The organism is Methylotuvimicrobium sp. KM1 (genome assembly GCF_044788715.1).
GTDB lineage: Bacteria > Pseudomonadota > Gammaproteobacteria > Methylococcales > Methylomonadaceae > Methylotuvimicrobium.
The window spans coordinates 1-57,671 of record NZ_CP173170.1; the positions used below are offsets into that span (position 1 = coordinate 1).

The window sequence follows — 57,671 nt, forward strand, 5'->3', positions numbered from 1 at the left end:
ATGAGTGTACTCTGGAACAACTGTCTCGCTAAACTTGAAAATGAAATTTCTTCCTCGGAATTCAGCACCTGGATTAGACCCTTGCAGGCAATCGAAACCGATGGACAAATCAAGTTATTAGCGCCGAACCGGTTTGTGCTGGATTGGGTAAAAGAACATCATTTCGCCAAACTGGAAGAGGCGATACAGCAATTTTCCAACGGCTCCTTAAGCTTACAATTGGACATCGGCTCAAAGAAAGCCATGCCGGCTCCTGCACCGCAGCATACTAAAGCACCCGATACTAAAAAATCACGCCCTAACTTTCTTAATAAAGCATTCATTTTCGATAACTTTGTCGAAGGTAAATCCAACCAATTAGCAAAAGCGGCTTCTATTCAAGTCTCCGAAAATATCGGCAAGGCATACAATCCGTTATTAATTTACGGCGGCTCCGGTTTAGGTAAAACACATCTGATGCATGCGATCGGTAATGCGATCCTGCAACATAATCCGTCCGCGAAAATCGTTTATCTGCATTCCGAAAAATTCGTGCAGGATATGGTCAAGGCTTTACAACAAAACGCGATCGATACTTTCAAAGAATATTATCGAGGTGTCGATACCTTGCTGATTGACGATATTCAATTCTTTGCCGGCAAGGAACGCTCTCAAGAAGAGTTTTTCCATACCTTCAACACGTTGTTGGAAAAAAAACACCAGGTTGTTTTAACCTGCGATAAATATCCGAAAGAAATCGTCGGTTTGGAAGACCGTTTGAAATCGCGCTTCGGCTGGGGATTACCGGTTGCAATCGAGCCGCCGGACCTTGAAACCCGTGCCGCTATTTTAATGAAAAAAGCAATGATGGCGGGGGTCGATCTACCTCAGGAAGTCGCGTTTTTCATCGGTAAAAGGATTCCTTCGAATGTACGAGATCTCGAAGGCGCTCTACGACGAGTCATTGCCAATGCGCAATTTACCGGACGCGAAATCACCACCGAATTTACCAAAGAAGCATTGCACGATCTAATATCCTTACAAGATAAACTCGTCAATATCGATAACATACAAAAAACCGTCGCCGAATATTTTAAGATTAGGGTTGCGGATTTATCGTCGAAAAATCGCCGGCAATCCATTACCCGACCACGACAAATTGCTATGTGTCTAGCTCGTGAATTAACTTCGCACAGTTTTCCGGAAATCGGCGAAGCATTCGGTGGGCGCGATCACACCACGGTTATTAATGCTTGTAAACGCATTGCCTCCTTGCGCGACTCGGATGTAAAGCTTGAGGAAGATTATTTAAACCTGTTGAGAACATTGTCGCATTAACGGTGTTTAACTTGTGGATAAGTATAGTCTTTAGCATAAGAGAATAGTTATCCTCTTTTTATCAAGCGCTTATCCACAGCTTTAAACTCCGGTTTTATACAAGATAAGTTATTGATAAATAAGATATTAAATGACTTATCACGCTTTTTTTATAGGCTAATAGTAAATATAAATAAATATCTTATATGAAATATATTATTAATAGAGAACGGCTATTGGTTCCATTGCAGCAAATTGTCAGTGTGATTGAAAAAAGACAAACCATGCCGATTTTGTCGAATGTGTTGATGGTTTTTCGTCAAGACAGCCTGGTAATGACCGGTACCGATCTTGAAGTTCAAATTGTTACCGAAATTGCGATAGAAAATACGACTTTTGCCGAAATTACTTTACCGGCCCGAAAGTTTCTCGATATCTGCCGCTTGCTGCCAACTAGTGCCGATATCAAATTAGAAGTCGCCGACGACAAAGTTAAGGTGCTTTCCGGACGTAGCCGTTTTATTTTAAGTACACTGCCTGCCGAAAATTATCCGGAATTTTCAGAAACCGAGTTAGACCATCGGTTTACCATCAATGCCGGACTTTTTAAAAAAGCGCTCGAAAAAACCGTTTTTTGCATGGCGTCTCAGGATGTACGCTATTATCTCAATGGGTTATTACTCAACATTTCTAATTCGCGTATCAAACTCGTTGCATCCGATGGACATCGTTTATCGGTTTTCGAAGACAACTTGGAAAATCCAGCAGGATATGAAGCACGCATCATCCTGCCAAGAAAAGGGGTCATGGAATTGGTGCGTTTATTGGATGATCCTGAAATTGAGCTTGCGGTTGAATTTTCCAGTAATAACATAAGGGTTACGATCAATAATACGATTTTTTCGGCCAAATTGGTCGATGCCAAATATCCCGATTTCAATCGGGTCTTCCATCAAGATTTTTTAACGCCGATTCATATTCAACGCCAGTTATTAAAAGATGCCTTGACTCGGGTAGCGATTCTATCTAATGAAAAATACAAAGGCGTAACTTTCGACCTTTCTTCGGATTCCTTGAAAATTAGTGCGCACAATCCTGAACACGAAGAAGCCGAAGAGGAAATTGTCACCGATTATGTTGGCGAACCGCTTTCGATTGCGTTTAACGTGCAATATGTGCTTGATGCGATTTCCAATATCGATTCGGAAATTTCCGAGTTGACGATTGCACGTAATTCCAGTTGCTGCATCATTGACGAACCGGAAACAAGGGCTTATCGATTCATCGTGATGCCGATGCGTCTATGATCTTTGCTTTATGCAATTTTGGGGAACTTTATCAACGGATAAATGAAGCCTTTGAAGTCAAATGAATTAGTTTTTGCCTCGGCATGCTTTTTTATGGCCAACTTTTTACTAACTTCCTGAAATTTCTAAATCGCAGTCATTATCACATGTGGAAGCGACAAAAAACTGAGCTTGTTCATCTAACCGGTGTTAACCGCGCCCTTTTTTTGACTAGCAACTAATAACCGATGAGTTTACAAAAGCTCGACATTTTAAATGTTAGAAATATTCGGCAAGCCAGTCTAAAACCATCGTCTGGACTCAATTTAATTTACGGAGCTAATGCCAGCGGTAAGAGTTCTGTCCTTGAAGCCATATTCATTCTTGGCCGCGCACGTTCTTTTCGAACCACACATATTAAACAAGTCGTAAACTTTGATCGAAACGACTTAATCGTATCGGGCAAAGTGCTGCAACAGGGCGGGCGCAGCAGTTGCCAAATAGGCGTACAATTCGATGGGAAGGTTTCTGAAATCCGAATTCAGCAATTACCTAATCAACCTCGGCATTTGCTTGCTTATGCCTTGCCTATTCAATTGATTGAGCCTAAATCTTATCGTTTATTGGATACTGGCCCTCAAATCAGAAGAGAATTTATCGATTGGGGGACTTTCAATGAAAACGAACAATTCCTATTAGCCTGGCGGCAGTACAAAACCGCATTGAACCAACGTAATGCCTTAATCAAACAAAAGCAAACGCATTCCATACAAGTCTGGAATAATGAAATGGTTAATTACGGTACAATAGTCGATCAATATAGACGAGCCTATTTACAAAGGCTTGAGCCTGTTTTTCAAAAATTTGTCAGTCGATTTCTCGGTACTGAAACAGTTCAATTCGATTATTTATCGGGTTGGGATAGCGGCAAAGGCTTTCGCCAATCCTTGGATGATGACCTCGATCGTGATCTACGCTATAAAATGACGCATAGTGGTCCGCATCGTGCCGACTTAACTGTCTCCGTTAATAATCGACTCGCCAAGGACTTTGTATCACGCGGACAATTAAAATTGTTAGTCTTATGTTTAAAACTTGCGCAAATACAATTGTTGTCTACCCATCAGAGTAATAATGTCTGTGTTTTAATTGATGATTTCACTGCTGAATTGGATACGACTAAAAGAACACTGTTAATAGAATATTTACAAGCAATGGATGTTCAGGTTTTTATGACGGCTACTGAGCTGTCTGAGTATGGTGATTTGAGTAAACTTAAAAACTATAAAATGTTCCACGTGGAACATGGTGAAATTAAACAAGCGTAATGTTTCACGTGAAACATTGGTACTTTGATAAGGTAATAAACACACATGAGCGAAAATATTAAGCAGTACGATAGTACGAATATCCAGGTATTAAAAGGCTTGGATGCGGTCAGAAAAAGGCCTGGTATGTATATCGGCGATACCGATGACGGAACCGGATTACACCATATGGTATTCGAAGTAGTTGATAACTCGATTGATGAGGCCTTAGCCGGGTACTGCAAAGAAGTTAAGGTTATCATTCATAGTGATGGTTCAGTTACGGTATCTGACGACGGAAGAGGGATTCCAGTCGATATTCATAAGGAAGAAGGTCGATCCGCTGCGGAAGTCATTATGACGGTGCTACATGCCGGGGGCAAATTCGACGACAATGCTTACAAGGTATCGGGCGGATTACACGGAGTCGGTGTTTCTGTGGTAAACGCATTGTCCGAGGAGTTGAATCTGGAAATCAGGAAAAACGGAAAGCTCTATAAACAAAAGTATCTCATGGGTGAACCGCAAGCACCATTGACGGAAATCGGTCCGACCGAGGGTAGCGGGACTAAAATCAATTTTAAACCGAGTGATCAGACCTTCGGCGATGTTGAGTTTCATTATGATATTTTGGCGAAAAGACTCAGAGAATTATCGTTTTTAAATTCCGGAGTCAGAATTTGTCTGGAAGATGAACGCACCAATAAACAAGACGTCTACGAATTCGAAGGCGGCATCAGTGCATTCGTTGAACATTTAAATAAAAATAAAACACCGTTATTTCCCGATGTGTTTCATTTTAGCGCCGAAAAAGAGGGTGTAACCGTCGAAGTCGCGATGCAGTGGAACGACTCATACCAGGAAAATATTTTTTGTTATACCAACAATATTCCGCAACGGGACGGCGGGACGCATTTAGCCGGATTTAGAGGGGCGTTAACCCGTACCATTAATCAGTACATCGAAAATAACGGTTTAGCAAAAAAAGAAAAAGTCTCGACGACCGGCGACGATGCAAGGGAAGGGTTAACGGCAGTGCTTTCAGTCAAAGTCCCCGACCCTAAGTTTTCCTCACAGACCAAAGACAAATTAGTTTCATCGGAGGTAAAACCTCTGGTCGAATCGACGATGAATGAGAAATTACAGGAATTTTTACTAGAAAAACCGCAAATCGCCAAAGCGATCGTCAATAAAATCATTGATGCGGCCCGCGCCCGTGAAGCCGCCCGAAAAGCGAGGGAAATGACGCGCCGAAAAACCACGCTGGATATCGCCGGGTTACCCGGCAAACTAGCCGATTGTCAGGAAAAAGATCCGGCCCTGTCCGAATTGTTCATCGTGGAGGGTGACTCGGCGGGCGGTTCGGCGAAACAAGGCCGCGATCGTCGCACGCAAGCGATATTGCCGCTAAAAGGTAAAATCTTGAACGTCGAAAAAGCGCGATTCGACAAAATGATCTCGTCCGAAGAAGTTGGCACCTTGATCACTGCGCTCGGCTGCGGCATCGGCAAGGACGAATACAATCTCGACAAACTCCGTTATCACCGCATCATCATCATGACCGATGCTGACGTCGACGGATCGCATATCCGTACTTTACTATTGACGTTTTTCTACCGTCAGTTGCCGGAAATTATTGAAAAAGGTTACATCTATATTGCCCAACCACCGTTGTATAAAGTCAAGAAGGGCAAGCAGGAACATTATGTCAAGGACGATGCGCAATTGAACGATTACTTGATTCAACTAGCCCTCGACAAAGCAGCGCTGCACACCGACGAAACCGCACCGCCGATACAAGGCCAAGGCTTAGAGAAATTGGCAAAGGAATATACTGAGGTACTGGCCATCATCAATCGCTTGACCAGTCGTTACGACGACGTTTTTCTCGAACAACTGGTCTATATGGAGCGCGTAAGCGATGAAATCAAACAAGACAAGGAACGATTGGCGGCATGGGTGAGCCAATTGGCCGAACGCCTATACAACCCTCAAAGCAAAATGGTCTTCACGCTGGAGCTTGATTACCGGTCGGCCGGCGATTACACGCTAACGGTCAACAAACGGCATCACGGCAATACCAAAACCTTCATACTGCAAGCGTCATTCTTCGACAGCAAGGATTATCAGAAAATCGCGCAATACGCCGAGGATACCGCCGGAATGTTCGGTGAACAATCTAATATCCGGATGGGAGAGCGTCAGCAGCCGATTGAAAGTTTTAAACAAGCGTTCGATTGGATGATGAAGGAAGTTAAAAAAGGTCAGCACATCCAACGCTACAAAGGATTAGGTGAAATGAACCCGGAACAGCTCTGGGAAACCACGCTAGACGCCAACAGTCGCCGCATGCTGCAAGTCCGCATCGAAGACGCGATCGCCGCCGACGAAATCTTCACAACGCTAATGGGCGACATCGTCGAACCGCGCCGGGATTTCATCGTCAAGAATGCGCTGGATGTGACGAATTTGGATGTGTAGGTGTTTGGTCTAAATGGGTGGTTGTTAAATGATAAGGAAAACAGATATTATCCGAAATTGGATGATATACAGAAACCTTATAATAATTAGACGTTATGATTACCGATCCAGCCACACTTGCCGACGTGCGTCAGACTTTCCGCGATTAAGAAGCTGTCGTCTGAGGGGCTATTTTGTGGCGTCACGCCAAGCGATTGGTTTCAGTTAGATCGCCCCGACGACTCATTTAACTTGCCGCTTGTCCTTGGCTATGCCTGCCTAGACCAAGTCCTTGGTCAACTGCGAGATCAGGGCGTCTTTGTTTGCCGCTCATCACTACTCGGTGCCAAGATGGAAGCTTCACGACAAATGCTGCCATGGAAGGACTACGACGAGGTTTTCCGTGGAAAGGAGAGGCGGAATCTTCTCGCGCACGAGGCAACCCTGCTCTCTAAGTCCGAATGTCTGCAGTATTTAGCCGCTATTCAAAGAAGAGACTGGAACATCGTATCGAAAGTTTAGGATGTGGCAACGTCTTAGATATGCAATATCAATTGCCGGTTTTTCTCATTCGCTTACCTATGCTGCAGTTGAAGCTGGGTTTAATGATGCGTCTCATTTTACTCGTTGCTTTAAGACGAGATATGGAGTGGCTCCGTCTTTAGTATTCAAAACACTCGAAATGTATGAGATTGAAAAAGAAAGTTCGGGATAATCTAACCCAACGATTATGAAAAAAAGCTGTATCATTCCGAAAAATGAAAGATTCTGTCCGGGAGGTGCGGTCAGAGGGGCGATGCATTACTTAAACAGCTATAACAGGGGCTATCATCATGAACCTGCAGACCGAAAAACTACTCCACGAAGTCGAAACCCTGCCGCCGTCCATGCAGCAGGAGGTGCTGCATTTTGTGGAATTTTTGAAATTGAAAGCCCGCCAAACAGTTGAAATAGTCGGTAATGAAGCAGAACCGAATGGCGCCAAAATAGCGCGATTGATGGAGCAAATAGCCGCACGCGGGACGGCCTTTAGCGACATCAAAGATCCGGCTGTCAATGGCCAACAGAATTGAGCCAGTTTTGGCCATTAAAATTGAGCCACTTTTCCAGGGTTACGATGCTTGATTTAGCTTTGATTTGAGTCGATAACTTTCCCCTCCCAGCATAAAAATGTGTGAATGATGGATGATGCGGTCGACGATGGGTACGGCGACGTTGTCATCGATAAAAAACTCGCCCCAGTTGGTGAATTCCTTGTTGGTGGTCAGGATCACCGAGCGGTATTCGTACAGCGCATTGATGAGCTGAAACAGGTTGTGTATGCCTTGTTTGTTCATCGGCAGGTAACCCAGTTCGTCGATGATGAGCACATCGAATTTGAGCAGTTGGTTGATTTTCTTTTTCAACTCGCCTTTGAGTTCGGCCAGTTCCAAGGTCTCCATCAAGCCCAGTGCAGTGTTGAAGCTGACCTTATAACCGGCATCGATGGCTTTCAGGCCGATGCCGATGGCCAGGTGTGTCTTGCCGACCCCGGGTGGTCCGATGAAGACGACGTTGTCCCGATTGTCGATAAAGCCGAAATCGAGCAGACTGTTGACTTCCCGTTTACGGATGGTGGTCTGAAAGCGATAATTGAACTCTTCCAGGCTTTTGAGCAAAGGAAAGCCGGCGCGTTTGCGGTTTTGCTCGATGCGCTTGGTGTTGCGCTGGCGCTGTTCATGTTCAACCAAGCTTTCGGCAAACTGCAGGTAGGAACTTTCATGGGTCTCGGCTTGGCTAAGCAAGGTCGGCAAGTGCTCGGCAATGGCCGTCAGGCACAAGCTTCGGTATTGCCTGGCAATCTGATCAATGGATGGCATGGCGCTCTCCTTGGCCAGCCGAGTGGCCATTTAGGGCACGATAACGGGCCAGCGGACAGGCTTTCTGGATGGCGGCAGCGGGCTGCGCTGATGGCTGAATCGACAGGGCATCGCTGTCGTCCGAGCGTCCCGCAGACTGCCGCCAGGCCTCCAGTCGTTCTTTCAGGCCGCTGGCCGTTAACCGAGGCGTGTCGATCAGTCGCGTCAGCACCGCTTCGGGAATCGCACCCTGCCGGTTGATCTGCTCGGTCAGCACTTGCTTGGCGCCGAACAGTTGGTCTTTGTAGATTTTCGGCGAGGTGGCTTTCAACAGGGCACACAGCTGAGTCACGACTGCCGGAAACGGCAGCAGTTCATGCAAGTCCTTTTCCAGCGTTTCGATGCGTAGCGACATATCCCGGTAATGATGCCGATTCTTGATGATTTGCCCCTTTTCCAGACACACAGAATGTTCGGCGATCACTTTATGCGTGCCAAGATCGCTGATCCGGATGACGCCGTTAGCTTCATGCACGGCGACACGGGCGCATTGATATGCCATCGGTACCGAGTATTTATTGGATTGCCAGGCGATCAAGCCGGTTTTATCCGCCTTGCGGGTCATGCGGGCCTGGCTAGCGGTCGCGTCAACACAAGACGGCGTCAGGTAAGGCCGCATATGGCCTTGCTCGTTGGCCGCGTAATGTGTCGCCGGCTGTTGGCCAGTGGTGCCGTGTCGCCGTTGATTGGCTATTCCGTCGAGCCAGTCGGTCATATGGGCCTGTAAAGCCTCCCAGTCGGTAAAAGTCTCGCCATACAAGGCATTTTGTTTGACGTATTTGACCCCGGCCTCGACCTTGCCTTTGCTTTCCGGATCATAGCCTTCACAAGCCCGAATCGTGAAGCCCGCTGCCGTGGCGTACTGGTGGAAGCGCGGGTTCAAGCGCAACTCGCGAAACACTTCGCTGATGACCACCAGCTTGGTTTGATCGTACACGCATTCGGCCGGCATGCCGCCGAAATTGCGAAATGCCGCATCATGCTGACGAATCAGCGTCTCGGTATCAATCGGCTTGGCGCAGACCGAAACATGCATCAGGCGCGAATACGACAACACAAACACCATGAAATAGACCGTCGTCGCCACGCCGCCAATTATCACATCGCGCAGTTCGCCGCCATCGACCTGGCATTGCTCACCCGGCACCATGTCCAATACCGGCTCATAATAACGCGCCTGCTTAAAGCTAATCTCTTGCTTGAGAGCCTGTATATAACGCCGTACCGAACGGTCGGAAACCGCCAAATCGTCCACTTTGGCCTTCAGTTTGCGCAGCACTTTGACCGCTGACAAGCCCGGATAGGTTTGCAGCAACTGAATAATGTAGTCGCGGTAATCGTCCAGCTTCTTACCACGGGCTGCCTCTTCCTGCAGGGTGCTGATGTCCGCAGCCGACAGCTTCAGGTATTTGCTCACGGTATTACGGGAAATACCCAATTGACTGGCAATCTGACGCTCGGATAAGCCGTTGCCATCGTTGTATAACGCTTTAATCTGATGAATCACAATCCACTCCTTCATGACGCTCCCTGAAAAAATTCAGGGACTCTGTCAGATTTATTTGTACAAATAAAGTCTGAAAAAGTGGCTCAAAATTGTTGGCCATTTTTGGCTCAGTTTAATTGGCCATTAACAACGGCGGCATGGCAGAGGGATGATCGTAAAGATCGTCCGCTACCGGGGAGAGACTAGCCGTGCTCCTCGACAGCAACCTGTTCATCTACTCCATCCAGCCCCACTATGCAGGGTTACGGCATTGGTGCTTGCAACAGCCAATATTATCCGCCTCGGATATCACCCGCTTGGAGGTGCTGGGTTACCATAACCTGAATGAGCTGGACAAGCGTGAGCTAACTGACCTGTTTGAGATCACTACGCTATATCCCGTTACGCCCTACATCATCAGCGGAGCCATACAACTACGCCAGCAACGCAAAATGTCGCTGGGCGATGCTGTGATCGCCGCAACGGCGCTGGAATATCACCAAACACTGGCTACCCGCAATGTGGATGATTTTGACTGGGTGGAAGGGTTGAAAGTAATCAATCCGCTGGAGGGTGAAGGATGTTAGCTCGGTTGCTTGGGCAGTTCTGGAGGTGGTGTAGTGGGTAAGCCGGAACTCATTGGTGATTTTCTTCACCAAATTGAAAAACCAATTGGCCTTGAACCGCCATCACTGCAATACCATAACCTTTATGTTGCAAGCGGCGTTTTTCGACAGCAAGGATTATCAGAAAATCGTACAATATGCCGATAAGAAGTTCACAGAACACAAGCGGCGCGAACTATTGATAAATTGGGCCGATGATGCTCCAGGAGCACGCTTCTGCTACCCTAGAGAAAAGCATCTTTTACCTCTATACGTATGTTACGGGGTGTCTCAATCCTCTTGCACTGATCTGTACGAAGTTACCATCATGAATAAAAAGTCGAGCATGTACTTGTGGTAATCTGGATACTAACAAAACGTTGCAGCTGACTACGTTTGCCTCGCTACGCGAATCAGTCGCACCTGAATGCAAACGTTTTTGCTGATTCCCAAGTTGAAGCCTAGAAAGCAACAGACTCTTTAAGTCATTATTCAGTCCCCCTCTTTTTCAAAAAAGGAAGCCACGTTACCCACTGGTTTAAATATAGAGAGCTGAATTATGACTATCGCACAGATGAATATAGTTTCTTATTGTCATGGGCCGGTATTTGGCATAGCATAAGCCCCATGTCGACGCCCTTCACAAAAGCCTTAGTCATTTTTCTCGTGATCCTGCAATCGATCGCGCCGTTGGTGCATGCGCATCCGATGGTCGACGAGTTGTCGGACGGCGTTCACATGCCCGGCTTTGAGCAATTCACCGTAGCGAACGACGATGATGTATTGGCGTTATTCGACGCGTCCGTGATCGATTTGGATCAAGGCATGGAAACCGAAACGACGCTGTTGTCCGATTGGCTTCCTTTTGCCGTAGTTTTCGTAGCTTTGGTGTTTCCCGAACCGGATGAATTTATCGGTTTCAAAGTCGCGTTTTCTCCTCCGCCGAATGTGCTTTCCGGTAGGACGTCCTTCTCTCCTCAAGCGCCTCGCGCGCCGCCCGTGCAACTGTAAACATTTTGTAGACCGTCGGATTCGCTAAGTACCCGACCTGTTGTTTCAGTTGCGGCCCTGCTGCCGCATATTGCGGAGCTAAATATGATTCCCCTCAAGCCTTTAAAAGGCACTTTATTGTGTTTCTGTCTGCTGTCGTCATTCGGCGTATGGGCAGACAGCGAAATGATCGTCGATCATTTCGATCCAATTATAATCGAGCCGACTATGACTTTGGCCGGTTTGATCGATACCACTGCCGAACATTATCCCGATGCCGCATGGCTCAAAGCGTTGGAAGACGAAGCGAAAGCGCTTGCTGAGCGCGGGCAAAGTTGGATAGCAGGACCTGCTACCGCGGATTTGTTTTTTTTGGAAGCGACCAGCGGTACCTTACATATTCTCGATGCATCGGTCAGTGTACCGTTGTGGAACTTTGGGCAACGTGATGCCGAACAAGATCTCGCCCAGCGTGCCTATAACAGTAGGGAATCGCAAAGCCGGGCGCTCAAATTGCGTGTCGCTGGATTAGTTCGGTCGGCTTTATGGGATATCGCATTGACCGAAGTGCGTCATGACCAGGCAAAAACCGATTATGAATTAACCGAAAAATTGCTCGGCAAGGTCAAACGGCTTTATGAATTAGGCGACTTGGCCCGGGCCGATTTATTGCTCGCACAAAGCGAATTGTTGCAGAAACGATCGGTGTTGACCCTGGCGGAATCGGAAGTCATGCATGCCCGGAAGCGCTATACGAATTTGACGCGGACCGAAAAGATTCCGGCCGAATTCCATGAACCTTTGGTTGCGCTGAAAACAATCGAACAGCAGCATCCCGCCTTGGCCGCGCTTAACAGTCAAATAGCCCGTAAACAAGCCGAACTCGATGCGATACGTTTGACCGGCTCGGGTCAAACTCAGGTTTCGGTCGGTATCAACAGCGATCGGGGGAACAACGACCCGCGCAGTAACTATACCGAAAGCTTCGGTGTCGGTATTTCGGTACCGTTCGGCGGCAGCGCGCATCAAGCGCCTAAAATTGCCGCGGTCAATGTCGAGTTAAATCGTTTGATTGCCGAACGTGAACAAATGTTTAGAGATTTGAAACTCGCCTATCACGAAGCCGAACATGCATTGGAAGTCAACAGCGCCGAACAGGCAACCGCCGATGAAATGAAGCAACTGGCGGAAGAGCATTTGGATATGACTGAATTAAGTTTCTCGGTCGGTGAAATCAATCTGATCGAATTATTAAGAATCCGTGCCAGAACCCAACAAGCCATCCTTAACGCCAAAGAGCGTTCGGTGATCTTTCAGCGGGATATCGCACTATACAATCAGGCCGTTGGAGTGTTGCCATGAAACGAATCTTGTTATCAGTATGGGCCGGTCTGTTTGTTTTACAGGCCTCAAATAGTAGTTGGGCGGCAAACGCGTGCGAGGATGTCGGAACGAATACGGCGGGTGCGAATCATTGTTCGCCGGTTTCGGCACTGGTCGTTCTCGAGCTGAGCGATGAGCAGATCGCCAATTTGGATATTAAACTCGCCACCTTGGAAAAGGCCGACGAAATACCGCTTCTGACTGCATCGGCGCGGGTGATCGTTCCACCGGAAAATGAACAAATCGTCAGCACCACCGTAGCAGGATTGGTGAACCGCATTCATGTTGCAGAAGGCGACGCCGTGCAGCAAGGTCAAGTATTGGTGCAATTGAACAGTCCGGAACTCTTGGCTTTGCAACGCGATTATCTGAAACAGGCCAGCGAAGCGCAATTAGCCGAGGCGGTCTATCGGCGCGATCGGAAATTACAGCAGGAAGGAATTATTCCGCAGAGCCGCTGGGAGGAAACGCTTAGCCGCTTCAACGTCGCCAAAGCGAAGGCGCAAGAAGCCAAACAAATGTTATTGATTAACGGCATGACCGAAACGGAAGCTGGGCAATTGCTTGCGTCAAGACGGCTGAATAGTCTGCTGGAAATTAGCGCGCCGATCGACGGCACGATACTGCAGCGCAGCGCTTCGGTTGGTGAACGTCTAACCGCGAACGCGCCGTTGTTCCGCATTGCGAATCTCGAACAACTTTGGTTGGAGCTGTCGGTTGCTCAGGATCGTATCGACGTCTTAACCGTCGGAGACAAGGTTAAAGTCGCCGGCACAGAAGCTATCGCCGAGATTGTTTTGCTGGGCCAGCATGTCGATAAACAGACTCAATCGGTACTCGCGCGCGCCGTATTAGCGGGGCCTCAAGCCAAGCTGCGGCCGGGACAGACAGTCAATGCTCTAGCGATCAAGCGCATTGAGACCGCCGCGTTTAAGTTGCCGCAATCGGCGTTGGCGCAAAGCGAAGGGCGGGATTATGTATTCGTGCGGACCGGACAAGGCTTCGAGGTCAAGCCGGCTGAAATCATCGGCCGACACGAAGATGCAGTCTTTATCGTAGGTGCCCTGAACGGTAGTGAAACGGTTGTAGTGCGCGGCGCCGCGACATTGAAAGCGCTTTGGCTAGAATCCGGGAGTGCAGAATGATGGGTCACTTGATTCGATTCGCACTGGCTCAACGGATACTGATTGTTTTGTTTGTGCTGCTGCTGGTCGGCGGCGGTTGGTATGCATGGCAAAGGATACCGATCGATGCGTTTCCGGAAGTCTCGCCGACCCAAGTCAAGGTGATCGTCAAAGCGCCGGGTATGACGCCGGAAGAAGTCGAGACGCGGATTACCGCACCGATTGAGGTCGAGCTGCTGGGTATTCCTAATCAGACGATGCTGCGCTCTATCGCTAAATATGCGCTAACCGATATCACGATCGATTTCGAAGAGGGCACCGATATTTATTGGGCGCGCCAGCAAATCGCCGAACGCTTGAATACCTTGTGGGTAGACTTACCAGAGGGTATCGAAGGGGGGATTGCACCGATGACGACGCCTTTGGGCGAGATGTTCATGTTTACCGTATCGGGCGCAGGTTTGGATCTGATGGAGCTACGTACCCTATTGGATTGGGTGATTCGCCCGGCACTTCGTACCGTGCCGGGCGTTGCCGATGTCAATTCGTTAGGCGGTACGGTACGGAGTTTTGAAGTCGTGCCCGATGCGCTCAAAATGGCTGCCCGAAATATTACGGCCGACCGTTTGATCAATGCCTTGAAGACCAACAATCGTAACGACGGAGCGGGGCGTCTACATGAGGGAGAGGAAACATTGATCGTGCGCGCGGAAGGGCGCATTCAGCAATTATCGGATGTGCGGGCGATCGTGATAGATACCGTTGCCGGCACGCCGATTACGATTGGGGATGTTGCCGAGGTTCGTATCGGCGCACTGACCCGGTACGGTGCGGTCAGCCGTAACGGAGAAGGCGAAGCGGTAACCGGTTTGGTATTGAGTCTGCGCGGTGCTAATGCCCGGCAAACGATTGCTCTTGTCGAACAAAAACTGAACGCCATCAAAAAAACTTTGCCGGACGGCGTGAAAATCGGCGTCTTTTATAACCGAGGGGTATTGGTCGGACAAGCAGTCGATACCGTCATCACTGCTTTGACTCAGGCGATTGTATTGGTGTTGTTGATGCTAGTGTTGTTTCTCGGTAACTGGCGCGCAGCGTTGACCGTGGCATTGGTATTGCCTTTGGCGGCATTGTTTACGTTCATCATGATGAAAACGATGGATATGTCCGCTAATTTGATGAGTCTCGGCGGATTGGTCATTGCGATCGGAATGTTGGTCGATGCGGCGGTGGTCGTCGTCGAAAATATTATCACGCAATTGGCGCACAAAGAAAAAGCCGAGCGTCTCCCGCGATTGCATGTTATTTACCGGGCGACAAGTGAAGTGGCGGTATCGGTCACCTCGGGCGCATTGATCATCATCATCGTGTTTGTGCCGCTGTTAACCTTACAAGGTTTAGAGGGGAAATTATTCGCGCCGGTTGCCTTAACGATTGTGTTTGCCTTGGCCGGTTCCTTGATATTATCGCTAACCGTGATTCCGGTGCTGGCTTCTTATTTGTTGAAACAGGTGTCGCAAGACGAGCCTTGGCTGCCTCGGCAAATACTCAAAGCCTATCGGCCGGCATTACTATGGTGCTTGGATAACGGCAAATCGGTATTTTTCGGCGCGGGGGCGTTATTGCTGCTGGCTTTACTGTTGTTTAACCAAATTGGCAGTACCTTCATGCCGACCATGGATGAAGGCGATATTATCGTGCAATTGGAAAAACTGCCTTCGATCACGTTGGAGCAATCGGTGGCGCTCGACGGACGTGTGCAAAAAGCGTTGTTGGAAAAAGTACCGGAAATTGCCGAAGCGGTATCCAGGGTCGGTTCCGACGAACTCGGTCTCGATCCGATGGGCTTAAATGAGACCGATACGTTTCTGATATTAAAACCTAAGGATCAATGGCGGATGGACGATAAGGAAGCGTTGATCGACGAGATTCGCACGGTGCTCGATCAACTGCCGGGTATCGCCTATGGTTTCACGCAGCCGATCGAAATGCGCGTGTCGGAAATGCTGACCGGGACCCGAGGCGATGTCGCGGTCAAATTATTCGGTCCAGATTCAGCCGTTTTGAATCGAAAAGCTGAGGAAATCGCAGCGGTATTGAGAAGTCTAAAAGGTTCCAGCGACGTCTTTTTGAAACAAAACGAAGGCATGCAGTTTCTACAATTAACGCTGGATCGTGCGGCGATCGGACGCTTCGGTTTGGATATCGATGCGGTCGAGAATCTGTTGAGAGCGCAGATCGAAGGCTTGAAGCTGGGTATCGTTCAGGAAGGTCAAGTGAGGACGCCGTTACTGTTGCGTGGCGCTGGTAGTTCGGCGAATTTCGCTAGTTTACCGATTGCGTTGCCGGGAGGCGGCTATGTGGCGCTGTCGGCATTGGCGAAACTCGATCGCAGCGAAGGACTGGTGTCGATAGAGCGTGAAAAAACCCAGCGCTTCGCAGTCATTCGCAGCAATGTCGAAAACAGAGATTTAGTCGGTTTCGTCGACGAAGCGCGAAACCAGGTTGCTCAACAAGTCGAATTGCCAACCGGCTATTCAGTCGAGTTCGGCGGACAATTTGAAAATCAGCAACGGGCTGCGGCAAGGCTGGCGATCGTCGTGCCGATTGCTTTGCTGCTCATTTTTTTGCTGTTGTTCGCGACCTTCGGGTCGGTGCGTCAAGCGACTTTGGTATTATCGAACATCCCGCTGGCGATGATCGGAGGCGTCATTGCCTTGTGGTTGTCCGGCGAATATTTATCGGTACCGGCTTCGGTAGGGTTTATTACGTTGTTGGGTATCGCGGTCTTGAACGGCGTGGTGATGGTGACCCATTTTAATCAATTATGCATAGCCGGCATGCAAGTTGGGCAGGCTGTCGTAGTTGGGTCGATGCGGCGTTTACGACCGGTCTTGATGACAGCCGCAACCACGGCATTCGGTTTGTTGCCGATGTTGTACGCAACCGGGCCGGGTTCCGAAATTCAGCGGCCGTTGGCGGTCGTTGTTATCGGCGGTTTGTTGTCATCGACCTTTTTGACGCTGTTTTTACTGCCAATATTGTTTCAACGTTTTGGTATGGCAAAGGAGCTTGATGATGAGTAGCCCTGAGTTTTTAGTCACATTGAATGTCGCACCGGATCTTGAGGAAGCGGTCGTCGATTGTTTATTGACGCTGGAATCCGAACACGGTTTCAGCAGTCTGCCGGTCTATTCGCACGACCACCGCAATGTCGGTTTGTCTTTGGCCGAGCAGGTGACCGGCCGTCAACGCAAAATCCGTTTTCAAATGTATCTTGCCGAACCGGGCTTGGAGGAATTATTGGATAAATTGCGCGGCGAATTTTCGGGTTCGGGAATCAGCTACCGGGTATCGCCGGTACTCGATAGCGGTGTGATTTAATTCCTATCGGCACCTCCATACGCCGGTACAGAAATTTGCAGTGCGAAGGGATCGCGTAAGTCGGGCTTAAACAGCTATATTCGGAATAAGTAGCTATTTCATTTTCGCAATCGATGGTTGTTTATAACTATTTCCTGCCGAAACTATTGTCTTATCTTTCCGGTATTCTTCGCTTAGAATGGCGTATTAATAAACCTTAATAACCGTAATAAAATAAATTGCCGATCATGTAGTTTCTAAGATTCGGTAAATCAATAAACGGATAGCCATTATGCAAGAACTGATGAAATTTTTATTTGGCAGTGCAGATTTAATGCCGCATGGTAATTGCTTCCTGTGGCAACCCGGCTTGCTATGGCTGACCGTAACGGCGAATATCGTGATCGCCTTGGCGTATTTTTCAATTCCGGTTGCGCTGCTTTATTTCGTTTCTAAGCGTAAGCAAGTCGAATTCAAAGGCATATTATTGCTATTCAGTCTGTTCATTTTTTCCTGCGGCGCAACACATGTCATGCATGTCGTAACGATCTGGAAACCCGTTTACGGATTGTCAGGCATCATCGATGCTTTGACTGCCGGTGTCTCGGTGCTAGCGGCTGCGATGCTTTGGCCTTTGATACCGAAAGCGCTATTGATTCCGAGCCCATCGGAATTATTGAAAGCCAACTCTCTATTACAGGACGAAATTCGTTATAACTTACAAGCACAAAATGAACTCAAGCGGCTCAATCATGATTTAGACAAAACGGTTGAGTTGCTGCAACAGAGTAACCAGGCTTTTCAGGAAAGCGAACAACGTTTCAAGCATGTCGTCAACGTCACGCCGACCGCGATATACACGTTGCTATTTACCGGTCATGACCGTTATCCCTATAGAACGACATTTATAAGCGATGCCTTTTTAAGCATTACCGGCTTCGCACCTTCCGATTGGTATAGTAATGATGCCTTATGGATCGATCGTTTGCATCCGGACGACCGAGAGCAGACTATCGAATTAATGGAACAGCTGAAAGAAACCGGACAGTTGAATCATCAATACCGGTTTCGGCATAAAGACGGCTCCTATCGTTGGATACATGACAGATCGATTATGACCCGAACATCGACTGGGGATATAGATGAAGTATTCGGCGCATGGATGGATGTAACCGAACATAAAGAAGCCGAAGAAGAACTGCACCTGGCTGCGATTACTTTCGAAAGCTTGCAAGGGATCATGATTACCGACCCTGATGCGACAATTTTGCGTGTCAATCAAGCATTCACGACAGTGACCGGTTATTCTACCGAGGAAGTGATCGGCAAAAATCCGAATATTCTGCACTCTGATCGGCACGATCAATCATTTTATCAGGATTTATGGCGGCAACTGGAAATCGACGGTCGATTCGAAGGCGAGATTTGGGATCGTCGCAAGGACGGTTCGATTTTTCCGATTTGGCAATGCATTACCGCAGTTAAAAACAACCGGGGCGAAACCACGCATTATGTTGCGGTGTTTACCGATCTGAGTGAGAAGAAAAAATTCGAGGAATATATTTCGCAATTGGCTTTTTACGATCCGTTGACTGATTTACCGAATCGCAGACTGTTACTCGAAAGAATCGATCAGGTATTGATACAAGCCAAACGAAAAAATACTTATGCAGCGATTCTGTATATGGATTTGGATCGATTCAAGGTATTGAATGATTCGATGGGGCATCAAACCGGCGATGAGTTATTGGTCCAAGTAGCCAAGCGTTTGAAACAATCGATACGACAAGAGGATACGCCGACTCGGCTCGGGGGTGACGAGTTCGTTATTTTGGTGCATACCGATACCAGTCATCTAGAGGAGGCGACTCAAAAAATTTTAAATCTTGCTGAAAAAATTATGCGCAAGTTGAATGAACCCTATTTAATCAAAGGCAACGAGCATTATTTCAGTTCCAGCATGGGCGTTACCCTATTTTCCGGTCAGTGCCAATTGGCAGCGACCGATTTACTGCAACAGGCCGATACAGCGATGTACCGGTCGAAAGAGAAAGGCCGTAATACCATCAGTTTTTTCGACCGGAGCATGCAAGAAGCTGCCGATAAACGTTTGCAGATTGAAAATGCATTACGAATGGCGATTGAGCAACAGCAATTTACGCTTTATTTTCAACCTCAGGTCGATAGAACCGGTCGGATAATCAGCGCAGAAGCATTGATTCGTTGGAACTATCCGGATAAGGGATTGATTGCGCCCAACGAGTTTATTCCAATCGCCGAGGAAACAGGGATGATCCAGCAAATAGGCGCTTGGGTTATCGAGGCGGCGTGTAGCCGGATTAAACTATGGCAACAAGCCGGTAGGGACTATGCTTATGTTTCGATTAATGTCAGTTCGCAACAATTTCGACAAAAGGATTTCGTGACTAATGTGAGGCGAGCCATTATGCAAGCGGATATCGAATCAAGTCGGTTAATGATTGAAATAACCGAAAGTGCGTTGATGCAAGATATCAACGACACTGTAGAAAAAATGCAGGCATTGATGGAATTGGGAATCGCGATTTCGATTGACGATTTCGGTACCGGCTATTCGTCACTGGCCTACTTGACGCAATTTCCGCTTAGCCAATTGAAGATCGATCAGCGTTTTGTCAAAAATATTGATGTCGACAAGAACAGCGCCGTTATTGTCGAAACCATTATTGCGATGGCAGGCAACCTGGGTTTAAAGGTCGTTGCCGAAGGCGTCGAAACCGAACGGCAGTTGGAGTTTCTCGTTGAAAAAGGGTGCGTCGTATTTCAAGGCTATTTTTTCGGCAAGCCGGTGCCGGTCGATCAATTTGGGATGAACATTGAGTGAATGGGGGGCGAAAGTAATAGCCTGTTGAAAATGAATAAGTCTAACCAGAAAGTTCAGTTCAAAGTTAACTCTATGAGCTACTGGGTTGATTCATTGATGCTTGTCAATTATCGATTAAGTCTTGCACCTAAAAAGAGCAGTTGGCATGTGTTGTAGACCGTTCGTGCTGAGCCAAGTCGAAGCATGAAGGGTAGTTTGGGGTTCTCAACTGCTCTTTTTAGGTTGAACGGTAACGCTTTCGTCATTTAACAGTCACTAAATCTTCATCATTTTTTCACATGTCCTCACTATAGTGACCGCTCAACTTAACCTTGATTAAGCGAAGAGAGAGGCATTACATGAGCGATAATAAACAAACGATGATTGAGATCGATAATGGCGACGAGCCGATGAGCAATCATTCGGATAACCCGCATTTCGCAACGATTTTAGAAAAAAGACTGTCGCGCCGCCAAGTGCTGAGCGGCAGTTTAACTGCAGCAGTAGCCGGCGTTTTCGGCGCTTCCGGTATGGTTAATATGGCCGAAGCGGCTCGTCCGGGTTTGTTGCCGCCGCGCGTGGGCAAACCTCCATTTGCATTGAAGCCGACATTGGGTTTCGACGCGATTCCTATCACGCGTTCCGATACCGCAACCATTCCGCACGGTTATAAAGCTCAAGCTTTGATTCCTTGGGGTACACCGATCACCGGTAGGTATCCGGCCTTCGATTCAGTCAACAGCAATACCGGCGAAGAGCAAGAACAACAAGTCGGCTCGCATCACGACGGCATGCATTACTTCCCGATGCAAGACGACCCAAACGGTCACGGACTATTGTGCGTGAACCATGAGTATGTCGATCAACGCGTATTTCATGCAGCCGGCGCAACTTTCGTTGCCGGTCAACGGCCGACCGACGAAGTCAGAAAAGAGATCGCCGCACACGGCGTCAGTGTGGTCGAGATCCAAAAAAATGCGATCAGCGGCGAGTGGGGCCTTGTCAACGGATCATACAACCGCCGCGTCACGGCCGGTACGCCTGCTGAAATTCGCGGCCCGGTACGCGGCAGCGATTTGGTCAAAACCAAATACAGCCCGGACGGCACGATGGCGCGCGGTACGATCAATAACTGCGCTCACGGTTACACGCCTTGGGGCACTTATTTGACCTGCGAAGAAAACTGGGCGGGCTATTTCGTCAGTCGCGTGCAATTGGCCCGCGCGGAAGCCTTGTTGAACTGGTTCGAAGACACGCAACCGGGTAATTATCCAATCGTAAACGGCATCAGGAAAACATCGTTTGTACAAGGCCGCTATTTTGCGCGTTTCTACCCGGAAACTAACCGTATCATCGGTATTTTCGATGAGTTCTTCGATCAAAAAGTCACCAACTTGGTCTACTCGCAAGTCGGTAATACCTTTAACGATACGGATCGCGTGTTGGAAGGCGAATTCGGCGCTTTGTTGGCGCAAGCCGGTATTGCCGAAGACTTGTCGTTGAGCCGGCCGAGAGAACAAAGCCGTTTCGGCGTGGCTACCGCCAACAGCCGTTACCGTTGGGAAACTGCGCAAAGCGGCGAAGATCAATACATCCGCTTCGATGCCACGCCTAAAGGTGCAGATGCGACCGAAGATTACCGCAACGAACCGAATACGCAAGGCTGGATTCTCGAAATCGATCCATTCGATCCGAACAGCACGCCGATCAAACGCACTTCGATGGGGCGTTTCGCGCACGAGGGAGTTGTGTTCGCACCGCCTCAACTTGGCCAACCGCTAACCTTCTATATGGGCGACGATGCACGGAACGAATATTGCTATAAATTCGTCACCAAAGCACGTTACAGCAAAAATGCCAACGGTGACATGCTGGACGAAGGCATTTTGTATGCCGCCCGTTTCAATGATGACGGCACCGGCGAATGGTTGGCGTTGGACATCAAAAACCCGAAATTCCAAGCCGCGGCCGCTGCTGCCGGCGTCGAATTCGCGGATCAAGCCGATGTGTTGGTCAACACCCGTCTAGCTGCGGATGTCGTCGGTGCGACGAAAATGGACCGTCCGGAATGGGGTGCCGTGCATCCGCAAACCCGGGAAGTGTATTTCACTTTGACCAATAATAGTTCACGTACGGATGAAAATGGTAATAATCCAATCGACGCCGCTAATCCGCGAGGACCAAATCCTTATGGCCATATTATCCGTTGGCGCGAGCAAGGTAACCGTTCTTGGGCGACTAAATTCGAATGGGATATTTTTGTCCTGGCAGGCCCTGAAAACGACAGCCAAGTCTTGCCGGAACAAGGCGGTCCTGCATTGACGCAAGAAAACATTCACGCTAGCGCGGATGGCTTGTGGATCGACCAATTCGGAACGCTTTGGATTCAAACCGACATGAGCGGTTCGCAGCAAGCCTCGGGTCCGTTCGGTAATAACTCAATGTTGGCGGCAAATCCTGAGACGGGTGAAATCAAACGGTTCTTATCCGGTCCATGGGATCAAGAAACCACAGGCGTCGTTTCGACACCGGACGGTAAAACCTTGTTCGTCAACTTCCAGCATCCGGGCGATCGCTCGCAACCGGGCGTGTTCACCAGTAACTGGCCGGACAGCGGCGCGGTTTACGGACATCCTGGCGATGATGAAGTTGTGCCGAATCCTAACGGTCCTCGTCCGCGCTCGGCGACATTGGTCGTTACGCGTGAAGACGGCGGCGTGGTCGGTTTATAAAGAGCTCGTGAGTTAGTCATTTTCTAAAGGAAAGACTCGTGGGCAAGGACGCCCATTTTTTTAAAATGCTTTTAGTCGAGAGATACAATGGGAATCAGCGTTACGCAATTAGTCATCATCATGGTCATCGTGATTCTTTTATTCGGTACCAAACGCGTTAGAAATTTGGGTTCCGATTTGGGCGTCGCGATAAAGAGTTTTCGCAATTCAGTCAAGGAAGGCGAGGACGATAAACAATTAAGCAAAGACGAATCCGAAAAAGTGGAAGATTCGGTCGAATTGCAACATCAAAGCAAAGTCTAAATCCCGTTATGTTCGATATCGGTTTTACCGAACTGTGCATGATCGGTTTGGTCGCATTGTTGGTGATAGGGCCTGAGAAACTGCCGAAAGTGGCCCGCGTTGCGGGCTTTTGGGTAGGCAAGGCGAAAAATACCGTGGTCAAAGTCAAGGCCGAAATCAAGGAAGAACTGGATGCAGAAGAACTGCGTCAAGCGGTCCGAGAACAAAGCGGCTTTGAGGAGATCGAACAATTCAAAGCAGAGGCCGATGAACTAAGGCAAAAAATTAACAAGCCGATGCCGTCGATCGTTCCATCGCCGAAGCGCGCCAAGAAACCAGGATAGCGGGAAACGCGAAGCTCTTAAACGGTAAATCATGAAAGAAGCCATGGAATTTGACAGACGCACTATGACCGTTAACATTTGCTAACCGCTATCATCATCCCCCCACATAAACGTCAGCAACACATACCGCTTTCCGGCAGTCACATCGGTAGCGGCGTGAAGTAAGGTTCCGGAAAACACTAATGCGCCTCCTGATGGCGGACGGTAACGTTTAGCTCCGAACTCCGGAAAAACGATTTCACCTCCCGTATAATCGTCGTTCAAATTCAGCGATAATGCGAAACGCCGATGTTTGGCATCCGGCGTCACATTATCCCTATGCAGGCGAAAATAACCGCCGGTGATTGCATCATAAGCCACGACTTTATAACCTTCCAGTCGGGTTACCGGATAATGAAAGGCGCGGGCAATAACCGGCAATAATCGCTCGACTAATGCGTCGTTTACAGCCTGAGCCAAATCCGGATCGTTTAAGCGATGATCGCGTCTAATTTTAGTTCTAATATCGGGAATCAGTGTCGGTTCCCCGGCGACCATGCGCACCATGCCGCTATCGAAGTTATCCGCATCATGAGCAGCAATCAATTGTGTACACAATGAACAGGGCAATACTTCGGGAACAATCAAGACCGGGGCTGTTTCATTGCAAACTATAGAATTTTGCGCCGGGATCGCATCGAGGATGTGTTCTATTTCGTTGAGAGTGGGATTTTCAAGACAGGCAAAAACGGTCAAGGTAGGGCGCAATATCAATACCAGCGGTTCGCTTACTTGCGAGGCGTTTAAAAAAGCCTGTGTCAAGCGTCCGTCATCCTGAAGTATTGGAAATGGAGAATCGATCGTTTGATTTTGCTTTCCGGAAAATATTCCGAGTAGGTTGGTATGATCAGCTATCGGCGCATATCGTAAGAGTTCAACTTGAATGGCGGAAAATACGATAACAACCGGACCTTGGCCACAATATTGTTCATAAAAAGTTACCGGCATTCCTTCTATTTCCGGTAATAAAAAATCCGGAGCGATTTTACCGGGCCGGATTTTTTGACAGATTTCGTGTGAAGGTAACAAATGGGTCTCCAGGGGTATTGCGATGTGAGTGTTAAAAACTGAGCGCGAATGGGCTTCTTTCGCCCTGCTAGATGCGGATAATCGACGGATAGTCTTCACAAAAAGAAAACCGGATGTTCGATTGAGTTGCCGGTTAATGAAGCGGTCAATGCTGAGGGGGCTCAGCATTGACGATTAACGCTGATGTACTTTATATGATAAGCAAATCAGGCAGCCGCTTTTTTGCGCATGCCGACTAAGCCTATTAAACCGCTGATCATGAACCAAACGGCGGCAGGAACCGGAACCGGGGCGAAGTCGCCGTCGCGAACCGCGATGGATAGATTTTGCCATGATTTCAGATCTTCGGTTTGCAGACCGAAATCGGTTTGGAAAGTCCAAGCAAAATCTTCGGTATTTAGGAAAAATTCGGTGCCTGTCCAGTACACGCCGGCTTGCAAATTTTTAAAAGGCCCCGTGTTGCTGAGTCCACTGTTGTCCGTCAGAAAACCGTCTTGATCAAATTCGGCGACATTTCCTAAAGTGGCATAGAATAAGTGCGACAATTCAGAATTCGGGCTGGTAATATTCCAACCCCAATCCGTGCTGCCGTCAGCGGTTTCATAGTTAATGCCCTCAAATTCGACGCCGTATTGGAAATCCGTGCCGTTAACCGGTTTTACAGTCGGTAAACGCCAGCCTTCGAAACCGGCATGGTTCAGCGTGCTTGCCCATTCGGCCGCTTCATCCCATGTTTTACCGGTTGCGGTCATATCTAGCCAAGTCACGTTCAAATCGGTGTCGTACCACATGCCGTCGATACGTTTTTCCAAAGCAGCTTCGGAAAATCCGGAGAATGCCAAGCCGGTCGACAAAATAGCCGCAGAAAGGGTCGTTTTAGTAAGATTCATGATTCGTCTCCAAGTTAAAGTTAAGGATCTCGTTCGTTTTTTGTGCAGCACTTAACAAAATAACCGCATACTGTGACAAATCGGTGAATGTTTGTTGAAGATTTAATGACAATCGAGAGCTACTTGTGCTTATCGGGATGCGGCGGAAGACATGTATAATAGAAAGCTGTTAATCATTACTTATCGAGAAAAATGCTGACTTATCCTAATATCGATCCTGTTGCGTTCAGTCTGGGTCCCGTAAAAGTTCATTGGTATGGCTTGATGTACTTGATCGGATTTGCCGCCGTTTGGGTGTTAGGCAAAAAAAGAGCCGATCAGCCTTGGTCGCCGGTTAAACCGGAAGCGATCGAAGATCTTGTAACCTATGGCGCATTAGGGGTCATACTCGGTGGACGATTGGGTTATATTTTGTTTTATAACTTCAGTGAGTTTTTGAACGATCCGAGCATCATTTACAAAATCTGGCAGGGCGGCATGTCCTTTCATGGCGGTATGCTCGGCGTGTTTGTTGCGATGTGGATTTTCGGGCGGAAACATAATTGCACCATGATGCAATTGACCGACATTATTGCGCCGTTGGCGCCGATCGGATTGGGCGCTGGGCGCATCGGCAATTTTATCAATGCCGAATTGTGGGGACGAACGACTGATGTGCCTTGGGGGATGGTGTTTCCGAATGCCGGGCCTTTACCGCGGCATCCCTCGCAGCTTTACGAAGCGTTTCTGGAAGGGTTGGTGTTGTTCATCGTGCTTTGGATATATAGCAGTAAACCGAGGCCGACGATGGCCGCGACCGGCTTGGCTGTGATGCTTTATGGCTGCTTTAGGTTTTTTGTCGAATTTTATCGCATGCCCGATGCGCATCTGGGTTATTTGATGTTGGATTGGGTCACGATGGGGCAGATTCTATCGACGCCGATGATACTAATCGGCGGATTTATGTTCTACTGGGCTTACAGAAAAACCGCATGAAGCAATATCTGGATTTATTGGAAAAAATCTTAACCGAAGGGACGTTGAAAGGCGATAGAACCGGTAGCGGTACTTTATCGGTTTTCGGTCATCAAATGCGATTTTCGTTGGCGGACGGATTTCCGTTGGTGACGACCAAAAAAGTTCATTTGAAATCGATCATTCATGAGCTACTTTGGTTTTTGCACGGCGATACACGTTTGGATTATTTGCATCGGCATGGGGTGACGATTTGGGACGAATGGGCCGATGCCGAAGGTGGTTTGGGGCCGGTGTACGGTTATCAATGGCGTTCATGGCCGTCTCCGGATAAAACGTATATCGATCAGATTGCTACAGTAATCGAGCAATTAAAAAGCAACCCTAATAGCCGGCGCATGATCGTTTCGGCTTGGAATGTTGCCGATTTGCCTGATGAGAAACTCAGTCCGCAGCAAAACGTTGTCAACGGAAAAATGGCATTGGCGCCTTGTCATGCCTTGTTTCAGTTTTATGTTGCCGACGGCAAATTATCTTGTCAGTTGTATCAGCGCAGCTGTGATACTTTTTTGGGGTTGCCGTTCAATATCGCCAGTTATGCGTTATTGACTCATATGGCCGCGCAGCAGAGCGGTTTAGAGGTTGGCGATTTTATTTGGACCGGCGGCGATGTCCATTTGTATTTGAATCACCTGGAGCAGGCTAAATTGCAACTGACGCGCGAGCCGTATCCCTTGCCTCGCTTAGCGATCAAACGCAAGCCGGAATCTATATTCGATTATCGCTTCGAAGATTTTGAGATGCTCGATTACCAGGCTCACGCGCATATCAAGGCGACAATTTCGGTTTAGGAATGAGCGCGAAATAACGTGGGCCTTTTTGGTGCCTCCTTTCCAGAAGGTAGGAACGTACCTCGTTCCCACCGCTCCAGCGTGGGAATGCATACCGATCTTGCCTCGGCAGCGATCCCTGCTGCCGACATCCTCGCTAGCCACACCCCATACCTTCATAAAGTTAACCATTTTTTGAGTATATACCCATCGTAGATAAAAATTCGGCACCGGGGTGTCCGTCAAAGGACGCCGTGAATACGTCCATGTAGGCAAAGCCTTTGTCGGACACCCCGGCGGCGCCTCGGGCACTGCCGAAATTTGAAGCGCGAAAGGTATAAAAGGTATGAGTTGCCACGGAGGACCGTGGGAACCAGAAAGCAGTTGTCGAAGTTGTTTGATGTTCGTTATTCGTACATGAATTCGCTCAAGTCCGGCGCTTTCGGTAACTGCAATTGAGTTAGCCTATCCGCGTTTTTTATCTCATTCAGTCTGTCCATGTTATTGGCGTGAACGCACTGAAATGCGCCGTTGAAGTCGGCGTTTAAAAAGGCTTTGGTCAAGTGAACGCATAAGCAATAGAGTGCAGAATAGTTTGTCGGATCGCCGTCTTTACATCGATCGATTTCCTTCGACAACAAGGTCATGACCGATAGGACGAAGCCGTCGTGCCGCCAATTCACCGGTTCATCGCTGACTTCATTCCCCGAAAGCGCAATAGCGCTCAACGCGTAATAGGCGAGATCGGTCAAGCCGGCCAGAATAGCCGCCATTTCGCCGGATTTGATTGCCTTAAAGGTCTCACTGCCGCCGTCCATCAGTAACGCCTGACGTAGAATGATATCCATATCGGAAACATCAACGGGCGCTCCGTGCTCGGCTTGCGGAATCGCTAATTCGTCGTGGTAAGCCCTGATTGCTGCTAAATGCTGATTCATTGCTGCCCCCTTTTTTGATGGATGTCGAAATGAGACTGGATGAGGCGAAAAAAGTTGCGTTAATTTTGTCCGCAGCAACGTTTGAATTTTTTTCCGCTGCCGCAAGGGCAGGTGGCATTTTTGCCTTGGCCGCTTTCCGTTTTCGGTTGGCCGATCGATTTGACCAAACCGTCCAGATAATACCAGCGTCCGCCGGATTTTTTGAAACGGCTGAGTTCGTGCATGACTCGCTCTTCATTATCGAGGTTAAAAAAGGCTTTAAATTCCACTAAACCTTTAACGTCGTTTTTACCGCCTTTTTTGACGTTGACGATTTCGAGCTTTGTCCAGACCGTTTTATCTTTAGAAAAATCGATAGACTGAGGCTTTTTAGCATTGTCCCAGGTTGCTAAAAGATAAGCAGCATCATGATAGGCATAGGCGGTAAAGCGCGAACGCATTAACATTTCCGCGGTTTCGGCAAATCGGCTACCGTTATGGTAAGTTCGGCAGCATTTTTCGTACGGTAGCCCCGAACCGCAAAGACACATATCAACCATCGATGTAATAACGAGTACGTTAACGGGTGCCGAAAACGACGATGGTTTTGCCGTGGGCGGTAATCAGACCTTTATCTTCAAGTTCTTTGAGCACTCTTCCGGCCATTTCCCGAGAACAACCGACAATCCGGCCGATTTCTTGGCGAGTGATACGCAGCTGCATGCCGTCCGGGTGAGTAACGGCATCCGGTTCTTTTGCTAGGTCAAGAAGGGTACGAGCGATACGGCCTTCCACATCCATGAAGGCGAGATCGCGAAATTTGCGGCTGGTGATCAAAAGGCGAGACGCTAATTGTTCGCCAAGCATGGACAGGATTTCGGGAGCATATTCCAACAATTCTTTTTTTAATGCTTGTTTTAGCCTTTCATAACCGATTTCCGCCAATTTGCAGGGTGTTCGTGTATTAACACTGACTTCTCGAGTGTCGGTCGGCTTAAATACACCGATTTCGCCGATAAAGTCGTGTTTGTTTAAATAAGCAAGGATCAATTCACGGCCGTCTTCGTCTTCGACACCGATACTGACAGAGCCTTCGATAATAAAATAGAGGCGGTCACCGGTATCGCCGGGACGAATGATGGTGGTTTTAGCCGGGTAGGACTTGGTATGGCACAAGTGTAAAAAAGGCTCCAATGCATCTCTATATGCCGGGTTTAGCTTACTAGGGGTCATAACAACTAATCATCCTCTAACTATGTTGTAAAAAAATTCCGCTAACAGTGCCGCATTTTTATAAAAAAATCAACAATGATGATCTTTTAAATTTAGCCTGGTGTGTTAATCTATGCGACTTTTATTGGGTCGGTAAAGACAGATGGAAGCGAAAGTTAAATGGGTTGACGGTGTTATGTTTGTTGGCGAAACCGGTAGCGGACATGCAGTCGTCATGGACGGTTCTCCAGACCATGGGGGACGCAACATGGGGGCGAGGCCGATGGAAATGATTTTACTCGGACTAGGTGGTTGTTCGTCTTTCGATGTCGTAGATATTTTGCGCAAAGGCAGAAACGATATCGTCGATTGTCGTGTCGAAATAACGGCTGAACGAGCAGACTCCATACCCAGCGTGTTCACCAAAATTCATTTACATTTTGTCGTAACCGGGCGTGAACTTAAAGCGAATGCTGTAGAACGCGCGATAAAATTATCGGCGGAAAAATATTGTTCCGCATCCATCATGCTGGGTAAGACGGCAGAGGTTACCCACGACTTTGAAGTAATCGAGGTTTAATAAATTTTGAAAAAATTAAAATTACACGGCTTTAACAATTTAACAAAGTCGCTCAGCTTTAATATTTACGATGTTTGTTATACACCGGCCGATCAAAAACAGGCTTATATAGACTATATCGATGAGGCCTACAATGCCGACCGCCTCACACAAATATTGAAGGATGTCGCCGAAATTATCGGCGCCAATATTCTGAACATTGCGCATCAAGATTACGATCCGCAAGGTGCTAGTGTCACGATGTTGATTGCCGAGGGTATGGATACTGAAGTCGATGCCGAGCAACTCAACAGCGAGTCGCCGGGACCGCTGCCCGAAACCGTGCTCGCGCATTTGGACAAGAGCCATATCACCGTGCATACCTATCCCGAATGTCATCCCGATACCGAGATCAGCACATTCCGTGCGGATATCGATGTATCGACTTGCGGTCAGATATCGCCGTTAAAAGCATTAAACTATCTGATTCATAGTTTTGAATCCGATATTGTGATCATGGATTATAAAATACGTGGCTTTACACGTGATGTATCGGGGCAAAAGCATTATATCGATCATAATATTACGTCGATTCAAAAATATATCTCGGAAGATACGCGCGAAAAATATCAAATGATCGATGTTAATGTCTATCAAGAACACCTTTTCCATACCAAAATGCTGTTGAAAGAAACCGAGTTGGAAAATTATTTGTTCGAAAAAGAAAGCGCGTTTAGCGATGAAGAAAAAGAGGCTATTCAAGAGCAATTGCAGCAAGAGATGGCTGAAATATTTTATGGCAGAAACTATGCTTAATTTTAGTTAGCAGTGAATAGTGAATTTTTCCGCGGATAGGTTGTATTTGAGTTATCCATTCTCTTATTGCTTTTGACATTGTGACCAAGGAAGGTCTCAATTCCCTGTTTTCCCATTTCGACAACTTTAGGAAAAAACGTGTCATTCCCCGCCCGGGATTGGCGGAATCCAGTGACAGGGATGGTCGTAGCTTCATGTCCATGGACCAGAATATCGTCAATCCAGCCGAGAGACGAATAAAGCCGTAAATACATTAAAAAATAAGCGTTAATTTGGCGCTTATGTCTTTTTCCCTTCTCTCTCCAATAAGATTTCGGCATCGGTTGCCGAATTTTCCCTAAAAAATTTTCCCAAATTTTCAAACTTATCGCTTTGCCGTTTTAAGTCAAGCGTACTAATACTGTGGAGTTGATTGATTTTATATGAGGTTTACCTGAACTGATCGGCTATTTTGTTTCTAGTATTATTTACAAATTAATACTATGATTCTTTTTGCGAATATATTCACAAAATGCCAATATTTATAATGATTATTTGTCGGTAATGTGGGTTGCCATAACATCGGTTTGTGGTTGGAGCCAGGTTGCCATAGTTCTATGTGGGAACCCAAACCGAACTTGACGGCCATGACTTTAGGCGTGGCTAAAGATAATCTAAAGAGGCCTGAAAAGCTCTGAATTTTATGTTCACGTTGCATTGATAATTTTTATCGGCTTAAGCTATGAAATCGTTTCCCTTTCTTTCTTCCATGGCGCTCGTTGTGCTGACCGCCTGTACGGCAGATTCTGCCGGGGTTAAGGAGCGCGCGGCGGATTTTGCGAAAGTAGAACAGATGCGCGATGCTGATAAACTTTATATAGTGGATTGTCTCCTGCCCGGTCAAATTAGAAGAATGGGCCGGATGATGACCTTTTTAACGGCTAAGATTCCGATCAAGACCACCGCGCTGGACTGCGAAATTCGAGGTGGCGATTATGTCGCATTCGATCGTTCGAATTATGCGACCGCTTTAAACTTATGGCTCCCTGCCGCACAAGAGGGAGATGCCGAAGCTCAGGCTTATGTTGGGGAAATTTTTCAAAAAGGGCTTGGAACGCAGCCCGATTATCAAAGCGCTGCATTATGGTTTAAAAGAGCGGCCGAGCAGGGCAACAAGCGAGCGCAATTAAGTCTCGGTTATCTCTATGAAAAGGGGCTTGGTGTCGAGCAGGATTCCGCTGCAGCTATGCAATGGTACCAGAAAGCCTCGGGGCTCGACGAGAAAGATATACCCTATGCGGCAACTCTACAGACCTCGCCGGATGAAGGCTTGCTGGAAGAAATCAAATGGCTCAAAACCGAGCTCAACAACAGTCGAAACGAGGCAAGTCGCTTATCGGACGAACTCGCAAAAACGCAGCGTCAATTACAGGAAAGCCAACAAAAACTGCAACGCTACCTAGACGAACGTAACAATACCCAGTCGAAACTAGATGCGGCTATCGGCCGCGGCGACAATGCCGCAATCCCCGGTTTAAAGCGTAAATTGCAAGATGCGGAACGGGAACTATCGGCTTACACGGCTCAGATCGGCAATCTTGAAAAGCAGTATCGTCAAGAAGTCGACCAACTCAACAGCAAATTGAAGGAAACTGAAAAACGGGCCAACCAAATCTATAGCCAACTCAAAAAACAGAAGACCGAAACCGGCGCAATCCAGCTTAAATTAGTCAACGCCGAGGCGCAATTAGCAAAAACCGAGCAAGAATTGTTGTCGGCCAAGAGTCCCGTATCGGCCACTCCGGCGGCGGACGATACGCAAAAATTGGATGTAATCGAGCGCAAACACAAGGATGCCCTGCAGAAAATTCAAAAGGACTTACAAGAAAAAGAAAACCGTGGACGGCTTATGGCCGATCAGATTGCCAGACTCGAAGCAGAGAAGGAAAGATACGAACAAGAAATCCAACAATTACAAAAATCCTCGATGACTGTTGCAGCAGCGCAAAAACCCGTCATCGAAATTATCGATCCGCCATTCGTGCGGGTCCGCGGAGTGCCGACTGTAACGCTGCGTTCCATCGTCAAAGAAAGGGAAATCATCGGTAAAGCCAGTTCGCCGGTGGGTATATTATCGGTGTTGATTAACGATGTAAAAAGCCATCTCGACGAGCGGGGGTTGTTTAACAGCAGCATCGCCATTGCCGCTCAAGAAACGCCGGTTAGAATCGTCGCGGTCGACAACAACGGTGCGCGCGAAAGCCTCGAATTCAAAATGACCTTGGAAGGCCCGATAAGCGATAGTCAACGCGGTAAAGAAGACATTAATCGCTTGCAGACTGTCAGCCCATGGAAAGATTTGGATTTCGGCCATTATCATGCATTGATCATCGGCAATAACCGCTATCAGAAAATTCCGTCGCTCGATACGCCGGTGAACGATGCGCGAGCGGTCGACCGGGTTCTTCGCGAAAAATACGGATTTAAAACTAAATTATTGATCGACGCTAATCGTTATCAGATCTTGTCGGCGATGAATGAAATGCGGGCGAAGCTAACCGAAAAAGATAATTTGCTGATTTACTATGCCGGTCATGGCGAGTTGGATCAAGTCAACATGCGCGGTCATTGGTTGCCGGTCGATGCCGAAGCCGACAATAACGCGAATTGGATATCTACCGTTTCGATCACCGATATTTTGAATGCGATGTCCGCAAAACACGTCATGGTCGTTGCCGATTCTTGCTACTCCGGTGCAATGACCCGTTCTTCGCTGGCGCGTTTAGATGCCGGCATGAGTCCCGAAAAGAAATCCGAATGGTTGAAAGCGATGCTCAAAGCCCGGTCCCGGACCGTAATGACCTCGGGCGGATTGAAACCTGTCATGGACGGCGGCGGAGGTGAGCATTCGGTATTCGCAGCCTCCTTCATCAAAGCATTGGATCGCAACGTTTCTTTGCTCGAAGGCCAGGAATTGTACAGGAACGTATCGGCCAATATCGTAGCGATAGCAGCGAAATACGGTATTGAGCAAGTTCCGCAATACGCACCGGTCAATCATGCGGGACATGAGTCGGGAGAATTTTTCTTTGTGCCGAAATAGCGGCTAAATCCAAGATCAAATCGAAGGTTACAGGTTTTTATAGGTGTATATCCAGGCTTATAAGGGTATTTTTAATGAGGTTGCTCCATTCGGCACAAGTCCTTAAAAGTCTCGATTGCCCTCATGTTACGCCATGTTAACTTTCAGCTATCGGAATATTCCATTAATTGATATATGAATCAATAACATAAAAAATTCAGTGTAAATGAAATGAATAATTTTTTTAATCTAACGGGGGAAATTAAATGAGTCTTTTTAAAAAATCGCTAGTTTATTCGGTAGTAAGTGGCTTGCTTATGCCATTGGGACATGTATCTGCTACGGAGACTGTTAACCAAGCAGAAGTTAATAGCGCTATGTGCGGTAGTATCGATTCGACTATTGGTTCATTTTGCGGTACAAGTTTAGAGGGACTTACTCAACTTTCATCCATGCAAACTGCCGCTCAAAGTATGAACGCGTTAGCTATGAACAATGTTCAGCTATCATCGATCGGCGCACGAGTTGCCGCCGTAAGAGGAGGGCGTCAAGGTGGCGGCTTGAATTTAAGCGGCTTGTTGTTTGATGACGTAAATAACCCGCTAGCTCTAGGGCAAACTAACAAAGCTGCTGCGGGCGATACCGGTTATGAAAGACTTGGTATATTTGTTAACGGTAATATCGGATTCGGCGACAGACGAACAACTGTCAATGAACTCGGTTACAATCTCGATGAGCACGGCGCGACTTTTGGCGCGGATTATCGAATTACCGATAATTTTCTCCTTGGTGCAGCGTTCGGATATAACAATTCAACTTCCCGGTATTTTAATAGTTTAGGAAGAAATGAAAATGACAGTTATACCGGCGCAATCTATGGGTCATTTTTTACCGAAAGCGGTTTTTTTATTGACGGTATTTTTTCCGGTAGTCATTTAGAGTACGACTCGATTAGAAATATTGCGGTCGCAAACACGAGCGCTCAGGGAAATACCCAAGGTGATGAATTCAATGTAAGTATGAATACCGGCTATAACATGGCATTTGGAGGGCTGACCTTGACCCCTCAAGTGCGAGTCGATTACACGACGACTCAGGTTGATGCGTTAACTGAAACAGGTGGAGCGGGTTTAGCTTTGCATATCGGTAGTCAAGAGTTCGAGTCGTTGCAAACCGCAGCCGGTTTGCAACTTTCTTATGCGCTGAGTTTGCCATGGGCGGTTATCGTACCAAGTGCGAAAGCTGAGTACATTCATGAATTTGAAAACGATAGCCGGCGAATTAACGCGCGTTTTGTGGCTGATCCCACTGCTCAGTTTTCAGTAATTACCGATAATCCCGATAGAGACTACATTGTTATGAATGCGGGTGTTTCAGCGCAATTCGCTTATGGTTTGTCGGCATTTGCCAATTACGATACGGTTCAAGCACATTCGTTCGTTAATAACCATAACTTTAGCGGCGGTTTAAGATGGGCGGTATCTTTCTAGAGAATTGTATGATTTAGATTTTAGACATATCCGGAACAATCAGGATTAGGATTAATCCTGATTGTTTTTATTAAATAGTTTGCCGCTCTTAAAGAGGTCGTAGGAAGAAAAAAATAATACAAAACCTTCTACATTCGTTCATAGAATAGAGCGTTGATTTTTTCATGAATGTAATTAATACGAGACGAGTTAGATAGGCTTGAAGAAAATGCAACTAAACCGATATATTCAAAATACGGACTACGCGATATATTTAACTTATTGATAATTAGCTATCTTGATTTGAGTATACTTTGAGTGAATGGAATTGCATTGGAATCGAACAAACGGAATAATAAGTTTCCGCTTGTTCGGTTAATGCACCTATCGATATTTTAAAAGGGAACCTGCACTCTGACTCCGCCTGAAAAATTATGGTTGTTGACGAAGGAATGGGCTTGAACCGTATCGTAATTGACGAATGCAGAAATGCCGTGCATGAATTGAGCGGAAATCCCCGCGCTCATCACTATGTAATCTCGGTCCGGTTTATCGGTCTGAATGTTGAACCGGGTCTGCGTCGGATCTTGGATAAAAAATGCCTGGATATTCCTTTGATCGTTTTTGAATTCGTGAATATATTCGGCCCGCGCCATCGGCACGATGACGGCCCAAGGCAGACTGACCGCATAATTCAGCTGCAAGCCGGCAGCGGTCTGCATCGAATCGAAATCCTGTTCGTCTACATGCAGCGCCCAACCTAAACCACCCCGTTCATTCAGCGCATCCACTTGGCTGCTCGTGTAGTCGACGCGAACTTGAGGGGTAATCGTTAAGCCGCTGACGTTAAAGTTATAGCCAGTATTCATCGATACGTTGAATTCTCGACCGGAATTATCTCCGATGGCATTGGTGTTGATGTTATTACCAACGTTATATTGAATTCGTCTTCTGGTCGTGTAATTTATGTGGCTACCACTGAATATGCCGTCAATGAAAAAACCGTCTTCGGTATAAAACGAAGCGTATACCGCACCGGTATAGTTATCGGCCTCCATATCGCCCAAATTATTCCTATATCTCGATGTTGCATTGTTATAACCGAACGCCATACCCATCAGGAAGTTATCGGTAAAGCGGTAGTCCATGCCGACGGTTCCGCCGTGTGTATCGAGATTGTAGCCGGCTTCGTTTGCCGTAGTTCGCCGATCGCCGAAGCCGATATTGCCGTTGACGAAAACCCCGAGCCGTTCGTAGCTATCGTCGCCGGCAGCACCTTTATTTTGATAATCGCCCCAATTGGCCAATTGGTTGGACGACACAGGATTACCGTTGCTGTCCATCATCAGGCCGCTAATATTCAAACCGCCGCCTTGTCTACCGCTTCTGATCGCACTAATGCGATTGCTCAATAGTCCCAACTGAGTGCTGTTCATTTCCAACGAAATCGACTTTTGTGCAGCAGTTTGTTCGGACGTTACTTGGGTTAGAATGTTGTTAGGTATAATTCCATTACCTTCAGCTACTAATTCATTACATCGATCTTGTAATTCTGTCCCTAAAAGAACACCTGACGGACAAATGCTTAAAATTGTATTACTTACAAAATCCCTGTTATCCTCGACCGCATAAACATCGTTGATTGAAATGCCGCATAACAATGGTGCCGTTATTAAGGCCAGTCTTTTCGGTTCACCGACCCGAAAGTTATTTTTTTTCATCACTCCCCCTGTTTATTAAGAAATTAAAAAAATAAGTATTTAAAGTTCTATCGATCATAATCAATTGATACATAGACTTATAGCATTTTTATAATTCTTTTCTTATAGGTACTAGTATATTACTGATATATAGATTAATTTATACGTTTGTCAAGTATACTGTCTTCTTGGATGAAACTTTTTTAAGACAAAATTCCAGATTTAATCCGCTACTTAGGCACAAAGAAAAACTCCCCCGACTTATGCCCCGCATGATTGACCGGCGCGTATTGCGGAACTTGCTCAATACCGTACGTATTTCGCTGTTATCGCTACGATATTGGCCGATACGTTCCTCTACAATTCCTGGCCTTCGAGCAAAGAAACGTTGCGATCCAATGCTTTGATGAAGGAGGCTGCGAATACCGAATGCTCGCCTCCGTCGCCATCCATGACAGGTTTTATCCGCCTTAAGTCATTAAGGTCCGGGACCGGGCTTTGAGTATCGCTTTCAGCCATTCGGATTCCTTTTCAGAACTCATGCCGGAATCATAGATGGTTAAACCTAAGGATATAGTAAAATATTCAACAGCTTGTTGGATTGATCGTACACCTGTAAATTTCGATTGAACCATTCGCCGTAAACGTATTTCTTATTGCCTTTGCCATCAAATAAATAGCCGGTGACGTCTCTTGTTCCGGTTTTTTTCACGATTAAAAAAACATACCGGTTATCTAAACTACCGTGCAACTCGTGCCATTTGTCTTTTTTGGATTTGAGTTCCGGCTTAATCATCGATTTCGGTTTGATTGCCGGTGATTCCGATTCACTGAATGTGATTCCTGCCAATTGAGTAGTTTGCGCAGAACCGTTCGTGAGTATCAGGAAAGAACCGGCCATAATGACCCAAGCGCCGCGCCATGAGAGTTTCATTTAATCTCCCGGTTGCAGGTCGCCGCTGCCGATTATGCGTTTTTCTATGTGTGCCGGACGCCCATAGTAGGTAATGTCGCCGCTACCGATCAGATAGGCTTTCAATGTTTCCCGTGCGGTAACTGAAATATCCCCGGAACCCGATAAACGGATATCTGCCAACTTGCTGACTAATCCTTGTGCATCGATATCGCCGGCGCCATTGACGGTCACGTTAAAACGGTCAGCCTGTCCATCGGCGGTCACATTGCCGCTTCCATTAAGAGCGAGCGTGAACGATTCTTGGCGGATCGCGTTCAGCCGAATATCGCCGGCACCATGCAGGGCAAGCGAATCCAGGCGCGGGCTCGTAATTTCGACAGTCAGCGGTAAATGTTGTTGATAACTTTTACGCCCGGCGATTGTTAATAGGCCGCCGCTAACCGATGTTTCGATAATCGGAATCAAGTTTCGGTCGCCGATGATCTCGATACTTTGCGCCGGGCCGTTACGATAGTTAAGGTCGATCCCGGCGGCAACATGGATTGCCCGGAACGTCTCGACGTTGCGGCGTTCTTTGCCTAAAACTCCCGAGCCTTGTTCGATACGCGCATCGCTGCCGCCGTAAACGACACCGTCGATGATAATTTTGCCGGTCGTCGCTTGGCCTGCAACAGCATCGGTCGGCAAGGGTAATAAAACGGATAGGCCCAAGCTCAGACCGATAGTCAGAGATCGGCGGCCGGCCCTTTGTTCGGGCCGGAAATCGGTTGTTTGTTTTCCTTGTGTTGTCATAGCGCGTCTCCTGATGACGAATCGAATAAAAAAGCCGCGTTGTTAATTCGCACTATAAAACTGAACTCTGCGATTAACCGCATCGAACGGGTCCCGTCCCGGCAGGGGTTTGGATTTTCCGAGTCCTTTGGTAGTCAATCTATTCGAAGAGACGCCGAAATTACGCGCTAGATAATTTCTTACGGATTGAGCTCTGCGTCTGGATAAATCCAGATTATAAGAGGCCGACCCGGCCGCATCGGTATGGCCTTCGATGATCAAACGCTTGTCGACAAAATCGGACATCGTCATCATTTTTCCGACTTCTTCCAAGAATGGAAGCGATTCGGGCAAAATTTCATCCGAGTTATAGGCGAATTTAATCGGCAAACCGATACTGGTTTTTTCCGCTTCGACACGTTCGGCGGTAGCTAAATCGTCGGCCCGCTCATTCCTTTTGGGTTGGAAATTGATAGAACGCATTTTCATGGTTCTCGGAGTGCCGTTCGTTTGTTCTCCGAACAGAACTTTGCCCATTTCCTCGGCGCTGGGCGGAGCATCGTACATGCGTACTTGCTCTGCAGTAACGGTTTGGGCATATAAAGCGAGTAATAGAATGCCGCTGGCGGCGGTGATGGAGTGATGTAGTTTCATGGTACTAACCTCTTTAATTTTAAAACGAAATGTTTCGTGTCATTCATCAAACCGGTTAAAAAATAATTGCCGGAGGACTGAATAGTTCCTTATTTTTGTTCCCAACGGGTAACTTTGCCGTTTTTGTCGAAAAATACCACTTGAGTGGAGTATTCCCAGGCTTCGCCCCAATCTCCGGAAGTGGTGCCTGTACAGCTCCAGCAAGGCCTTCCCCAAGCCGCTTTAACTTGGTTTTGATCCATGCCCTTGACCAGATAGCCGGCTTTGATGACTTCGACCATTTCCTTGTCCCACTCCGGATGTTCGGAAATCATTTCCTCGCGTCTGACCGGAGCATTTTCGCAGGCTTGTAAAATCAGGCCGGCGAGTAAGATTAATGTTAATTTTTTCATAATGCTTACCTTATCGAATGACATAGTCGATTGCGGCTTTAACCGAGTTGGCCGCTATTTTGGAATCGTCGAATTGACCGTCGTTAGTAAAATGTAATGCATCGGCCGGAATCGGATTTTTAGCGGCTATAGCTCTCAGTTTATCTGTGCCGGTAGGTCCAGAAACATCGATTGTGAAATCGGCATCGGGCGCGGGTATACTGTAGGTTTTGCCAGGTAAGCAATAATTATCGGGTTGATAGATATTCGGGAAAACCGTGTCAATTTTGCCTTCCGAATTGATCAGAACGATACGGACGTACATCGGTTCGCTGACCGTGAAATCGATTTGCATCGGTTCGCCGATACGGTACTCGGATTTGTTGGTTCTAAGCGATAACGCTCCGGGAGTAGGCGAAGCGTTGATAAATTGTTGTGGTGCCGGTGTTGGAGCCGTTGGTTTATATGTTGTCGGCTCTTGAGCGGCATAATGGACATCTCCTTGTCCTTTCAGATTTTTGCGCAGTTGCCGGGTGGCATGATTCAAAGGAACGTTCTCATACAAGGCAAGATAAAGCTCTTGATTCAAGTTTGTTCCCGGTAAGCCGTGTTTTTGAACAAAATTTTGTAATGCGCTTTGCGTCGGTCCGTCGAGTTGCCCGCTAGGCTGTACATTGTAGCCGTGTAAATAGAGCAATTCTTGAACCTTGGCTATTTGTTCCGGGCGGGTAAACGAATAATAATCGGCTAGGACTTGATCGATTACGACATCGTCGGGTTCGACACCGGGTATCAAACGCCAATAAGGCAATTTTTGATAGCGTCCTACTAATTGAATAATATTGAGTTGTACCAGCAAACGGACGGCGGCGTGTCTACCCTGGACTTTTTTGATCTCGCCCTTGGCCCCGAAAGTGACGCTTTTAATCGTGAAACCGATACTGTCTTCTTTGGTGGCTTTATGTAATTTGATACCGTTGATCGCCTGAACTCTTGGTATGCCGGTAAAAGTCTTGAAATCGATCATATTAAAATCCAATGTGACGCTGGCCAACGAAGATTTGTTTTGATCGGAATAATTAAGCCCGTATTCTTTGACTTCGATATCGACATCGAAGGAATCTCCTTGCGTGACTAAGCCTCGATCGAACTCTGTGATACCGCCCGATAAAATGACCTGAGGCAGAATTTTATCCTCATAGCCGCTATAACCGGTTTGGGCGGTATTGAGCATGAATTCGGGTTCGTAAGGAATGTAAAGCACGTTCCCGCCGATTCCGTTCAAGGTGCTCTTGACCATTTCAGTGATGTCGCGCGGAATTTCACCGCTCGTTGCTACCGAAGTCCCGGTATTATCAAACACTTCCTTGGACATGATTTTGACCGGCTCGTTGCTGTATATTTCGGTCATCAAGCCTAATCTATTGATTGCGCGTTGATAAATAGTGATCTTGGCTTCAGGTAGTGTTTCATTGAGCCCAATATCGGCATTCTGCGGATTTAAACCGCAGCCGACGAGCAAGAGCGGCAAGCCAATGATTCGAAAACCGCTAGTGAGTTTATAGTTGTTCATAACACGACCTCGTTTCTAAAAATTTGGTGTTCGGACGCTTATCGTCTTCGTTCGATGCAGACTGAATTGGCGCGTCTGTTATCTGAAAGGTTGACAATGGTGGCATTTTGCAAATTGGCGCCCGGACCGAAGGTTTGATTACCTGTACCGCCGCAACCGGAATTTTGATCGGTCTTGCGTCGCGCCTTTGCCAAGGCATTGCGTTTTATAAAATCGATATTGGGATTGAGCTGTATGTTATCGTTGATGGGTTCATCAATGCCGATACCGTCGTCTAAATCGTTGGCTAGAAGCGGCGTTACGGGCAAGCCGATAATGAGTAAAAAAGTACACAATCGAATGAGTGACATAGCCGTCTTCCTCGTCATGAGGGAAACCGGACCAAATGGTCGGACCGGTTCCCATTAGGTTTAAGATTTATTTGATATCGATCGAACCGGTATTGGCCGAGCTGTTTTTTCCGATTGCTTGGGTATTGGTTAAGGTGTTTTTGGACGCATTGATCACTGTGGATTTTTCGACCTTAGAACCTTCGACGCTGATCGAGCCGGTATTGGCCGAGCTGTTTTTTCCGATTGCTTGGGTATTAGTCAAGGTATTTTTGGACGCATTGATCAATGTTGACTTTTCGATTTTCGAACCTTCGGCGAACGCGGAAGACGAAACGGCGGCAGTCAAAGCCAATGCAAGCAGTGAAGTCGATAATGTTTTCATGTGGTTTCTCCTGGTGGTTTTTAAAGTTCGAGGTCAGTGTAACCGAGCCTCGGGTTTAAGGGCGTAAAGTAATCACGGAAAAAACGTGATCTATTCACATCCTAAGCTTAAATTCGTTATTTGATATCGACCGAGCCGGTATTGGCCGAGCTATTTTTGCCGATTGCTTGGGTATTGGTTAAAGTATTTTTGGACGCATTGATCACTGTGGATTTTTCGACCTTAGAACCTTCGACGCTGATCGAGCCGGTATTGGCCGAGCTGTTTTTTCCGATTGCTTGGGTATTAGTCAAGGTATTTTTGGACGCATTGATCAATGTTGACTTTTCGATTTTCGAACCTTCGGCGAACGCGGAAGACGAAACGGCGGCAGTCAAAGCCAATGCAAGCAGTGAAGTCGATAATGTTTTCATGTGGTTTCTCCTGGTGGTTTTTAAAGTTCGAGGTCAGTGTAACCGAGCCTCGGGTTTAAGGGCGTAAAGTAATCACGGAAAAAACGTGATCTATTCACATCCTAAGCTTAAATTCGTTATTTGATATCGACCGAGCCGGTATTAGCCGAGCTATTTTTGCCGATTGCTTGGGTATTGGTTAAAGTATTTTTGGACGCATTGATGACAGTGGATTTTTCGACCTTAGAACCTTCGACGCTGATCGAGCCGGTATTGGCCGAGCTGTTTTTTCCGATCGCTTGGGTATTATTCAAGGTGTTTTTGGATGCATTGATTAATGTGGATTTTTCGATTTTCGAACCTTCGGCGAACGCGGAAGACGAAACGGCGGCAGTTAAAGCCAATGTAAGCAGTGAAGTCGATAATGTTTTCATGTGGTTTCTCCTGGTGGTTTTAAAATTCGAGTTCAGTGTAATCATCCCTGAAAAATTAAAATGTAAAACATTCACATTCGATTTGTGATTTAGTGACCGGCAGGAAATTGCCAGCAATCTTTTCCCTTTTTTCGTCTAAAGACGGTGCTGCCATTAAATTAACGGAAACCCCTCATTCCGCCATGGACTGGCAAGCTTTTGAGGCGCATTAGAGCCTGAGTACAAGCGTTATTATTTTTGCGACGTCTTAATTAGTTGGCAGAGACTGTAAGACGGGTCGAGTTAAAAATAAGGATGGCCACGATGATTTTCTCCCCCTTTTGAGTAATCGCGAATTCTTCGCTCAGTGTAATTATTCAAAACCGGATAATTAGGTTAGTCTTCAGAATAAAAAAGAAGAATTAAAAACATCGAATAGCATGCAGCAATAATTGACTGACTATGTCAAGAATAGGCATAATTTTTGTAGTTGTCACGATTTATTCCGGTATAAACAGAAAGTTACCGGTAAACGATGATTCCATCCAGGGGATTTGTTGGCCGCCGGTTTCTTGATTGACGCCTTGCAAGACGCGTTTGAAAACTTCCTCTATCGTGAGTCCGGGAACTTTCATAGTATTGAGCAAATGCTTGGTATAGATTCCGTTTTCGTCTTCGCCGTCGGCGGCAACCGAACCGGGACTGGTCGCAAAGCCGATAATGGTGCCTTTCGGACCGTCGATTTTGGCGAGGCCCCGGCCGGCACTCCGGAAACTGCGCGGCAACGGATTGTCCCGGCAGGCATCCAAAATCACGATTTGTAAATTATCTTCGCCTTCCATGGCGCCCAATACTTGTCCGATATTGACCGCTTTATAACGGACATCGGACTGCCTTTTAATGACCGCATCGGTCGGGATTAGGTAATTTGACCCGTCGACCTGAACGCCGTGGCCGGCGAAATAGAATAAACCGACTAATTTCCCCGCACTCATTTGCCGGCCGAATTTATCGATAGCCGCTTCCATTTGCTCCTGATTACCATTAAGCAATAACGTGACTTCAAATCCTAAACGGCTTAGGGAGTCGGCCATGGCTTTGGCATCGTTGACCGGATTCTTTAACGGACTGAAGTCATAAGCGCTATTGCCGATAACCAAAGCCATACGACGCAGCGGAACAGTACCGATAGCATCAATGGCGGCGCTAGGCATGGATTGCATTGTTGGTGATGACTCCGACAAATGTTGGGTGCCGGGCGGCAGGGTGATCATGGCGGGATTCGGTGATGCGATTGCAGGTTTAGAGTCGGCAAAAGCAATTTCGACATCGACATAACCTTCGTTGTCGTGGTTGCCGTTGATTACATCGTTAGTTCTGAACATTAATGGGCCGTCTTCGGATGCCGTAAACGTGACGTCCGAACCGACTACGAAAGGCTTTCCCTGTTGGCCGATTTTGGCGATTAGAGTCGAATGACTATAACCGTCAATAATCGTCGGGAATAACGGAGAATTATCGCACCACGCCTTGTATAAACCGATGCCGTCGGGGCCGGTAAAATTGCAGGTCGGATAAGTCCGCCATTGTCCTTTGGCCGATATCCCATAATTCTGTCCGGCGGAAACCTTGACGCCGCTATTTCGCCATTCCTCAACCGCTGCCGATACGCGGGTTTGGGTACTTGTTCCTGAAGCGAGGGGGCGAGTCGTTATGTTGTCGGTATAGTAACGTTTCGGCGCGCATGCCGATAGCGATAAACAGGCCGTAATGATGATGAGGTTAAAAGTTTTATTTTTCATAGTGTTACGGTATAAAGACGACTAGAAATAGCTCGTGTTCTCTCCTAATTATAGCGGCGATTTATATTTATGGTTCATGGATTCATTTGAAAGGCCGCTCGACTTCAAGTGATAAATTCATGATGCACTGTAAGTTTGCCGAAAAGCTCGGATGACAAATTGTAATGACGCGATAGGCAAATCGATCGTGTTTATTAACCGAATACCCGGTGAATATCGCACAGAGTTCCTAAGTTAATCCGCATACGATGGAGTTGCGCTAAATCGTAACTCAATCATTAACTTAGGGTGTGTGCTATGAAAACAAGAAAAAAACCGATGGTAAAGCTATTTATGACTGCTTTACTGCAAATTCCGTTGATGTCGACCGTGTTCGGTGCGGAAGGCGTCAGTTGCGATGCTTACCGTTGTTCGATCTCGATACATGAAAGTTTGGCGATCGAGTCCGGCGTTGCCGATTTTTACGGAGACGGCGACCGTTATGAAATGATCGGCGATCTGATAGTCAAAACCCCGGCGGGCAATGTGCCGTTACTGGATGCAGAGTTGTATTTTTCCAGAAATACCGACAATACCGATATCGGATTCGAAGTCTACGGCGTTGCCGAAGCGCCCTTTCCGTCAGTACCTCTGTTGGCTGGTGCGAGCTTTACCGCCAAACCGCTGGCCGCAGTCGGATTGGCTGGCAGAAAAATGTTGAAATCTTTGCTTGAGTCGGACGGCTATACCTTGCCGTTAGCGGAAAACCCGAAAGACCCGGAAGGCGATCCTAACGATATCAAGCAGCCTGCTTATTTGTTTTTTCATTTCCAAAGCGGGTTGGCGTTCGATATGCCGCTCGATGCGCTATTGGGAATGAATCAGGAGGGCGATAATCCGTTCAATTTTTCGGTGCCCGGCGATAAAAGCGTGACTTTTATTCTCGATCTCGAAGAGCCTTATTTTTTTATTTCGCAAAACGCGCGCGAATTGGTCGCGGAAAAAGCGGAAGCCGCAATCGATTTGGCTAAACAGGCCAACGAAGAGAGGAAAAAGCAGCAGGAGCAGAAAAACGGCGGGGATACTAAAGAAAGCAACGATGCAGTCAAAGACGCCGACTCGGAAACTGCCAAATCGGTATTACCCGATTTAGGCGATCTGGCGTTTTCGTTCGAGGGCGGTATTCCATTCAGACCGGAAACGATATGGGGGATACCGGAAGGAGCGGGGGAATTCAAAGGCCATCTGTACATAGAAACCGAATTACCGCTGTATAAATTCGTCAAACTCAACGGCGAAATCGTAACCTATATCGGCAAAGAAGGTTATATGCAAGGCGGTAACGGTAAAGTTGAAGTTTCGTTCGATCTGATTCCGAATTTCCTGAACTTTTCGTTTCCGCTCGGCAATGCCACTGCAGGTGTCACGATAACCAAGGACGAACAGGCTACCTATTTCAGCGGCATCAACGATCCGAATTATTCGTTTTTGCCGTCTTTCGTACCGTTTACTCCGGCCAACAAAACACTGGTTTCGGGTTATATCAGCAGCGCCAATCCAGTGCTGACGCAATTGCGGGCCAAGGGTCAGTTCGGCTACGATACCGCTGGACTGAGCAAACTGGTCGGCGTCAATCTGAACAATCTGGCGGTCAACAGTGCCGATCTGACGGTAACGGTTGAAGGAATTCGGTTGCGCGGACGGACATCTTCAAGCATTCACCCGTCGATACAATTGGGCGGTTCGGTCGATGTCGACATCTTCTTTCCCTTTACCCGTCCGGAACTGAGCTATGTCCGCATGTCGGGTCAAATGCAGGTAGCAGGCGTCGGATTGTCGCCGGTTGCTTTGGATATCAGCGCCAAAGGCTTTTTTATCAACGGAAAATTCGTTACGCCGCTCAGCGAGATCGGCATGGGTGGTCAAATTACCAACCAGGGGCCTTTATTGACCGGTAACGCAGGCATCTATTTACCGATCGGCGATATTACCGCCGCGTTGAACAAAGCGAGGGAAGGCGTGCTGAAGGCCGAGCAAAAAGTCCAAGAAGCCGGATATTTGGTCGATCAAGCGCGGAAACAAGTGCAGGCCGATCGGGACCGCGATGCAGCCAATCTGGAAAAAGCCCGTGCCGAAGTCGTTAGTGCGCAAAACGGCGTTAAATCGTTGCAGTCGAAGATCAACTATCAAAACGGTTTGATTAAAAAATATAACGGCGAAATTGCTGCTAAAAAAAGATGGTATAACAAAAGGCCTTGGCACAAAAAACCGGCCGCTTGGATCGCCTACACCGGGTATCGTACTTATAAGCTGGGTCAGATAGGGGTTGCCAAAACAGCGATTGCCGGACTGAATGTTGCGATGGCGGCCGCCAAAGGGGTATTGTGGACTGCCGAACAGGTTCTGTACGGTATTCAACAAGGCATCTCGACATTGCCGATCGATTTGGATCCGCGCGTTTCCGGATTGATTATCGGCTTGGAAAGCGCGAAAGCGGCATTGAAGGTCGCGAAATTGGCTTTGCCCGACTTACCGGTGATCGATCTCGATGTCGGCGGTAAAATCGATCTGACACTCGATATCAAAGGAATTAACGGTAATCTCAGTGCTCAAATGAACGGGAAATCGCTTGCCGACGGTAAAGTGGCTTTCGATCCGATGCCTAAAGCCTGTGTGAATATCAGTAAACTCGGCGAGTTCTGTACGCCTTTCTGACAAAAAGCATTGCTCGTTCTTGATAATTAGCCCCGCTCACGGATGTGTCGGGGCTTTTTTATTCGCTCTTTGCAAATATAGCCTGACGCAAGGAAGTCCAAAAATCGAGAGGGAAGGGAAGCGCGCAGCTTAGCCAAACTTGCGTCCGAATTGAATGTTAAGAACCGGCAATCTCAATAGGCAATCGAGCCGGCAGCTCGGCGACCGATGGAATGATCAAATCCGGCATCACGCGGCTGGCGTCCGCATAGGCTTTGCGGTATTTGCCGGTCTTCACCAGAATGCCGATCAGGCCGGCATTTTGACCGCCGCCGACGTCGGAATCGATGTCGTCGCCGACGATCGCGACGCGTTCGGGCGGCAATTCCAATTCGGTCAGCGCCGCACGGAAAAAATCGGGCGACGGTTTGCCGATGATCGTCGCACGCTGAGCGCTGGCGTATTCGAGCGCGCTGACGAACCCGCCGATATCCATTTGCAGGCCCTGCTCGGTTTGCCAAAAGCGGTTCTTGTGGACCGCGATCAGCCGCGCGCCGCCGGTCAGCAGACGGAAGACGCGGTTCAGAACCGAATAAGACCAACGGTCGCCGATATCGCCGACGATTACGAAATCGGCCTGAGTATCCGATTGCCGGAACCGATCGAAATCGTGTCTGACATCGTCGGCGAGCAGCAAATGGCAGACCGGATCGCCGAATTGCTCAAGGTAGATCAATGTGGCGCGCGTCGCGCTTATGATCTCGCGTTCTTCGATATCGAAGCCGAGGCGGGTTATTTTGTCGTGCAGCGAAGCGGCCGACAGCGTGCTGGTGTTGGTGATGAAACGGCAACGGTAACCGCGCCGTTTGATCTCGGTGATAGCCTCGACGGCGCCTTCGATGACATTCGAATCGACATACAAAACACCGTCGAGGTCGAAAAGAATACCTTGGATTAAAGATAGTTTTGGCATTCGGAAATTCCTCGATTCGTTTCAAAAAGAGATTTTGCCGCATCATGGCCAATAGAGCCACTTAGGATTTCGTGATAAATAACCTCCTGGAGCTATGAGCTTTGTTGAGGGTTCGGTAACTCGCTTGACAGGACGCCGTGAATACGTCCGTGTAGGCTTGACGGCGGCTTTCCCTGCCGCCGACACCTGCCAATCGAGCTACCGAACCCTCCATAAAACAGGGAAGTTATTTACGACCAAATCCTTAGAAGATAACAATTCGGGTTTGAATTGAGTTATCGAAAGGCTAGTGGAGGTTAGCAAAAAGGAATTTTTTTGCGGATTTATCAAATATTCGAAATTTCAGCCTCATTGTTTACGCCAAGGCCAAGTGGAACTATCCTGACACAGAGGGTAAATAGAGAAATGTAAAAGACGATTGCTTTTTGCATTTGTACGATGCCGAATAGCGATTCAGTATTTACCAATTGACCGCAACGGCCGATAAAATTTTCTTCGGATTTTTTTGCAGTATTTTTCACAGGTTCAGCCGTTGCAAACGAAGTTATCAAGTGCGAAAGCGAAAGGTTCCGATTTCATGTTAGGCATGTAACGAATAAGTCCATCGTCCATATTGATGATATGGCAGAAGTGCGTAAATCGATTGGGATGTCCTACATCGGCAACTGAATTGTTCCTTGATTTTCAACCCGATGTATAGTCTGTACTGAAGATTAGTTGTTATCTTTTGCTATTGTTTGATCAATCTTGTAGTTATCGATACCTGTATATCATGTTGGATTTACATGTTATCCGGCAGTAAAAGAGGCGATCGTGGATAATCTTTGTCAACTGTTGTTTCATGCAGTTAATATGCCCCGGCCAAGAGAATGGCTTGATGGCTCCGCTTCGCGGAGCCATCGGGTCAGATAAGGAGCTTGAGCATGTCAAAACGACATACAGTATCAAACGCAACGCCATCAATCAGATCAAGCAGGCGCTTGGGCGCTCCTTATCTGACCCGTTAAAAGCCAAAGAAACAATGGAGTTATTATTAAGTGCCGATTTTCGATATTTCAGGTGACAAGCTATCTGCCGTCGAGCAGATGAACTTTGCTCTGGAAAAGGACTTACAGTCCCTGATCGAGAAAAATCTCGAAACGGTTTTCAATTGCAGATTAGTTGCCAGTGAGTTTTCTACTGGCGCACAGCATGCGGGCCGAATCGATAGTCTCGCTCTATCAGAAGAAGACAATCCGGTTATCATCGAGTATAAAAAAGTCGAATCATCGGAGCTTATTAACCAAAGTCTTTTCTACCTGCACTGGATTCAGGACCACAAAGGCGATTTTGAGATCGCAGTACAGAAGCGGTTGGGAAGTGGTGTAAAAGTTGATTGGTCTGACGTTCGAGTTATTTGTATTGCTCCAAACTATAAAAAATATGATTTGCATGCAGTCCAAGTGATGGGTGCAAATATTGAGCTATGGAAATACCGTTTATTTTCTAACAATTCTCTTTATCTTGAAGAGGTCTTTCATACATCTAAATCAACAGCAGTATCGACGTTTACTGATACCACTGAAAATGGATACAAAAATCCAGTAATGGTTGAAGCTGGTAAAAAAGCCGCGCTAACCCGTGCTACGGCAACCTATACATTTGAAGAAAGGCTCGAAGGTAAAAGTGAGGAAATACAGGAGTTAACGGCAGTTATTCGCGAGTTTATTCTTGGCATGGATGAATCCATTGAAGAGGTGCCAAAAAAATTCTACGTTGCCTACAAAATTTCGCAGAACATCGTTTGCATGGAAGTCAAAGGCAAGAACGTCAAGCTGTTTTTAAAGCTTAAGCCGTCTGATATTCCAGAAGGCACCAAAAACTATCGTGACGTCACATCAATAGGCCATTATGGTACTGGTGATGTCGAGTTTACCGTATCGTCGGAATCGGAGTTCGAGCCAGTTAAAGAGTTTATAGCATTAGCTTACAACAAGGTAGGTGGCTGATGGCTTTTAACAAGTGGCTTAAAGGGACGCGTCCCTTACCTTTGCGTTAGGAGTGAGACTGTGCGACACGATGAAATTAAGGAGGTCGGAATCGATGATGAGGGTTCCTTGTACGTCGTGCCAAGTACAGCAACGTTCCCCTACATCTACAGAGAGGCAATGCAGGTCGGATGGAATCAGAAAGAAAACCGCCTGTTTTCTCCGAAGCCGCGCGAGTGGACTTATCTACAGTGGTTCCAGCAAATCGTGTCAGCGGTAAAGGAGCAAGGCTGCTTGCTTGAAGTCGGTAAACGCACCAAGTGGGCTAATGTCTCGACAGAGATTCAGACGGGAATCTCGAAGTGGTCCGTCAGTGAATAGCTCTTAACCGTCTGCTGAACTCGCGTGCGCGTTTCACGGTCGGCGCAGGTTAGCGATACGTTAACTCTAGAGAATATATATGAGAATGAAGGGAAAAATAACATCTTGGAATGACGAAAAAGGTTTTGGATTCATTGCCCCAAATGATGGTGGGAAGGAAATATTTGTTCATATCAAAGTGTTTAATAACCGTAAAAAAATGCCTGCAATAAATCAGGTCGTTACATATTCCGTATCAGCTGATAAAAGTGGTAGGCCTTGTGCTGAAAAAGTTACTAGAGCGGGTGAACCTCTATCGAAAAACAGAAAATCCGAACGCACATCTTTCGCTATTTTTATCCCAGTATTATTCGTTGCTATTGTTAGCATATCGGCACTAACAAATAAGGTTCCATTTTTAGTCCTGCCATTTTATTTAGTCGTTAGCGTATTGACTTTTATCTTGTATGCAGTTGATAAATCAGCTGCTCGGAATGGATCGTGGAGAACACAGGAAAGTACTCTGCATTTATTTTCATTAGTTGGCGGTTGGCCTGGTGGAATGATTGCCCAACAAACATTACGGCACAAGTCTAAAAAACAATCTTTTAGAGTTGTGTTTTGGGGAACAGTTTTACTCAATTTCGGTGCATTTATTTGGCTGCATACACCCGATGGTGGGGCAGCACTGCTTACCTTTATTAATGGTGCATTTTTTAGCGCAGTTCGTTTTTAAAAGTCATTTTTAATCAAAAATCAGGTGCTTATGATGTTCGTCGTACATTTTCCAGCAACGACTGAGCGGTTAGTTAAGCGGCGGATTTTTTGTGTATACCCGCCATAGTTCTGTGGTGTACGCAGTGTGACCCCCGATATTTACCTACATTCCTTGCCTAATGCCGCCAAGAAGCCTTATCTTCTATCGGTTCCAGGTGTGTCTCTATATCGATATGGTCGAATTTAGTCTTGATCCGATGTTCTATGGTTTCCAGCAAATTATGGCCTTGCTGTACAGTCCATTGCCCCGGTACCAACACATGTACCGACATGAAACGGCGCGCGCCGGCATATCGGGTGCGTAAAGCATGATAGGCAATTTGATCCGAAGCGATAAATTGCTCCAATACCCCTACTATTTCGGCTAGTTCTTCTTCAGGCAGCGTAGCATCCATCAATCCCGAAATAGTGCGGCGCAATAGATGTAACCCTGCCCAAAGAATGTTGATCGCCACTAAAATCGCAATCACCGGATCGAGAATCTCCCAACCCGGCATCCCCAATTGCTCGGCAAAATCCAGCGTCAACTGAAACCGATTGCCCAGCGCGATCAAGCCAATACCTAGAACAATTCCGACTGTGGTCCACACGTCGGTCATCAAATGCTTACCGTCCGCTTCTAAAGTAATTGAATGCCGGCTACGACCGACTGTAATCAGAATTTTAGCGACAACCAGATTGATTAACGACGCAAACACGGAAATGGCGATACCGACATCCAGTTGCTGCAAAGGCTCCGGATGTAGCAGGCGTTCCCTAGCGGTGTATGCGATACTGCCGGCCGCCAGCAAAATCATCATACCTTCGGCGCCACTGGAAAAATACTCGATCTTATCGTGGCCGTATGAGTGAGATTCATCCGGTGGTCGAGCAGCAATATTCAATGAAATCAACACAATCACCGCCGCGACCAGATTAATCAACGATTCTAGCGCATCGGACAACAAGCCCACCGAACCGGTCAGCCAATAAGCATAGCTCTTCAGTACGATGGTCAATACAGCCGCAATGATCGACAACCAACCGTAACGGGCCAATGATTTCTTTTCGGTAGTCATCCGCTCAATCCTGAAAAAAGCACAGTTTAGCAGCACCAAATTACGACTTATACTCAAAAAAACATGGGTTCAATTAAATCAAAACCTGGGTCGAGTAACGTCGGATCGAATGAATTTACTTTCTCAATGATTCGTTAATCCGGTCGATTAAACACAACGGCCAATGATTCATCGGAATCCGGTTCGTGAATAAATCACAGAACCGGCGTTACTCGATCACCGCGTTTTCTTCTCCAAATCGGGATACTGTACCCAAGTTCAACGGCACGGTTGAACCCAACATCAGCCATTAATAATCAGAGGAAAACGTCATGAAAAAATATACATTAGCAGCAGTCGCATTGGTCACTGTCTTCAGCGGATCGGCAATGGCCGAAGGTTCCAAAATAGAAAAATCGACTTTGATCAACGCTTCGAAAAACACCTTGACCAATACCCAAGCCATCGGCCGCAACAGTGCCGCGAGCACCGGTTCGATCAACGTGGTCGGCTCGAAAGTCGAAAAATCCACCGTAATCAATGCGTCTAAAAATACCTTGACCAACACACAGGCGATAGGCCGCAATTCGGTGGCTAACACCGGCTCGGTCGACATTCGCTAAAACTAAAGCGGTGAATAGTTCACAATTTTAGAGTGAACGGTTCACCGCAAAACAAACAGTCAAACGGTATAGTAAAACCGTGGCAAACAAACCCAATACTTTAAAACTCAAGAGGAAAACGTCATGAAAAAATATACATTAGCAGCAGTCGCATTGGTCACAGTCTTCAGCGGATCGGCAATGGCCGAAGGTTCCAAAATAGAAAAATCGACTTTGATCAACGCTTCGAAAAACACCTTGACCAACACGCAAGCTATCGGCCGCAACAGTGCCGCGAGCACCGGTTCGATCAACGTGGTCGGCTCGAAAGTCGAAAAATCCACCGTGATCAATGCGTCTAAAAACACCTTGACCAACACCCAGGCGATTGGCAGAGATTCGGTGGCCAATACCGGTTCGATCGACATTCGCTAAAGCTAAATCGGTGAATAGTTCACAATTTTAGAGTGAACGGTTCACCGCAAAACAAACAGTAAAAGGGTACATTAAAACCGTGGCAAACAAACCCAATACTTTAAAACTCAAGAGGAAAACGTCATGAAAAAATTCACAGTAGCAGCAGTCGCATTGTTCGCAGTCTTCAGCGGATCGGCAATGGCCGAAGGTTCCAAAATCGAAAAATCGACTTTGATCAACGCTTCGAAAAACACCTTGACCAATACCCAAGCCATCGGCCGCAACAGTGCCGCGAGCACCGGTTCGATCAACGTGGTCGGCTCGAAAGTCGAAAAATCCACCGTGATCAATGCGTCTAAAAACACCTTGACTAATACCCAAGCGATCGGCAGGGACAGTGTCGCGAACACCGGTTCGATCGATATTCGGTAACGGTTCGATTCTTAAGTGATGAGGTTTTCTTTCAATTCCCCATTTTCTCCTGGATTTTCTGTCAGGAGAGGAGATTTTAAGGAAGAGCCCTAAACACCGGCTTTTGAATGAACGTCGCCAAAGACAAATTTACTGTAAGGAGAAAGACCTAATGGATTACCACATGACACAGGGACGTGCTTTTTTTGGTTATAGTGGTATTCATAATTCAATTACGCCAATGCCGAAATTTGAAGATTGTGGGATACAACGCTCACCAAAACTAAAAGAGGTACGCGAAGCGTACCCGACGACTCACTACTATTAAGTTAAGCCGACACGTAATAAGTAATGCTGGCATTCAGGTTCGAATGCGCTTCAAAAGCCTGCCATCCATGGCACTGGATTCCGCCAATCCATGGCGGAATGACGGGTTTCCTTCAACTTAATGGCAGTGTACCCTACGACAAGGCTATCGAAATTAGCCATTTTAGCTAAATTCTGAGTAACCGCTTTTTGATATCAAAATATCTTGGAAATTGTTGGTGATCATAGGCTAAAAAGCGCCAGATGTAGGGTGCGCATCGCGCACCTGGGTCGGGACCTTTTGTCGGTTAGTTACCGTGGAAAGGTGCGCGATGCACACCCTACGATGCTATGTTCTTGTTAATATTTGAAATTAATACTACACCAACATCGAAACATAAGGGTACGCTGTGCGTACCCAACAATTCGCATCTGTCCGTAAACGAGTTCATAGCTTTACTCTTCCCGCCGCCATTCGGCTATCATCGCGGCCACTAAATTCGTCCAAGTTTGATGAGAGGCACCCAAGCCCTTGCCGGTTTCGGCATGAAAATATTCGTGAAACAGTAACAGATTACGCCAGTGCGGGTCTTCCTGAAAACGGCTGTCTTCCCCAAAAGCGGGAATGCGTCCATCGGAGCCTGGCTGAAAAAGCTTGATCATGCGGTCCGCCAATTCTTTGGCTAGCATGCCTAGAGTCAGCGAAGCAGGCTTATCGTCCAATAGGACATCGATTTTGAATTCGGGACCCAAGGCTTTATCCAATTTACGTAGCGATTCGACCATTAAGAAACCGACCGGAAACCAGATCGGACCGCGCCAGTTCGAATTACCGCCTTTCAATTTGGATTCGGCTTCTCCCGGCTCATAGCGGACGCTACTCGAGCCGAACTCGAAGGGAGTTTCGGCATGGAATTTCGATAGACTGCGCATACCGAACGGCGATAAGAATTCGTTACAGTCGAAGACGCGTGCCAGTATGCGTTTAATTTGTGCTTGATTCGGAATGCTCAATAAATAATTGGTTTGGCCGTTCCGTTCGACGGGGTGACAACTGAACTGCGCGAATTGATTGCGGTTCGTCAGGAACCATTGCAGATTGGCCCGGAACGACGGAAATGGGGCGATCCAATCGGCTTCGAGGCGTTCGACGGCAAATAACGGGATCAGACCGACCAAGGAGCGGACCCGGAACTTATCGAAATGTCCGTCGTGATGCCGGAGCACGTCGTAAAAAAAGCCGTCGTCTTCGTCCCAAAGTTGGTAGTGGCGTCCGCCCATGTTTTTCATTGCAGCGCCGATGTAAATGTAATGCTCCAAGAATTTGGTCGCGAGGCTTTCGTAGCTGCGGTTGGTCAACGCGAGCTCCAAGGCGATGCGCATCATGTTTAAACAGAACATCGCCATCCAGCCGGTTGCGTCGGATTGTTCGAGGGTTTGGCCGCCGTTCAACGGTTGGCTGCGGTCGACGACCGAAATGTTGTCCAGGCCCAGGAATCCGCCTTCGAAAATATTATTGCCTTGGCTGTCGACTTTGTTGACCCACCAAGTGAAATTGAGCATTAATTTATGAAAGCAACGCTCCAGAAAGTCACGGTCGGCATGGCCGTGCAAGCGCTTTTCCATGTTGTAAACCCGCCAGACCGCCAACGCGTGCACCGGCGGATTCAAATCGGAAAAGTCCCATTCGTAGGCTGGAATTTGGCCGTTCGGATGCTGAAATTGTTCGAATAACATCAGCCACAGCTGTTCTTTGGCAAACTGAGGATCGATCAATGCCATCGGGATACTGGCAAGCGCCAAATCCCACGCGGCAAACCAGGGATATTCCCATTTGTCCGGCATCAGCAGCACGCGCATCGAATTCAGATGCCGCCAATGCCGGTTACGGATGGGTAGCCGCGATTCCGGCGGCGGTGCGCTCGGCAAATCGCCGTCGAGCCATTTGCGCACGTCGAATAAATAGGCCTGCTTGCTCCACAGCAAGCCGGCCAATGCTTGCCGCTGCACCAAGCGTTCCTGGTCGGTCGCAAGCTCGGGATGAAGCGTTCGATAAAATGCATCGGCTTCCGATTTGCGTTGTTTGATTAAGCTTTCCGCGTCCCGGAACGGCTCGTCGACGAGTTGCTCGCTTAGACGCAGATGAATTACGGCCGTTTTGCCTGCCTCGATATCGAATGCATAATGCAAACAGGCCTTGGAGCCGGAATTATCGGGTTTAAGGCATGGCTCCCGATCGATGAGGTAGCGATGAAACGCGTCCTTGGTGTAGAGCTGCGTATTGTCGGTACCGTAGACTCGCCGAGTATTGGTTTCGTTATCGGTAAACAGCGGTGTGCAGTCGCCTTCGGCATATAAATGGTAATTGGGTAAACGGTAAGGGAAAAGCAGGCCGGGTAGCGCCCCCAGCCGAGTGCTATCGGCCAATAGGCAGCGATATGGGCAATTCGGCGTATCGATTAATTTAATTTCCGGCGCTTGTTTGCGCGGTTCGCTCCAGGCCCAAGTATTTCTAAACCACAGATGAGGGAGTATATGCAGCGGTGCGTCGTCGGGTCCTCGGTTGGTTGCGGTTATTTTGATGCCAATATCGCCGGGCGATGCCTTGGCGTATTCGATTTCGATATCGAAGTAGCGGTTTTCGTCGAATAGTCCGGTGTCGAGCAACTCGTATTCGGGGCCTTGTCCCTCCCGGGCTTGATTTTCCCGGACCAATGCTTCGTAGGGATAGGCGCGCTGCGGATATTTGTATAGATAACGCATGTAACTGTGCGTCGGCGTGTTGTCGAGATAGAAATAATATTCCTTGACGTCCTCGCCGTGATTGCCTTCCCACATGTTGAGGCCGAACGCGCGCTCTTTTAAAATCGGGTCTTGTCCGTTCCATAAGGCGACGGCGAAAACCAATAGTTGATAGCGGTCGCAGATGCCGGCCAAGCCGTCTTCGCCCCAGCGATAAGCTTTGCTACGCGCCAAATCGTGGGGCAAATAACGCCAGGCATCGCCATCCGGACTGTAATCTTCGCGAACGGTACCCCAGGATCTTTCGCCGACATAGGGACCCCATAACCACCAGGGAGGCAGATCGCCTCGGTTTTCTTCGATTCGCTTGCGCTCGTTACAATCAGCCATGATCGACTCCTTGGTAGTGACCGGGAAGTATATATATCGATTTTTCTATCGTAAGCTTTACCCTATCGGTTTTTGATTTGATTGCGTCGGCTTAGTCCTTACCAAGCCGACGGCAATTTTTTGTTGATTTTAATGTGTTTGTTTTCGCATGAGACGTATCCGCCTTTTTCCAATTCGCTCAGGATTCGGCTGATCATCTCCCGCGACGAGCCGACCCGCATCGCGATATCTTTGTGGGTCAACGGTATCGCGACGACTAATTGGCCCTCTTGATTCGGTTCGGCCAGGCTTTGTATCAGTTTAACGAGCCGTCCGTAGACGTCCAATAATGCCAAGCCATGGGCTAGGCTGGTCAAAAATCTTACCCGTTCGCATAGATAACGTATGATTGCCAATGCGATCGCAGAGTTTTGAGTCAGTAGTTGTACGAATTCGGCTTTGTGCAAAACGATCAATTCGCATTTTTCGAGGGCGACGGCATTTGCGGACCGGGGGGCTTCGTCAAGCAGGGACAATTCTCCGAAATTATCTCCCGC

The 57,671-nt window shown here is 47.5% G+C and carries 54 protein-coding genes and 1 pseudogene (1 of these 55 running past the window's edge); 30 read left to right on the forward strand and 25 right to left on the reverse strand.

Going from position 1 to position 57,671, the window contains the following annotated elements:
* The 6 genes and pseudogenes from dnaA to ACINK7_RS00030 all read left to right on the forward strand — a co-directional run bounded on the left by dnaA (window position 1) and on the right by ACINK7_RS00030 (window position 7,422).
* Entirely contained in the window at window positions 1-1,317 is a 1,317-nt protein-coding gene (dnaA, locus tag ACINK7_RS00005) for a chromosomal replication initiator protein DnaA (RefSeq protein ID WP_404358899.1), read from the forward strand.
* 185 nt (window positions 1,318-1,502) lie between these two features.
* Window positions 1,503-2,603 carry a DNA polymerase III subunit beta gene (gene dnaN, locus ACINK7_RS00010; RefSeq protein ID WP_404358901.1) on the forward strand — a complete coding sequence of 367 codons (1,101 nt, stop codon included), beginning with the start codon at window positions 1,503-1,505 and terminating at the stop codon, window positions 2,601-2,603.
* A gap of 227 nt (window positions 2,604-2,830) precedes the next feature.
* Window positions 2,831-3,910, forward strand: coding sequence for a DNA replication/repair protein RecF (gene recF / locus ACINK7_RS00015; protein WP_404358903.1), 1,080 nt, complete (start codon window positions 2,831-2,833; stop codon window positions 3,908-3,910).
* 45 nt (window positions 3,911-3,955) lie between these two features.
* Window positions 3,956-6,370, forward strand: a complete 2,415-nt coding sequence (gyrB, locus tag ACINK7_RS00020) for a DNA topoisomerase (ATP-hydrolyzing) subunit B (protein ID WP_404358905.1) — start codon at window positions 3,956-3,958, stop codon at window positions 6,368-6,370.
* A 472-nt stretch (window positions 6,371-6,842) separates the two neighbouring features.
* Window positions 6,843-7,064, forward strand: a pseudogene (locus ACINK7_RS00025) (helix-turn-helix domain-containing protein); the annotation flags it as partial.
* Between the two features lie 118 nt (window positions 7,065-7,182).
* Window positions 7,183-7,422, forward strand: a complete 240-nt coding sequence (locus ACINK7_RS00030; protein ID WP_404358907.1) for a DUF2281 domain-containing protein — start codon at window positions 7,183-7,185, stop codon at window positions 7,420-7,422.
* A 39-nt stretch (window positions 7,423-7,461) separates the two neighbouring features.
* Here the strand turns inward: ACINK7_RS00030 and istB are convergent, their stop codons facing one another.
* Window positions 7,462-8,208 carry an IS21-like element helper ATPase IstB gene (gene istB / locus ACINK7_RS00035; protein WP_404358909.1) on the reverse strand — a complete coding sequence of 249 codons (747 nt, stop codon included), beginning with the start codon at window positions 8,206-8,208 and terminating at the stop codon, window positions 7,462-7,464.
* Entirely contained in the window at window positions 8,195-9,754 is a 1,560-nt protein-coding gene (gene istA, locus ACINK7_RS00040) for an IS21 family transposase (RefSeq protein ID WP_404361499.1), read from the reverse strand. The genes istB and istA overlap by 14 nt, the downstream gene beginning before the upstream one ends.
* Window positions 9,755-9,942: 188 nt before the next feature.
* Between istA and ACINK7_RS00045 the strand changes: the two genes are divergently transcribed.
* From ACINK7_RS00045 to tatB, 10 genes are all read left to right on the forward strand, one after another.
* On the forward strand, window positions 9,943-10,320 hold the full coding sequence (locus ACINK7_RS00045) for a type II toxin-antitoxin system VapC family toxin (protein ID WP_404358911.1): 378 nt from the start codon (window positions 9,943-9,945) through the stop codon (window positions 10,318-10,320).
* Between the two features lie 645 nt (window positions 10,321-10,965).
* Entirely contained in the window at window positions 10,966-11,349 is a 384-nt protein-coding gene (locus tag ACINK7_RS00050; protein ID WP_404358913.1) for a hypothetical protein, read from the forward strand.
* 84 nt (window positions 11,350-11,433) lie between these two features.
* Window positions 11,434-12,690, forward strand: a complete 1,257-nt coding sequence (locus tag ACINK7_RS00055) for a TolC family protein (protein ID WP_404358915.1) — start codon at window positions 11,434-11,436, stop codon at window positions 12,688-12,690.
* Window positions 12,687-13,856, forward strand: a complete 1,170-nt coding sequence (locus ACINK7_RS00060; protein ID WP_404358917.1) for an efflux RND transporter periplasmic adaptor subunit — start codon at window positions 12,687-12,689, stop codon at window positions 13,854-13,856. The genes ACINK7_RS00055 and ACINK7_RS00060 overlap by 4 nt, the downstream gene beginning before the upstream one ends.
* Window positions 13,856-16,921, forward strand: a complete 3,066-nt coding sequence (locus ACINK7_RS00065; protein ID WP_404361500.1) for an efflux RND transporter permease subunit — start codon at window positions 13,856-13,858, stop codon at window positions 16,919-16,921. The genes ACINK7_RS00060 and ACINK7_RS00065 overlap by 1 nt, the downstream gene beginning before the upstream one ends.
* Window positions 16,914-17,219, forward strand: a complete 306-nt coding sequence (locus ACINK7_RS00070) for a DUF3240 family protein (RefSeq protein WP_125220696.1) — start codon at window positions 16,914-16,916, stop codon at window positions 17,217-17,219. The genes ACINK7_RS00065 and ACINK7_RS00070 overlap by 8 nt, the downstream gene beginning before the upstream one ends.
* Before the next feature lie 283 nt (window positions 17,220-17,502).
* Window positions 17,503-20,061 carry an EAL domain-containing protein gene (locus tag ACINK7_RS00075; RefSeq protein ID WP_404358919.1) on the forward strand — a complete coding sequence of 853 codons (2,559 nt, stop codon included), beginning with the start codon at window positions 17,503-17,505 and terminating at the stop codon, window positions 20,059-20,061.
* A 338-nt stretch (window positions 20,062-20,399) separates the two neighbouring features.
* Entirely contained in the window at window positions 20,400-22,772 is a 2,373-nt protein-coding gene (locus ACINK7_RS00080) for a PhoX family protein (protein ID WP_404358921.1), read from the forward strand.
* 87 nt (window positions 22,773-22,859) lie between these two features.
* Window positions 22,860-23,075 carry a twin-arginine translocase TatA/TatE family subunit gene (gene tatA / locus ACINK7_RS00085; RefSeq protein WP_014146537.1) on the forward strand — a complete coding sequence of 72 codons (216 nt, stop codon included), beginning with the start codon at window positions 22,860-22,862 and terminating at the stop codon, window positions 23,073-23,075.
* An 8-nt stretch (window positions 23,076-23,083) separates the two neighbouring features.
* Complete coding sequence (gene tatB, locus ACINK7_RS00090; protein WP_404358923.1) at window positions 23,084-23,398, forward strand: Sec-independent protein translocase protein TatB; 315 nt, start codon at window positions 23,084-23,086, stop codon at window positions 23,396-23,398.
* 81 nt (window positions 23,399-23,479) lie between these two features.
* Here tatB and ACINK7_RS00095 read toward each other — a convergent pair whose 3' ends face one another.
* Window positions 23,480-24,466, reverse strand: coding sequence for a 2OG-Fe(II) oxygenase (locus tag ACINK7_RS00095; RefSeq protein WP_404358925.1), 987 nt, complete (start codon window positions 24,464-24,466; stop codon window positions 23,480-23,482).
* Window positions 24,467-24,672: 206 nt separating this feature from the next.
* Window positions 24,673-25,356: a VPLPA-CTERM sorting domain-containing protein gene (locus tag ACINK7_RS00100; RefSeq protein ID WP_404358926.1), complete on the reverse strand. Its 684-nt coding sequence runs from the start codon at window positions 25,354-25,356 to the stop codon at window positions 24,673-24,675.
* 192 nt (window positions 25,357-25,548) lie between these two features.
* Between ACINK7_RS00100 and lgt the strand changes: the two genes are divergently transcribed.
* Window positions 25,549-26,331 (forward strand): prolipoprotein diacylglyceryl transferase, encoded by a 783-nt coding sequence (gene lgt, locus ACINK7_RS00105; RefSeq protein WP_404358928.1) that lies wholly within the window; start codon window positions 25,549-25,551, stop codon window positions 26,329-26,331.
* A complete protein-coding gene (gene thyA / locus ACINK7_RS00110) occupies window positions 26,328-27,161 on the forward strand; it encodes a thymidylate synthase (RefSeq protein ID WP_404358930.1) in 834 nt (277 codons plus the stop codon). Before lgt ends, thyA begins: the two co-directional genes overlap by 4 nt.
* 386 nt (window positions 27,162-27,547) lie before the next feature.
* Here the strand turns inward: thyA and ACINK7_RS00115 are convergent, their stop codons facing one another.
* Genes ACINK7_RS00115 through crp form a run of 3 tightly spaced genes read right to left on the reverse strand, consistent with a single transcriptional unit; the run spans window position 27,548 to window position 29,290 of the window.
* Window positions 27,548-28,078 carry a nucleoside triphosphate pyrophosphohydrolase family protein gene (locus tag ACINK7_RS00115; protein ID WP_404358932.1) on the reverse strand — a complete coding sequence of 177 codons (531 nt, stop codon included), beginning with the start codon at window positions 28,076-28,078 and terminating at the stop codon, window positions 27,548-27,550.
* Window positions 28,079-28,137: 59 nt separating this feature from the next.
* On the reverse strand, window positions 28,138-28,617 hold the full coding sequence (locus ACINK7_RS00120) for a YchJ family protein (protein WP_404358934.1): 480 nt from the start codon (window positions 28,615-28,617) through the stop codon (window positions 28,138-28,140).
* Between the two features lie 19 nt (window positions 28,618-28,636).
* Window positions 28,637-29,290 (reverse strand): cAMP-activated global transcriptional regulator CRP, encoded by a 654-nt coding sequence (gene crp / locus ACINK7_RS00125; RefSeq protein ID WP_014146545.1) that lies wholly within the window; start codon window positions 29,288-29,290, stop codon window positions 28,637-28,639.
* A 142-nt stretch (window positions 29,291-29,432) separates the two neighbouring features.
* On the opposite strand from crp, the gene ACINK7_RS00130 reads away from it, so the two are divergent.
* Entirely contained in the window at window positions 29,433-29,849 is a 417-nt protein-coding gene (locus tag ACINK7_RS00130) for an OsmC family protein (RefSeq protein WP_404358936.1), read from the forward strand.
* 6 nt (window positions 29,850-29,855) lie between these two features.
* Complete coding sequence (speD, locus tag ACINK7_RS00135) at window positions 29,856-30,644, forward strand: adenosylmethionine decarboxylase (protein WP_404358938.1); 789 nt, start codon at window positions 29,856-29,858, stop codon at window positions 30,642-30,644.
* Between the two features lie 2 nt (window positions 30,645-30,646).
* On the opposite strand, the gene ACINK7_RS00140 is transcribed toward speD, so the two are convergent.
* Window positions 30,647-31,006 carry a hypothetical protein gene (locus ACINK7_RS00140; RefSeq protein WP_404358940.1) on the reverse strand — a complete coding sequence of 120 codons (360 nt, stop codon included), beginning with the start codon at window positions 31,004-31,006 and terminating at the stop codon, window positions 30,647-30,649.
* Window positions 31,007-31,365: 359 nt separating this feature from the next.
* Between ACINK7_RS00140 and ACINK7_RS00145 the strand changes: the two genes are divergently transcribed.
* Both ACINK7_RS00145 and ACINK7_RS00150 read left to right on the forward strand, forming a co-directional pair.
* The gene (locus ACINK7_RS00145; RefSeq protein ID WP_404358942.1) at window positions 31,366-33,726 is read left to right on the forward strand and encodes a caspase family protein; all 2,361 of its coding nucleotides are present in this window, start codon (window positions 31,366-31,368) and stop codon (window positions 33,724-33,726) included.
* Between the two features lie 245 nt (window positions 33,727-33,971).
* A complete protein-coding gene (locus ACINK7_RS00150) occupies window positions 33,972-35,195 on the forward strand; it encodes an autotransporter outer membrane beta-barrel domain-containing protein (RefSeq protein WP_404358944.1) in 1,224 nt (407 codons plus the stop codon).
* Between the two features lie 374 nt (window positions 35,196-35,569).
* Here the strand turns inward: ACINK7_RS00150 and ACINK7_RS00155 are convergent, their stop codons facing one another.
* From ACINK7_RS00155 to ACINK7_RS00210, 12 genes are all read right to left on the reverse strand, one after another.
* Window positions 35,570-36,895, reverse strand: coding sequence for an autotransporter outer membrane beta-barrel domain-containing protein (locus tag ACINK7_RS00155; protein WP_404358946.1), 1,326 nt, complete (start codon window positions 36,893-36,895; stop codon window positions 35,570-35,572).
* Between the two features lie 336 nt (window positions 36,896-37,231).
* Window positions 37,232-37,393, reverse strand: a complete 162-nt coding sequence (locus ACINK7_RS00160; protein WP_404358948.1) for a hypothetical protein — start codon at window positions 37,391-37,393, stop codon at window positions 37,232-37,234.
* 46 nt (window positions 37,394-37,439) lie between these two features.
* On the reverse strand, window positions 37,440-37,808 hold the full coding sequence (locus ACINK7_RS00165) for a hypothetical protein (protein ID WP_404358950.1): 369 nt from the start codon (window positions 37,806-37,808) through the stop codon (window positions 37,440-37,442).
* The gene (locus ACINK7_RS00170; RefSeq protein WP_404358952.1) at window positions 37,809-38,582 is read right to left on the reverse strand and encodes a head GIN domain-containing protein; all 774 of its coding nucleotides are present in this window, start codon (window positions 38,580-38,582) and stop codon (window positions 37,809-37,811) included.
* 42 nt (window positions 38,583-38,624) lie between these two features.
* Window positions 38,625-39,215: an OmpA family protein gene (locus tag ACINK7_RS00175; RefSeq protein WP_404358954.1), complete on the reverse strand. Its 591-nt coding sequence runs from the start codon at window positions 39,213-39,215 to the stop codon at window positions 38,625-38,627.
* Between the two features lie 89 nt (window positions 39,216-39,304).
* Entirely contained in the window at window positions 39,305-39,607 is a 303-nt protein-coding gene (locus ACINK7_RS00180) for a hypothetical protein (RefSeq protein WP_404358955.1), read from the reverse strand.
* Window positions 39,608-39,617: 10 nt separating this feature from the next.
* On the reverse strand, window positions 39,618-41,159 hold the full coding sequence (locus ACINK7_RS00185) for a DUF4384 domain-containing protein (protein ID WP_404358957.1): 1,542 nt from the start codon (window positions 41,157-41,159) through the stop codon (window positions 39,618-39,620).
* A 38-nt stretch (window positions 41,160-41,197) separates the two neighbouring features.
* Window positions 41,198-41,509, reverse strand: a complete 312-nt coding sequence (locus tag ACINK7_RS00190; RefSeq protein ID WP_404358959.1) for a hypothetical protein — start codon at window positions 41,507-41,509, stop codon at window positions 41,198-41,200.
* 67 nt (window positions 41,510-41,576) lie between these two features.
* Window positions 41,577-41,873, reverse strand: a complete 297-nt coding sequence (locus ACINK7_RS00195) for a hypothetical protein (RefSeq protein WP_404358961.1) — start codon at window positions 41,871-41,873, stop codon at window positions 41,577-41,579.
* 116 nt (window positions 41,874-41,989) lie between these two features.
* Window positions 41,990-42,286 (reverse strand): hypothetical protein, encoded by a 297-nt coding sequence (locus ACINK7_RS00200; protein WP_125217609.1) that lies wholly within the window; start codon window positions 42,284-42,286, stop codon window positions 41,990-41,992.
* Window positions 42,287-42,402: 116 nt separating this feature from the next.
* A complete protein-coding gene (locus ACINK7_RS00205; RefSeq protein ID WP_404358963.1) occupies window positions 42,403-42,699 on the reverse strand; it encodes a hypothetical protein in 297 nt (98 codons plus the stop codon).
* A 479-nt stretch (window positions 42,700-43,178) separates the two neighbouring features.
* Entirely contained in the window at window positions 43,179-44,480 is a 1,302-nt protein-coding gene (locus ACINK7_RS00210; RefSeq protein ID WP_404358965.1) for a caspase family protein, read from the reverse strand.
* 297 nt (window positions 44,481-44,777) lie between these two features.
* On the opposite strand from ACINK7_RS00210, the gene ACINK7_RS00215 reads away from it, so the two are divergent.
* Window positions 44,778-47,174 (forward strand): hypothetical protein, encoded by a 2,397-nt coding sequence (locus ACINK7_RS00215; protein ID WP_404358967.1) that lies wholly within the window; start codon window positions 44,778-44,780, stop codon window positions 47,172-47,174.
* A gap of 157 nt (window positions 47,175-47,331) precedes the next feature.
* Here ACINK7_RS00215 and ACINK7_RS00220 read toward each other — a convergent pair whose 3' ends face one another.
* On the reverse strand, window positions 47,332-48,126 hold the full coding sequence (locus tag ACINK7_RS00220) for a TIGR01458 family HAD-type hydrolase (RefSeq protein ID WP_404358969.1): 795 nt from the start codon (window positions 48,124-48,126) through the stop codon (window positions 47,332-47,334).
* 326 nt (window positions 48,127-48,452) lie between these two features.
* Entirely contained in the window at window positions 48,453-48,647 is a 195-nt protein-coding gene (locus tag ACINK7_RS00225; RefSeq protein ID WP_404358971.1) for a hypothetical protein, read from the reverse strand.
* Between the two features lie 320 nt (window positions 48,648-48,967).
* Between ACINK7_RS00225 and ACINK7_RS00230 the strand changes: the two genes are divergently transcribed.
* From ACINK7_RS00230 to ACINK7_RS00245, 4 genes are all read left to right on the forward strand, one after another.
* Entirely contained in the window at window positions 48,968-49,189 is a 222-nt protein-coding gene (locus tag ACINK7_RS00230) for a hypothetical protein (protein ID WP_404358973.1), read from the forward strand.
* Window positions 49,164-50,114, forward strand: a complete 951-nt coding sequence (locus ACINK7_RS00235) for a DUF5655 domain-containing protein (protein WP_404358975.1) — start codon at window positions 49,164-49,166, stop codon at window positions 50,112-50,114. The genes ACINK7_RS00230 and ACINK7_RS00235 overlap by 26 nt, the downstream gene beginning before the upstream one ends.
* A gap of 60 nt (window positions 50,115-50,174) precedes the next feature.
* The gene (locus tag ACINK7_RS00240; protein WP_404358977.1) at window positions 50,175-50,474 is read left to right on the forward strand and encodes a hypothetical protein; all 300 of its coding nucleotides are present in this window, start codon (window positions 50,175-50,177) and stop codon (window positions 50,472-50,474) included.
* 85 nt (window positions 50,475-50,559) lie between these two features.
* Window positions 50,560-51,189, forward strand: coding sequence for a DUF1294 domain-containing protein (locus ACINK7_RS00245; protein WP_404358978.1), 630 nt, complete (start codon window positions 50,560-50,562; stop codon window positions 51,187-51,189).
* A 157-nt stretch (window positions 51,190-51,346) separates the two neighbouring features.
* Here ACINK7_RS00245 and ACINK7_RS00250 read toward each other — a convergent pair whose 3' ends face one another.
* On the reverse strand, window positions 51,347-52,288 hold the full coding sequence (locus ACINK7_RS00250; RefSeq protein WP_404358980.1) for a cation diffusion facilitator family transporter: 942 nt from the start codon (window positions 52,286-52,288) through the stop codon (window positions 51,347-51,349).
* Between the two features lie 311 nt (window positions 52,289-52,599).
* On the opposite strand from ACINK7_RS00250, the gene ACINK7_RS00255 reads away from it, so the two are divergent.
* The 3 genes from ACINK7_RS00255 to ACINK7_RS00265 all read left to right on the forward strand — a co-directional run bounded on the left by ACINK7_RS00255 (window position 52,600) and on the right by ACINK7_RS00265 (window position 53,718).
* The gene (locus ACINK7_RS00255) at window positions 52,600-52,890 is read left to right on the forward strand and encodes a hypothetical protein (protein WP_404358982.1); all 291 of its coding nucleotides are present in this window, start codon (window positions 52,600-52,602) and stop codon (window positions 52,888-52,890) included.
* A 123-nt stretch (window positions 52,891-53,013) separates the two neighbouring features.
* A complete protein-coding gene (locus ACINK7_RS00260; protein ID WP_404358984.1) occupies window positions 53,014-53,304 on the forward strand; it encodes a hypothetical protein in 291 nt (96 codons plus the stop codon).
* A 123-nt stretch (window positions 53,305-53,427) separates the two neighbouring features.
* Window positions 53,428-53,718 carry a hypothetical protein gene (locus tag ACINK7_RS00265; RefSeq protein WP_404358986.1) on the forward strand — a complete coding sequence of 97 codons (291 nt, stop codon included), beginning with the start codon at window positions 53,428-53,430 and terminating at the stop codon, window positions 53,716-53,718.
* Window positions 53,719-54,459: 741 nt separating this feature from the next.
* Here ACINK7_RS00265 and ACINK7_RS00270 read toward each other — a convergent pair.
* Entirely contained in the window at window positions 54,460-57,135 is a 2,676-nt protein-coding gene (locus ACINK7_RS00270; protein WP_404358988.1) for an MGH1-like glycoside hydrolase domain-containing protein, read from the reverse strand.
* Between the two features lie 98 nt (window positions 57,136-57,233).
* On the reverse strand, window positions 57,234-57,671 hold the 3' portion of the coding sequence (locus tag ACINK7_RS00275; RefSeq protein WP_404358990.1) for a Crp/Fnr family transcriptional regulator. The gene runs 228 nt beyond the window's last position; 438 of the gene's 666 nt are visible here — the last part of the coding sequence; the start codon falls outside the window, past its right edge; its stop codon occupies window positions 57,234-57,236.

What these genes read in the sequence shown, in the direction of transcription:
- dnaA (WP_404358899.1), top strand. Translation starts at nt 1, where the DNA reads ATGAGTGTACTCTGGAACAACTGTCTCGCTAAACTTGAAAATGAAATT.
- dnaN (WP_404358901.1), top strand. Translation starts at nt 1,503, where the DNA reads ATGAAATATATTATTAATAGAGAACGGCTATTGGTTCCATTGCAGCAA.
- recF (WP_404358903.1), top strand. Translation starts at nt 2,831, where the DNA reads ATGAGTTTACAAAAGCTCGACATTTTAAATGTTAGAAATATTCGGCAA.
- gyrB (WP_404358905.1), top strand. Translation starts at nt 3,956, where the DNA reads ATGAGCGAAAATATTAAGCAGTACGATAGTACGAATATCCAGGTATTA.
- ACINK7_RS00030 (WP_404358907.1), top strand. Translation starts at nt 7,183, where the DNA reads ATGAACCTGCAGACCGAAAAACTACTCCACGAAGTCGAAACCCTGCCG.
- istB (WP_404358909.1), bottom strand. Translation starts at nt 8,208, where the DNA reads ATGCCATCCATTGATCAGATTGCCAGGCAATACCGAAGCTTGTGCCTG.
- ACINK7_RS00050 (WP_404358913.1), top strand. Translation starts at nt 10,966, where the DNA reads ATGTCGACGCCCTTCACAAAAGCCTTAGTCATTTTTCTCGTGATCCTG.
- ACINK7_RS00055 (WP_404358915.1), top strand. Translation starts at nt 11,434, where the DNA reads ATGATTCCCCTCAAGCCTTTAAAAGGCACTTTATTGTGTTTCTGTCTG.
- ACINK7_RS00060 (WP_404358917.1), top strand. Translation starts at nt 12,687, where the DNA reads ATGAAACGAATCTTGTTATCAGTATGGGCCGGTCTGTTTGTTTTACAG.
- ACINK7_RS00065 (WP_404361500.1), top strand. Translation starts at nt 13,856, where the DNA reads ATGGGTCACTTGATTCGATTCGCACTGGCTCAACGGATACTGATTGTT.
- ACINK7_RS00070 (WP_125220696.1), top strand. Translation starts at nt 16,914, where the DNA reads ATGAGTAGCCCTGAGTTTTTAGTCACATTGAATGTCGCACCGGATCTT.
- ACINK7_RS00075 (WP_404358919.1), top strand. Translation starts at nt 17,503, where the DNA reads ATGAAATTTTTATTTGGCAGTGCAGATTTAATGCCGCATGGTAATTGC.
- ACINK7_RS00080 (WP_404358921.1), top strand. Translation starts at nt 20,400, where the DNA reads ATGAGCGATAATAAACAAACGATGATTGAGATCGATAATGGCGACGAG.
- tatA (WP_014146537.1), top strand. Translation starts at nt 22,860, where the DNA reads ATGGGAATCAGCGTTACGCAATTAGTCATCATCATGGTCATCGTGATT.
- tatB (WP_404358923.1), top strand. Translation starts at nt 23,084, where the DNA reads ATGTTCGATATCGGTTTTACCGAACTGTGCATGATCGGTTTGGTCGCA.
- ACINK7_RS00100 (WP_404358926.1), bottom strand. Translation starts at nt 25,356, where the DNA reads ATGAATCTTACTAAAACGACCCTTTCTGCGGCTATTTTGTCGACCGGC.
- lgt (WP_404358928.1), top strand. Translation starts at nt 25,549, where the DNA reads ATGCTGACTTATCCTAATATCGATCCTGTTGCGTTCAGTCTGGGTCCC.
- thyA (WP_404358930.1), top strand. Translation starts at nt 26,328, where the DNA reads ATGAAGCAATATCTGGATTTATTGGAAAAAATCTTAACCGAAGGGACG.
- ACINK7_RS00115 (WP_404358932.1), bottom strand. Translation starts at nt 28,078, where the DNA reads ATGAATCAGCATTTAGCAGCAATCAGGGCTTACCACGACGAATTAGCG.
- ACINK7_RS00120 (WP_404358934.1), bottom strand. Translation starts at nt 28,617, where the DNA reads ATGGTTGATATGTGTCTTTGCGGTTCGGGGCTACCGTACGAAAAATGC.
- crp (WP_014146545.1), bottom strand. Translation starts at nt 29,290, where the DNA reads ATGACCCCTAGTAAGCTAAACCCGGCATATAGAGATGCATTGGAGCCT.
- ACINK7_RS00130 (WP_404358936.1), top strand. Translation starts at nt 29,433, where the DNA reads ATGGAAGCGAAAGTTAAATGGGTTGACGGTGTTATGTTTGTTGGCGAA.
- ACINK7_RS00145 (WP_404358942.1), top strand. Translation starts at nt 31,366, where the DNA reads ATGAAATCGTTTCCCTTTCTTTCTTCCATGGCGCTCGTTGTGCTGACC.
- ACINK7_RS00150 (WP_404358944.1), top strand. Translation starts at nt 33,972, where the DNA reads ATGAGTCTTTTTAAAAAATCGCTAGTTTATTCGGTAGTAAGTGGCTTG.
- ACINK7_RS00155 (WP_404358946.1), bottom strand. Translation starts at nt 36,895, where the DNA reads ATGAAAAAAAATAACTTTCGGGTCGGTGAACCGAAAAGACTGGCCTTA.
- ACINK7_RS00160 (WP_404358948.1), bottom strand. Translation starts at nt 37,393, where the DNA reads ATGGCTGAAAGCGATACTCAAAGCCCGGTCCCGGACCTTAATGACTTA.
- ACINK7_RS00165 (WP_404358950.1), bottom strand. Translation starts at nt 37,808, where the DNA reads ATGAAACTCTCATGGCGCGGCGCTTGGGTCATTATGGCCGGTTCTTTC.
- ACINK7_RS00170 (WP_404358952.1), bottom strand. Translation starts at nt 38,582, where the DNA reads ATGACAACACAAGGAAAACAAACAACCGATTTCCGGCCCGAACAAAGG.
- ACINK7_RS00175 (WP_404358954.1), bottom strand. Translation starts at nt 39,215, where the DNA reads ATGAAACTACATCACTCCATCACCGCCGCCAGCGGCATTCTATTACTC.
- ACINK7_RS00180 (WP_404358955.1), bottom strand. Translation starts at nt 39,607, where the DNA reads ATGAAAAAATTAACATTAATCTTACTCGCCGGCCTGATTTTACAAGCC.
- ACINK7_RS00185 (WP_404358957.1), bottom strand. Translation starts at nt 41,159, where the DNA reads ATGAACAACTATAAACTCACTAGCGGTTTTCGAATCATTGGCTTGCCG.
- ACINK7_RS00190 (WP_404358959.1), bottom strand. Translation starts at nt 41,509, where the DNA reads ATGTCACTCATTCGATTGTGTACTTTTTTACTCATTATCGGCTTGCCC.
- ACINK7_RS00195 (WP_404358961.1), bottom strand. Translation starts at nt 41,873, where the DNA reads ATGAAAACATTATCGACTTCACTGCTTGCATTGGCTTTGACTGCCGCC.
- ACINK7_RS00200 (WP_125217609.1), bottom strand. Translation starts at nt 42,286, where the DNA reads ATGAAAACATTATCGACTTCACTGCTTGCATTGGCTTTGACTGCCGCC.
- ACINK7_RS00205 (WP_404358963.1), bottom strand. Translation starts at nt 42,699, where the DNA reads ATGAAAACATTATCGACTTCACTGCTTACATTGGCTTTAACTGCCGCC.
- ACINK7_RS00210 (WP_404358965.1), bottom strand. Translation starts at nt 44,480, where the DNA reads ATGAAAAATAAAACTTTTAACCTCATCATCATTACGGCCTGTTTATCG.
- ACINK7_RS00215 (WP_404358967.1), top strand. Translation starts at nt 44,778, where the DNA reads ATGAAAACAAGAAAAAAACCGATGGTAAAGCTATTTATGACTGCTTTA.
- ACINK7_RS00220 (WP_404358969.1), bottom strand. Translation starts at nt 48,126, where the DNA reads ATGCCAAAACTATCTTTAATCCAAGGTATTCTTTTCGACCTCGACGGT.
- ACINK7_RS00230 (WP_404358973.1), top strand. Translation starts at nt 48,968, where the DNA reads ATGCAGTTAATATGCCCCGGCCAAGAGAATGGCTTGATGGCTCCGCTT.
- ACINK7_RS00245 (WP_404358978.1), top strand. Translation starts at nt 50,560, where the DNA reads ATGAAGGGAAAAATAACATCTTGGAATGACGAAAAAGGTTTTGGATTC.
- ACINK7_RS00250 (WP_404358980.1), bottom strand. Translation starts at nt 52,288, where the DNA reads ATGACTACCGAAAAGAAATCATTGGCCCGTTACGGTTGGTTGTCGATC.
- ACINK7_RS00255 (WP_404358982.1), top strand. Translation starts at nt 52,600, where the DNA reads ATGAAAAAATATACATTAGCAGCAGTCGCATTGGTCACTGTCTTCAGC.
- ACINK7_RS00260 (WP_404358984.1), top strand. Translation starts at nt 53,014, where the DNA reads ATGAAAAAATATACATTAGCAGCAGTCGCATTGGTCACAGTCTTCAGC.
- ACINK7_RS00265 (WP_404358986.1), top strand. Translation starts at nt 53,428, where the DNA reads ATGAAAAAATTCACAGTAGCAGCAGTCGCATTGTTCGCAGTCTTCAGC.
- ACINK7_RS00270 (WP_404358988.1), bottom strand. Translation starts at nt 57,135, where the DNA reads ATGGCTGATTGTAACGAGCGCAAGCGAATCGAAGAAAACCGAGGCGAT.